59 protein-coding genes (2 of these 59 running past the window's edge) are annotated in these 54,196 nt (G+C 65.8%); 15 read left to right on the top strand and 44 right to left on the bottom strand.

What is annotated here, in order from left to right:
* Positions 1 to 373: the start of an AraD1 family protein gene (araD1, locus tag LRS53_RS01325; protein ID WP_231354679.1), read on the bottom strand. It extends 623 nt beyond the left edge of the window; 373 of the gene's 996 nt are visible here — the first part of the coding sequence; it begins with the start codon at positions 371 to 373; its stop codon lies off the left edge, out of view.
* 102 nt (positions 374 to 475) lie between these two features.
* Here araD1 and LRS53_RS01320 point away from each other — a divergent pair, with 102 nt between their 5' ends.
* Positions 476 to 1,399, top strand: a complete 924-nt coding sequence (locus LRS53_RS01320; protein WP_173149397.1) for a LysR family transcriptional regulator — start codon at positions 476 to 478, stop codon at positions 1,397 to 1,399.
* Positions 1,400 to 1,499: 100 nt separating this feature from the next.
* Here the strand turns inward: LRS53_RS01320 and cysB are convergent, their stop codons facing one another.
* The 3 genes from cysB to LRS53_RS01305 all read right to left on the bottom strand — a co-directional run bounded on the left by cysB (position 1,500) and on the right by LRS53_RS01305 (position 3,504).
* Positions 1,500 to 2,474, bottom strand: coding sequence for an HTH-type transcriptional regulator CysB (gene cysB / locus LRS53_RS01315; protein ID WP_231354678.1), 975 nt, complete (start codon positions 2,472 to 2,474; stop codon positions 1,500 to 1,502).
* A 112-nt stretch (positions 2,475 to 2,586) separates the two neighbouring features.
* A complete protein-coding gene (locus LRS53_RS01310) occupies positions 2,587 to 3,069 on the bottom strand; it encodes a universal stress protein (RefSeq protein ID WP_231354677.1) in 483 nt (160 codons plus the stop codon).
* Positions 3,070 to 3,177: 108 nt separating this feature from the next.
* Complete coding sequence (locus LRS53_RS01305) at positions 3,178 to 3,504, bottom strand: thioredoxin family protein (protein WP_231354676.1); 327 nt, start codon at positions 3,502 to 3,504, stop codon at positions 3,178 to 3,180.
* A gap of 165 nt (positions 3,505 to 3,669) precedes the next feature.
* Between LRS53_RS01305 and LRS53_RS01300 the strand changes: the two genes are divergently transcribed.
* Entirely contained in the window at positions 3,670 to 4,749 is a 1,080-nt protein-coding gene (locus LRS53_RS01300) for a 3-deoxy-7-phosphoheptulonate synthase (protein WP_231354675.1), read from the top strand.
* Positions 4,750 to 4,807: 58 nt separating this feature from the next.
* Here LRS53_RS01300 and LRS53_RS01295 read toward each other — a convergent pair whose 3' ends face one another.
* Positions 4,808 to 5,089 carry a GNAT family N-acetyltransferase gene (locus LRS53_RS01295; RefSeq protein WP_017641917.1) on the bottom strand — a complete coding sequence of 94 codons (282 nt, stop codon included), beginning with the start codon at positions 5,087 to 5,089 and terminating at the stop codon, positions 4,808 to 4,810.
* Positions 5,090 to 5,538: 449 nt separating this feature from the next.
* On the opposite strand from LRS53_RS01295, the gene LRS53_RS01290 reads away from it, so the two are divergent.
* Positions 5,539 to 5,790: an Lpp/OprI family alanine-zipper lipoprotein gene (locus LRS53_RS01290; RefSeq protein WP_007160560.1), complete on the top strand. Its 252-nt coding sequence runs from the start codon at positions 5,539 to 5,541 to the stop codon at positions 5,788 to 5,790.
* Between the two features lie 122 nt (positions 5,791 to 5,912).
* Here LRS53_RS01290 and LRS53_RS01285 read toward each other — a convergent pair whose 3' ends face one another.
* From LRS53_RS01285 to LRS53_RS01275, 3 genes are all read right to left on the bottom strand, one after another.
* Positions 5,913 to 6,890 carry a L,D-transpeptidase family protein gene (locus LRS53_RS01285; RefSeq protein ID WP_017641916.1) on the bottom strand — a complete coding sequence of 326 codons (978 nt, stop codon included), beginning with the start codon at positions 6,888 to 6,890 and terminating at the stop codon, positions 5,913 to 5,915.
* A 74-nt stretch (positions 6,891 to 6,964) separates the two neighbouring features.
* A complete protein-coding gene (locus LRS53_RS01280; protein WP_017641915.1) occupies positions 6,965 to 7,246 on the bottom strand; it encodes a hypothetical protein in 282 nt (93 codons plus the stop codon).
* A gap of 98 nt (positions 7,247 to 7,344) precedes the next feature.
* Positions 7,345 to 7,899, bottom strand: coding sequence for an arylesterase (locus tag LRS53_RS01275; RefSeq protein ID WP_231355393.1), 555 nt, complete (start codon positions 7,897 to 7,899; stop codon positions 7,345 to 7,347).
* A 148-nt stretch (positions 7,900 to 8,047) separates the two neighbouring features.
* Here LRS53_RS01275 and LRS53_RS01270 point away from each other — a divergent pair, with 148 nt between their 5' ends.
* The 3 genes from LRS53_RS01270 to greB are packed head-to-tail and all read left to right on the top strand — an operon-like array spanning position 8,048 to position 11,736.
* Positions 8,048 to 8,722 (top strand): ABC transporter ATP-binding protein, encoded by a 675-nt coding sequence (locus LRS53_RS01270; protein ID WP_017641913.1) that lies wholly within the window; start codon positions 8,048 to 8,050, stop codon positions 8,720 to 8,722.
* A complete protein-coding gene (locus LRS53_RS01265; protein WP_231354674.1) occupies positions 8,719 to 11,229 on the top strand; it encodes an ABC transporter permease in 2,511 nt (836 codons plus the stop codon). Before LRS53_RS01270 ends, LRS53_RS01265 begins: the two co-directional genes overlap by 4 nt.
* Before the next feature lie 3 nt (positions 11,230 to 11,232).
* The gene (gene greB / locus LRS53_RS01260) at positions 11,233 to 11,736 is read left to right on the top strand and encodes a transcription elongation factor GreB (RefSeq protein WP_231354673.1); all 504 of its coding nucleotides are present in this window, start codon (positions 11,233 to 11,235) and stop codon (positions 11,734 to 11,736) included.
* A gap of 11 nt (positions 11,737 to 11,747) precedes the next feature.
* Here the strand turns inward: greB and LRS53_RS01255 are convergent, their stop codons facing one another.
* Both LRS53_RS01255 and LRS53_RS01250 read right to left on the bottom strand, forming a co-directional pair.
* Entirely contained in the window at positions 11,748 to 12,053 is a 306-nt protein-coding gene (locus tag LRS53_RS01255) for a hypothetical protein (RefSeq protein ID WP_059315711.1), read from the bottom strand.
* A 153-nt stretch (positions 12,054 to 12,206) separates the two neighbouring features.
* The gene (locus LRS53_RS01250; protein ID WP_231354672.1) at positions 12,207 to 13,637 is read right to left on the bottom strand and encodes a transglycosylase SLT domain-containing protein; all 1,431 of its coding nucleotides are present in this window, start codon (positions 13,635 to 13,637) and stop codon (positions 12,207 to 12,209) included.
* An 88-nt stretch (positions 13,638 to 13,725) separates the two neighbouring features.
* On the opposite strand from LRS53_RS01250, the gene LRS53_RS01245 reads away from it, so the two are divergent.
* The 3 genes from LRS53_RS01245 (at position 13,726) to LRS53_RS01235 (ending at position 16,245) form a co-directional block, all read left to right on the top strand.
* Complete coding sequence (locus tag LRS53_RS01245; protein WP_231354671.1) at positions 13,726 to 14,556, top strand: TatD family hydrolase; 831 nt, start codon at positions 13,726 to 13,728, stop codon at positions 14,554 to 14,556.
* A gap of 160 nt (positions 14,557 to 14,716) precedes the next feature.
* Positions 14,717 to 15,991, top strand: coding sequence for a methyl-accepting chemotaxis protein (locus tag LRS53_RS01240; RefSeq protein ID WP_231354670.1), 1,275 nt, complete (start codon positions 14,717 to 14,719; stop codon positions 15,989 to 15,991).
* 74 nt (positions 15,992 to 16,065) lie between these two features.
* Positions 16,066 to 16,245, top strand: coding sequence for a hypothetical protein (locus LRS53_RS01235; protein WP_231354669.1), 180 nt, complete (start codon positions 16,066 to 16,068; stop codon positions 16,243 to 16,245).
* Here the strand turns inward: LRS53_RS01235 and LRS53_RS01230 are convergent.
* The 5 genes from LRS53_RS01230 to LRS53_RS01210 form a co-directional block, all read right to left on the bottom strand.
* Positions 16,227 to 18,236, bottom strand: coding sequence for a transglutaminase TgpA family protein (locus LRS53_RS01230; RefSeq protein ID WP_231354668.1), 2,010 nt, complete (start codon positions 18,234 to 18,236; stop codon positions 16,227 to 16,229). The two genes, LRS53_RS01235 and LRS53_RS01230, sit on opposite strands and share 19 nt — an antisense overlap.
* Positions 18,233 to 19,216, bottom strand: coding sequence for a DUF58 domain-containing protein (locus tag LRS53_RS01225; RefSeq protein ID WP_269216611.1), 984 nt, complete (start codon positions 19,214 to 19,216; stop codon positions 18,233 to 18,235). The genes LRS53_RS01230 and LRS53_RS01225 overlap by 4 nt, the downstream gene beginning before the upstream one ends.
* Complete coding sequence (locus tag LRS53_RS01220) at positions 19,186 to 20,103, bottom strand: AAA family ATPase (RefSeq protein ID WP_026083939.1); 918 nt, start codon at positions 20,101 to 20,103, stop codon at positions 19,186 to 19,188. Before LRS53_RS01220 ends, LRS53_RS01225 begins: the two co-directional genes overlap by 31 nt.
* A gap of 103 nt (positions 20,104 to 20,206) precedes the next feature.
* A complete protein-coding gene (gene pyrF, locus LRS53_RS01215; protein ID WP_064307442.1) occupies positions 20,207 to 20,905 on the bottom strand; it encodes an orotidine-5'-phosphate decarboxylase in 699 nt (232 codons plus the stop codon).
* A gap of 90 nt (positions 20,906 to 20,995) precedes the next feature.
* Positions 20,996 to 21,871: a LysR family transcriptional regulator gene (locus tag LRS53_RS01210; RefSeq protein ID WP_064307441.1), complete on the bottom strand. Its 876-nt coding sequence runs from the start codon at positions 21,869 to 21,871 to the stop codon at positions 20,996 to 20,998.
* An 82-nt stretch (positions 21,872 to 21,953) separates the two neighbouring features.
* On the opposite strand from LRS53_RS01210, the gene LRS53_RS01205 reads away from it, so the two are divergent.
* Positions 21,954 to 22,409: a multidrug/biocide efflux PACE transporter gene (locus LRS53_RS01205; protein WP_068383818.1), complete on the top strand. Its 456-nt coding sequence runs from the start codon at positions 21,954 to 21,956 to the stop codon at positions 22,407 to 22,409.
* 48 nt (positions 22,410 to 22,457) lie between these two features.
* A complete protein-coding gene (locus LRS53_RS01200) occupies positions 22,458 to 22,625 on the top strand; it encodes a DUF2897 family protein (RefSeq protein ID WP_007160578.1) in 168 nt (55 codons plus the stop codon).
* Between the two features lie 60 nt (positions 22,626 to 22,685).
* Here LRS53_RS01200 and LRS53_RS01195 read toward each other — a convergent pair whose 3' ends face one another.
* From LRS53_RS01195 to LRS53_RS01175, 5 genes are all read right to left on the bottom strand, one after another.
* Positions 22,686 to 23,795, bottom strand: a complete 1,110-nt coding sequence (locus LRS53_RS01195; protein WP_231354666.1) for a Gfo/Idh/MocA family protein — start codon at positions 23,793 to 23,795, stop codon at positions 22,686 to 22,688.
* A gap of 113 nt (positions 23,796 to 23,908) precedes the next feature.
* On the bottom strand, positions 23,909 to 24,436 hold the full coding sequence (locus LRS53_RS01190; protein WP_231354665.1) for a hypothetical protein: 528 nt from the start codon (positions 24,434 to 24,436) through the stop codon (positions 23,909 to 23,911).
* Between the two features lie 105 nt (positions 24,437 to 24,541).
* Positions 24,542 to 25,975: an aminotransferase-like domain-containing protein gene (locus LRS53_RS01185; RefSeq protein WP_017641895.1), complete on the bottom strand. Its 1,434-nt coding sequence runs from the start codon at positions 25,973 to 25,975 to the stop codon at positions 24,542 to 24,544.
* Between the two features lie 217 nt (positions 25,976 to 26,192).
* Entirely contained in the window at positions 26,193 to 27,122 is a 930-nt protein-coding gene (locus tag LRS53_RS01180; RefSeq protein ID WP_231354664.1) for an electron transfer flavoprotein subunit alpha/FixB family protein, read from the bottom strand.
* Positions 27,122 to 27,874, bottom strand: coding sequence for an electron transfer flavoprotein subunit beta/FixA family protein (locus LRS53_RS01175; RefSeq protein ID WP_017641893.1), 753 nt, complete (start codon positions 27,872 to 27,874; stop codon positions 27,122 to 27,124). Before LRS53_RS01175 ends, LRS53_RS01180 begins: the two co-directional genes overlap by 1 nt.
* Before the next feature lie 293 nt (positions 27,875 to 28,167).
* Between LRS53_RS01175 and LRS53_RS01170 the strand changes: the two genes are divergently transcribed.
* Positions 28,168 to 29,817 (top strand): electron transfer flavoprotein-ubiquinone oxidoreductase, encoded by a 1,650-nt coding sequence (locus LRS53_RS01170; protein WP_231354663.1) that lies wholly within the window; start codon positions 28,168 to 28,170, stop codon positions 29,815 to 29,817.
* A gap of 33 nt (positions 29,818 to 29,850) precedes the next feature.
* On the opposite strand, the gene LRS53_RS01165 is transcribed toward LRS53_RS01170, so the two are convergent.
* The 4 genes from LRS53_RS01165 to LRS53_RS01150 form a co-directional block, all read right to left on the bottom strand.
* On the bottom strand, positions 29,851 to 30,411 hold the full coding sequence (locus LRS53_RS01165; RefSeq protein WP_231354662.1) for a DUF1285 domain-containing protein: 561 nt from the start codon (positions 30,409 to 30,411) through the stop codon (positions 29,851 to 29,853).
* Between the two features lie 11 nt (positions 30,412 to 30,422).
* The gene (locus tag LRS53_RS01160) at positions 30,423 to 31,037 is read right to left on the bottom strand and encodes a DUF4823 domain-containing protein (protein ID WP_231354661.1); all 615 of its coding nucleotides are present in this window, start codon (positions 31,035 to 31,037) and stop codon (positions 30,423 to 30,425) included.
* A gap of 87 nt (positions 31,038 to 31,124) precedes the next feature.
* Positions 31,125 to 32,093, bottom strand: a complete 969-nt coding sequence (locus LRS53_RS01155) for a GTP 3',8-cyclase MoaA (RefSeq protein ID WP_231354660.1) — start codon at positions 32,091 to 32,093, stop codon at positions 31,125 to 31,127.
* Positions 32,094 to 32,158: 65 nt separating this feature from the next.
* Positions 32,159 to 32,800 (bottom strand): TetR/AcrR family transcriptional regulator, encoded by a 642-nt coding sequence (locus tag LRS53_RS01150; protein ID WP_007160588.1) that lies wholly within the window; start codon positions 32,798 to 32,800, stop codon positions 32,159 to 32,161.
* A 171-nt stretch (positions 32,801 to 32,971) separates the two neighbouring features.
* Here LRS53_RS01150 and LRS53_RS01145 point away from each other — a divergent pair, with 171 nt between their 5' ends.
* A complete protein-coding gene (locus LRS53_RS01145) occupies positions 32,972 to 34,102 on the top strand; it encodes an aminotransferase class V-fold PLP-dependent enzyme (protein ID WP_231354659.1) in 1,131 nt (376 codons plus the stop codon).
* Between the two features lie 215 nt (positions 34,103 to 34,317).
* Here the strand turns inward: LRS53_RS01145 and LRS53_RS01140 are convergent, their stop codons facing one another.
* The 13 genes from LRS53_RS01140 to LRS53_RS01080 all read right to left on the bottom strand — a co-directional run bounded on the left by LRS53_RS01140 (position 34,318) and on the right by LRS53_RS01080 (position 44,315).
* A complete protein-coding gene (locus LRS53_RS01140; RefSeq protein ID WP_231354658.1) occupies positions 34,318 to 35,100 on the bottom strand; it encodes a TatD family hydrolase in 783 nt (260 codons plus the stop codon).
* Positions 35,101 to 35,154: 54 nt separating this feature from the next.
* Entirely contained in the window at positions 35,155 to 35,511 is a 357-nt protein-coding gene (locus LRS53_RS01135) for a PilZ domain-containing protein (RefSeq protein WP_064307436.1), read from the bottom strand.
* A gap of 39 nt (positions 35,512 to 35,550) precedes the next feature.
* The gene (locus LRS53_RS01130) at positions 35,551 to 36,534 is read right to left on the bottom strand and encodes a DNA polymerase III subunit delta' (protein ID WP_231354657.1); all 984 of its coding nucleotides are present in this window, start codon (positions 36,532 to 36,534) and stop codon (positions 35,551 to 35,553) included.
* Positions 36,527 to 37,165 carry a dTMP kinase gene (gene tmk, locus LRS53_RS01125; RefSeq protein ID WP_231354656.1) on the bottom strand — a complete coding sequence of 213 codons (639 nt, stop codon included), beginning with the start codon at positions 37,163 to 37,165 and terminating at the stop codon, positions 36,527 to 36,529. The genes LRS53_RS01130 and tmk overlap by 8 nt, the downstream gene beginning before the upstream one ends.
* Positions 37,162 to 38,220, bottom strand: coding sequence for an endolytic transglycosylase MltG (mltG, locus tag LRS53_RS01120; RefSeq protein ID WP_231354655.1), 1,059 nt, complete (start codon positions 38,218 to 38,220; stop codon positions 37,162 to 37,164). Before mltG ends, tmk begins: the two co-directional genes overlap by 4 nt.
* A gap of 3 nt (positions 38,221 to 38,223) precedes the next feature.
* Positions 38,224 to 39,036: an aminodeoxychorismate lyase gene (gene pabC / locus LRS53_RS01115; protein WP_231355392.1), complete on the bottom strand. Its 813-nt coding sequence runs from the start codon at positions 39,034 to 39,036 to the stop codon at positions 38,224 to 38,226.
* Complete coding sequence (gene fabF, locus LRS53_RS01110) at positions 39,036 to 40,280, bottom strand: beta-ketoacyl-ACP synthase II (protein WP_026083937.1); 1,245 nt, start codon at positions 40,278 to 40,280, stop codon at positions 39,036 to 39,038. The genes pabC and fabF overlap by 1 nt, the downstream gene beginning before the upstream one ends.
* 137 nt (positions 40,281 to 40,417) lie before the next feature.
* The gene (gene acpP / locus LRS53_RS01105; RefSeq protein ID WP_007160597.1) at positions 40,418 to 40,654 is read right to left on the bottom strand and encodes an acyl carrier protein; all 237 of its coding nucleotides are present in this window, start codon (positions 40,652 to 40,654) and stop codon (positions 40,418 to 40,420) included.
* Positions 40,655 to 40,821: 167 nt separating this feature from the next.
* Positions 40,822 to 41,565 (bottom strand): 3-oxoacyl-ACP reductase FabG, encoded by a 744-nt coding sequence (fabG, locus tag LRS53_RS01100; protein WP_017641880.1) that lies wholly within the window; start codon positions 41,563 to 41,565, stop codon positions 40,822 to 40,824.
* Positions 41,566 to 41,580: 15 nt separating this feature from the next.
* Positions 41,581 to 42,516, bottom strand: coding sequence for an ACP S-malonyltransferase (gene fabD, locus LRS53_RS01095; RefSeq protein WP_231354654.1), 936 nt, complete (start codon positions 42,514 to 42,516; stop codon positions 41,581 to 41,583).
* Positions 42,517 to 42,598: 82 nt separating this feature from the next.
* On the bottom strand, positions 42,599 to 43,588 hold the full coding sequence (gene plsX / locus LRS53_RS01090; RefSeq protein WP_442968476.1) for a phosphate acyltransferase PlsX: 990 nt from the start codon (positions 43,586 to 43,588) through the stop codon (positions 42,599 to 42,601).
* Between the two features lie 6 nt (positions 43,589 to 43,594).
* Positions 43,595 to 43,777, bottom strand: coding sequence for a 50S ribosomal protein L32 (gene rpmF, locus LRS53_RS01085; RefSeq protein ID WP_007160601.1), 183 nt, complete (start codon positions 43,775 to 43,777; stop codon positions 43,595 to 43,597).
* A gap of 10 nt (positions 43,778 to 43,787) precedes the next feature.
* Positions 43,788 to 44,315: a YceD family protein gene (locus LRS53_RS01080; RefSeq protein WP_081594602.1), complete on the bottom strand. Its 528-nt coding sequence runs from the start codon at positions 44,313 to 44,315 to the stop codon at positions 43,788 to 43,790.
* Between the two features lie 99 nt (positions 44,316 to 44,414).
* Between LRS53_RS01080 and LRS53_RS01075 the strand changes: the two genes are divergently transcribed.
* Complete coding sequence (locus LRS53_RS01075) at positions 44,415 to 44,993, top strand: Maf family protein (RefSeq protein ID WP_231354652.1); 579 nt, start codon at positions 44,415 to 44,417, stop codon at positions 44,991 to 44,993.
* Positions 44,994 to 45,011: 18 nt separating this feature from the next.
* Here LRS53_RS01075 and sppA read toward each other — a convergent pair whose 3' ends face one another.
* From sppA to rluC, 3 genes are read right to left on the bottom strand one after another with little or no spacing between them, the layout of a single operon-like run.
* On the bottom strand, positions 45,012 to 46,004 hold the full coding sequence (gene sppA, locus LRS53_RS01070) for a signal peptide peptidase SppA (protein WP_231354651.1): 993 nt from the start codon (positions 46,002 to 46,004) through the stop codon (positions 45,012 to 45,014).
* Positions 45,997 to 46,683 carry an HAD-IIIA family hydrolase gene (locus LRS53_RS01065; RefSeq protein ID WP_064307431.1) on the bottom strand — a complete coding sequence of 229 codons (687 nt, stop codon included), beginning with the start codon at positions 46,681 to 46,683 and terminating at the stop codon, positions 45,997 to 45,999. Before LRS53_RS01065 ends, sppA begins: the two co-directional genes overlap by 8 nt.
* A complete protein-coding gene (rluC, locus tag LRS53_RS01060; RefSeq protein ID WP_017641874.1) occupies positions 46,676 to 47,629 on the bottom strand; it encodes a 23S rRNA pseudouridine(955/2504/2580) synthase RluC in 954 nt (317 codons plus the stop codon). Before rluC ends, LRS53_RS01065 begins: the two co-directional genes overlap by 8 nt.
* A 705-nt stretch (positions 47,630 to 48,334) precedes the next feature.
* Here rluC and rne point away from each other — a divergent pair.
* A complete protein-coding gene (rne, locus tag LRS53_RS01055; RefSeq protein ID WP_231354650.1) occupies positions 48,335 to 51,610 on the top strand; it encodes a ribonuclease E in 3,276 nt (1,091 codons plus the stop codon).
* 631 nt (positions 51,611 to 52,241) lie between these two features.
* On the opposite strand, the gene rpsI is transcribed toward rne, so the two are convergent.
* The 4 genes from rpsI to zapE all read right to left on the bottom strand — a co-directional run.
* Positions 52,242 to 52,634, bottom strand: a complete 393-nt coding sequence (gene rpsI, locus LRS53_RS01050) for a 30S ribosomal protein S9 (protein ID WP_017640910.1) — start codon at positions 52,632 to 52,634, stop codon at positions 52,242 to 52,244.
* Between the two features lie 15 nt (positions 52,635 to 52,649).
* Entirely contained in the window at positions 52,650 to 53,078 is a 429-nt protein-coding gene (gene rplM / locus LRS53_RS01045) for a 50S ribosomal protein L13 (protein ID WP_007160609.1), read from the bottom strand.
* 207 nt (positions 53,079 to 53,285) lie between these two features.
* A complete protein-coding gene (gene nfi, locus LRS53_RS01040; protein ID WP_231354649.1) occupies positions 53,286 to 53,987 on the bottom strand; it encodes a deoxyribonuclease V in 702 nt (233 codons plus the stop codon).
* Positions 53,988 to 54,041: 54 nt separating this feature from the next.
* Positions 54,042 to 54,196, bottom strand: the 3' end of a protein-coding gene (gene zapE / locus LRS53_RS01035; RefSeq protein WP_017640912.1) for a cell division protein ZapE. The gene runs 940 nt beyond the window's last position; 155 of the gene's 1,095 nt are visible here — the last part of the coding sequence; the start codon falls outside the window, past its right edge — the gene reads right to left on this strand; it ends in the stop codon at positions 54,042 to 54,044.

The raw sequence follows: 54,196 nt of genomic DNA, 5'->3' as shown, positions 1-54,196 counted from the left end.
CCTCCACGCCCCATTTGAACATGCGCATGGAGTCGGTCAGCTTGGCCTCCTCCTGGCTGTTCTGCTGGTGCATCTTGTCGCGGGTAGCGGCGCTGCCCAGGTGGGTCAGGCCGGTTCCGGTGACCAGGCAGTGCGCCGGATCTTCATGGTCCAGCGGCGGCAGCAGACCGCCGCCGTCGAGCAGCTCGGCATAGGCCGGTCCCAGCTCCAGGCCCAGGGTCTGCACCTGAGACTCCAGCGAAACGCCGGCACGGATGGCCTGCAGCGCCAGGGTCCGGGTGCTGGTGGCGCCGCGGACCTGCTGGACTTCGCCGCGCTCGACCACGCCGACGCGACGCTGGCCCTGTTGGTCTTCAAACTGAATCAGGTGCATGGCATTCTCCTTGTTGGTTATCGCCTGAGGAAGACTTTACTCGGCGCTACGGGGCCTGCCTAATGAGAGCTCCCTATCCCGTGATAACCAACGGTTATTTCCATGCTGCCATCCCTGGGCTCCATCGCCTCTCGCCTACGCCTGCGTCAGCTACGGTTGCTGATCGCCCTCGACGAAGAAGGCTCGTTGCACAAGGCCGCCGAACGCATCGCCATTTCCCAGCCCGGGGCCACCAAGGCCCTGCACGAAATCGAAAGCACCCTGGGCGCCACCCTCTTCCTGCGTACCCACCAGGGCCTACAGCCCAATGACCTGGGCCGCTGCGTGATTCGCTATGCACGACTGATCGAGAGCGACCTGGCCCATCTGCGCGAAGAGATGCTCGGCATCCTCCAGGGGGAAGGCGGCCGCCTGGCGGTGGGGGTGATCATGGGCGCCGTGCCGCGATTGATCGCCGCGGTGTCCCGCCTGGGCGCGGCGCAACCTCAGCTCGGCATCGAGATCATCGAGGACACCAGTGTGCGCCTGCTCGATTTGCTCGACGCCGGCCGCATCGAACTGGCCATCTGCCGCAGCAGCGTCAGCCGTCGTCCGGATGCCTATGACTGCCTGGAGGTGCGCGAAGAGCGGCTGGAGATCGTCTGCCACCCCCGCCATCCGCTGGCCGAGGCGCCAGCGCTGAGCCTGGCCGACCTGGTCGACAGTCGCTGGATCGTCTATCCGGCCAATCTGCCGATGCGCCTGACCCTGGAACGGGAATTCCGCGCGGCGGAGCTAGAGTTTCCTCGCTATCCCGTGGAAACCGCCTCCACCTTCACCCTGCTCGGCTTGCTGCAGGAAGACCCCAACCAGGTGGCCATGCTGCCCAGCGACATCGCCCAGTTCGGCGCAAGACATGGCCTGCTGCGTCGCCTGCCGGTCGTCCAGCGCACCCGCAACGAACCCTATTCGATCCTGGTGCGCCAGGGCGCGGGGTTGTCGGCCGCGGCGCAGCTGCTGCTGGAGCAGTGGCGGTTGGAGGGGTAAAGCCTCTATCGCGGCCATGGGCCGCTCCTACAAAAGCATCCGTAGGAGCGGCCGCATCGGCGGACCGCCATGGCCGCGATAACGCCGCTAAGAAGCCCTCTTAATACGTCGGCAGCGTCACCCCATGGAACAGCGTCTCCAGCTCCTGGCGGGTCGGCGTCTGCATGGCCTCGGTCAACACATCGCGGGTCAGGTGTGGCGCGAAGCGGCCGATGAAGTCGCACATGAAGCCGCGCAGGAAGGTGCCGCGGCGCAGGCCGATCTTGGTCACGCTGGCCTCGAAGAGGTGGCTGGCGTCCAGGCAGACCAGGTCGGCATCGGCTTTGTGGTCCACCGCCATGTCGGCGACGATGCCCACGCCCAGGCCGAGGCGGACATAGGTCTTGATGACGTCGGCGTCCGCCGCGGTCAGCACCACGTTGGGCTCCAGGCCCTGGCGGGCAAAGGCCTCGTCGAGCTTGGAGCGCCCGGTGAAACCGAAGACGTAGGTCACCAGCGGCTGTTCCGCCAGTCGTTCCAGGGTCAGATTCTCGACCTTGGCCAACGGATGGTTCTGCGGAACGATGACGCAACGGTTCCAGCGATAGCAGGGCATCATCACCAGGTCGTTGAAGCGCTCCAGGCCTTCGGTAGCGATGGCGAAGTCGACGGTGCCGTCGGCGGCCATCTCGGCGATCTGGGTCGGCGAGCCCTGATGCATGTGCAGGGCCACGTCCGGATACTGCTTGATGAACTCGCTGATCACGTCCGGCAGCGCATAGCGCGCCTGGGTGTGGGTGGTGGCGATGGACAGGGTGCCCTTGCGCTCGTTGGAGAATTCCTGGGCGATCTGCTTGATGCTCTCGCACTTGCGCAGGATCTCGCCCGCGGTCTGGATGATGCGCTCGCCGGCCGGCGTTACCCGGGTCAGGTGCTTGCCGCTGCGGGCGAAGACCTCGACGCCCAGCTCGTCCTCGAGCAGGCGGATCTGCTTGCTGATGCCGGGCTGCGAGGTATAGAGGCTCTGGGCCGTGGCGGAGACGTTCAGATCGTGGTGGGCGACTTCCCAGATATATCGCAACTGTTGCAGCTTCATGCCGGCTCCTCGCTGACCCATGCGCAAGCATATAACAGTAAAGCAGGCCTCAAGCTTTTTCTAGACCGAAATCGAATTAAGTCGCTGGGGGACAAGGGCTGACGCTGGCGGATCACCCCTGGCGCAGCGGCACCAGGTACACAGGGATGCGCGCGGTCTGCAGCAGGCGGCTGGCAGTACGGCCCAACGGGGCGACCTGGGCATCGCCCTGGCTGCGACTGCCGAGCACCAGCAAATCCGCGGCGAACTCCTGAGCCTGCTTGAGGATGGCCACTGGCGGATCGCCCTGCACCACCCGTACGGTCCTCACCAGGCCCACGGTGGCGGGGGTTTCCTGCAGGTCCTCGCGCAGGGACTCGAACACCTGCTGTTCGATGGTCTCCAGGACCAGGTCCAGACCGCCATTGCGCAGGCGATCCAGAGATTCGCCATCCAGATACTGCTGCAGCAGGGTGGAGGCCAGGAGGCCGAGCGGCTCCACCACATGGACGACATACAGCCGGGCCTGATGGATGCGAGCGAGATTCAAGGCGTGCTGAAAGACATAGGACGAACACAGGCCCAGGTCCGTGGCATAGAGCAGCGAGCGGATCACGATTCCTCCTGGCCAGATCAGCCGATCAGGCCGGTACGACGCGGGATAGCCCTTTCCAGCGTAGCAGGGGATTGCGGTTTGCGCTGCGAACCGCACGTTAGAGCCCTTTCAGGGCAGCTCCTCGGGCTCGCGCTCCGCGGCGGTCAGGATCGCCGCCACCAGCGCCGGCTCCCGTAGCGGCGCCTGCACCGGACCGAGAAAATCGCCATCCCGGACCAGGAACAGCGCCGGCAGATGAAAGACGCCATAGCGCTGCACCAGGCCGCCGCTGCGCTCGGCGTCTACCCAGTACAGCCGATCGACCGGCAGCGCCGCTGCAGGCAGTACCTGGCGGGCCAGCCGGCAAGTCGCACAGCCGATGCTGGTAAAGATCAGCAGGGAGCGCCCGGGCGCCTCCAGCAGGACGGCATCCGCCGTGCCATCGTCCAATTCCATCGATTCCTCGCCGCGATCATCGCCAAGGCGCGCCCTCAGGCTCGCCAATAGCGTCGTAACCATTGTGAGCGGGCGGGACACGCGTTAAGGTGCCCCACCCTCCCCACCGTATTTTGCCTGCACGGGCCCCGTCCTGTCGCAGCGCCGTGACCGACGAGTAGCACCATGGCCGCACAGCCCCGCCTTAACGACCTCAACATCGAAGCCAACGAGCCGCTCATCACGCCCGAGCAGCTCAAGCAGGAGATCCCGCTGAGCGATCTCGCCGCCGACACCGTCGCCCAGGGCCGCCAGGTCATCCGCGACATCCTCGACGGCAAGGACCATCGCCTGTTCGTGGTGATCGGCCCCTGCTCGATCCATGACATCAAGGCCGCCCACGAATACGCCGAGCGGCTCAAGGCACTGGCCGCTCAGGTCAGCGACAGCCTCTATCTGGTCATGCGCGTCTATTTCGAAAAGCCCCGCACTACCGTGGGCTGGAAGGGCCTGATCAACGATCCCTACCTGGATGACTCCTTCAAGATCCAGGACGGCCTGCATATCGGTCGCCAGCTGCTGCTGGACCTGGCGGAAATGGGTCTACCCACCGCCACCGAGGCACTGGATCCCATCTCCCCCCAGTACCTGCAGGACCTGATCAGCTGGTCGGCGATCGGCGCCCGCACCACCGAATCCCAGACCCACCGGGAAATGGCCTCGGGCCTCTCCTCCGCGGTCGGCTTCAAGAACGGCACCGACGGCAGCCTGACCGTGGCCATCAATGCCCTGCAGTCGGTCTCCAGCCCGCACCGCTTTCTGGGTATCGACCAACGCGGCCAGGTTTCGGTGGTGATGACCAAGGGCAATCCCTACGGCCACGTGGTGCTGCGCGGCGGCAACGGCAAGCCCAACTACGATTCGGTCAGCGTCACCCTGTGCGAGCAGGCGCTGGTCAAGGCCAAGGTCAAGCCAAACATCATGGTCGACTGCAGCCACGCCAACTCCAATAAGGATGCGGCCCTGCAGCCGCTGGTGATGGACAACGTCGCCAACCAGATCGTCGAGGGCAACAATTCCATCGTCGGCCTGATGGTGGAAAGTCACCTGGGCTTCGGCAGCCAGCCGATTCCGGCGGATCTGTCGCAGCTGGAGTACGGCGTCTCGGTGACCGACGCCTGCATCGACTGGGCCATGACCGAGAAGAGCATTCTCGACATGCACCGCAAGCTCAAGGATGTGCTGCCGCGCCGCGCGCGCAGCTGATCCAGCAGCGGATACGAAAACGCCGGGCTTAGCCCGGCGTTTTTCATGGCGCGGCCGTTTAGGCCAGCGGCGTCACCTGGCCACGCCGCTCCAGGTAGTGCTCCACATAGGAGCAGGAGGGAATGACGCTGTAGCCGCGACTCTCGGCGTAGTTCAGCGCATGCTCGGTCAGCCGCGCTGCCAGGCCGCGCCCACGCAGGGCATCGGGGACGAAGGTGCGATAGAAATCCATCGTCTGCTTGCCCAGATCCATATAGGCGAGATAGGCGCGCTGGCCGTCGACGGAAAGCTGGAACTGATGATTGGCTTCATCGTGTTCCACGTGCAGGGACTCGTTCATGACTACTCCTTGGCGGTTTGGCTCCGCCTTATCCATTGTTATCGGTGATACCCGAAGACGAGAACGCACCCTTCCTGTGCGGGACTGAGCCACAGCGCGTCAGACCCCTCCGGAAGAAGCAGGTTCTGACCAGCCGTCGCACCGAGAAATCACACTATATCAGGCGGCCTGCGCGGGAGCAGGCGCGGCTTTGAACTTGACAACTTCCGGTCATCCTCTAACGTTTTGTTTTGAAACGTTCGTGGCTTTCAGCCATCCAAGCAGTTGCTGATACCGGCTGCACGCATTCGGGGACGAACTCGGGGGAGCGAAGGAGGATTTCCGCAAAAAATCTTTCTTCAACGGGTTTAGCTCAGTTTACTTACGACCGGTAATGAGTAGTATGTAGCCGCAATTTTCCACCTGGAAAATTGATCTTAAAACAGGATGTCTACCTCAAGGGGTTTACGATGAACAATGCTCTGAAATTCGCCGCCCTGGCTCTGGCCGCTGCTCTGGCCACTGGTTGCAGCACCGCTAACAAGGAAAGCGAAGCTCGCCTGACCGCTACCGAAGACGCCGCTGCCCGCGCCCAGGCTCGTGCTGACGAAGCCTACCGTCACGCTGACGAGGCTCTGGCCGCCGCTCAGAAAGCTCAGCAGACCGCTGACGAAGCCAACGAGCGCGCCCTGCGTATGCTGGAAAAAGCCAGCCGCAAGTAAGCGCCTCGGCTGGAAAGGCGAGTGGCAACAGTCGCCTTTCCCGGAGCAAACAAAAAGCCCGCCATCTCAGATGGCGGGCTTTTTGTTTGCCTGGCCGGCTGAGCGCGCTCAGCCAGTCCAGCTCACAGCGACTTGGCGGGCGCCTTGGCCACCGTACCGGTAACCATGCCGGCAGGCAGGTCGGCGATTTCCACTGGCAGGCCGTCCTGGCCCTGGACCACGTCACGCACCGTGTTCCAATTCACCGCGCTGTTGGCCTGCAGCAGGTCGTCACGCTTGATCAACGCATTGACCACCGCGGCCTGACGGTCGATCTCGGTCGGATCGCCCTTCACCGTCACCGGCTGGTGAGCTTCCAGGTAGAGCTTGCCCTGGCTCACGCCGAACTTGTAGGGCTCATCGATGATACGCACCGGGGTACCCACGGGCAGCATGCTGACCAGTTCGGTCACATTGAAGTTGTACATGCGGAAGCAGCCATGGCTGACCTGCATGCCGATGCCGAATTTCTTGTCCGAGCCGTGGATCAGATAGCCCGGCAGGGTCAGGCGGATCTTGTAGGGACCCAGGGGGTTGTCCGGACCAGGCGGCACCACCTTGGGCAGCGGATCGCCTTCGGCGGCATGCTCGGCACGCACCGACTCCGGCGGATACCAGGCCGGGTCCTTGATCTTGTCCACCACCTTGGTCACGCCGATGGGCGAGCCCCAGCCTTCGCGGCCGATGCCCAGCGGATAGGTGAACACCGAGTGGCCACCCTTGGGGTAGTAGTACATGCGGTACTCGGCGATGTTGATGACGATGCCTTCGCGCGGGCCGGGCGGCAGGATGAAGCGCGTCGGCAGCACGATCTCGGTACCGGCGCCCGGCAGCCAGGCATCCACGCCCGGGTTGGCGGCCACCATCTCGGTGTAGCCCAGATCGTACTTCTGGCCGAGGTCGGCAAAGGTGTCTTCGTAGGCGGCCTTGATGACCTGAACCTCGCCGACCACGTCTTCACCGGGCGGCGGCAGCGGCAACTCCAGTGCCTGCGCCGTACCCGCGCTCAACAGACCAAACAGCGAGAGGGAACCGACCAGGGTCGAAACGCGCGCGGGCATGGGATGAATCCTTGCAAGGAGCAAAAAGGTGACGGCGCGAATTGTACACGCGTCGATCCGCGTCCGGCAGGGCCTCAAAAAGCCTGTAACGGATTGGGCAGCCCCCGTTTGGCGCCTTGCAACCGCTGCAGGCAGGCCGGGCACAGGGTCTTGAGCGCCAGTCCGCGGCGATCCAGCGGGTGCAGCCGCGGCCGCGCCGGCAGCAGGGTGCCGCACAGAGTCCGGTCGGTAGGCGAGCCCAGCTCCAGCTGCCGGGCGACGATATGGACCCGACCCTCGCGGCAGGCGAACAGGTCGAGCTGGGCATCGGGCTGGATCAGCTGATAACCGTGCATGGACCGGGAAAGGCGGGACATCGGGATACTCCAGGGGCGGTTCCGCCGGGCGGTCGATTGGCCGGACCGGCGGGGCGCGCAACCTTAGCGGAAAGCCCCGTCGGGGAAAAGTCCGACGTTCAGTCGCGCAGCAGCGGCTGCAGCTGCGGCCAGGCGTTGTCCAGCAGCCGTTGCTGGGCATTGGCTTGGGGATGAATGCCGTCTGGCTGCATGAAGGCGGGATCGCCCCCTACCCCTTCGAGCAGGAAGGGCACCAGGGCCACCTGCTGGGCCTTGGCCACGTCCGTGTAGACCTGGGCGAAGCCGTCGGTATAACGCGGCCCGTAGTTGGATGGCAGGCGCATGCCCAGCAGCAGGACACGGGCACCCTGGGCCTTGGCCTGCGCCACCAGGGCGGTGAGGTTGCGTTCGATCTGGGTCAGAGGCTGACCGCGCAGGCCGTCGTTGCCGCCCAGCTCGATGGCCACCACCTCGGGTTGGTGATCGGCCAGCAGTCTGGGCAGTCGCGCCAGGCCACCGGTGGTGGTGTCGCCGCTGATGGAGGCATTCACCACCTGATAGTCGAGCTGTTGCTCCTGCAGGCGCCGCTCCAGCAGCCGCACCCAGCCCTGACCCTCGGCCAGGCCGTAGCCAGCGCTGATGCTGTCGCCCACCACCAGCAGGGTGCGCGCCATGGCCAGCGGTGTCAGGGTCAGACAGAGCAGGGCCAGCAGCCAGGCAATGCCTTGGCGCAAAGGTGCGCTGGACTTCGTCCGGCTTTTTGACTCTAACTCGCCACAGCCGCCCGCGTGCGGGCCCCTCGAATACGGCATCGGATACCTCATGAGCGAAGTCATTTTGCTGGCACGCGACCTTAGCAAGGTCGTCACGGGCGCGGAAGGCGCGCTGCCAATCCTCCAGGCGCTGGATCTGCAACTGGAAGCCGGCGACAGTTTGGCCATCGTCGGCAGCTCGGGTTCCGGCAAGTCCACCCTGCTGGGGCTGCTGGCCGGTCTCGACCTGCCCAGCAGCGGCGAGGTGCATCTCGCCGGCCAGCGCCTGGACACCCTCGACGAAGACGCCCGCGCCCGCCTGCGTGCGGAACGGGTGGGCTTCGTCTTCCAGTCCTTCCAGTTGCTGGACAGCCTCACCGCGCTGGAAAACGTCATGCTGCCGCTGGAGCTGGAGGGTGCGCGCCAGGCCCGCGAGCAGGCGGTGGCCCTGCTGGAACGGGTCGGCCTGGGCGAGCGGCTGCGGCACTACCCGCGCCAGCTCTCCGGGGGCGAGCAGCAGCGGGTGGCCCTGGCCCGCGCCTTCGCCCCGCGCCCCAGCATCCTCTTCGCCGACGAGCCCACCGGCAATCTCGACAGCCGCACCGGCGCCCACATCAGCGATCTGCTGTTCGAGCTCAATCGCGAGCGGGGCACGACCCTGGTGCTGGTGACCCATGACGAGCGCCTGGCCGCGCGTTGCGCCCGCCAACTGCGCCTGGAAGGCGGCCGGCAGGTCGCGGCATGAGGCGTACCGGTCTACCGCTGACGCGGCTGTTCGGACTGGCCTGGCGCCAGAGTCTGCGCGAGCTCCGCGCCGGCGAGATCCGCATGCTCTGCCTGGCGCTGGTGGTGGCGGTCGCCGCCAGCGTCGCCATCGGCTACTTCACCGCCCGCCTCGGCGCGGGCATGGAAAATCGCGCCAGCGAATTCCTCGCCGCCGACCTGGTGCTGCTGGGCAGCGAACCGGCGCGACCGGAGCAGGTGGACGCCGGTCTGCGGCTCGGCCTCGACCACAGCCGCTCGCTCAACTTCAGCACCATGGCGGCGGGTGCCGAGGCCCTGCAACTGGCCAGCGTCAAGGCGGTCCAGGCCAACTTTCCGCTGCGCGGCGAGGTGCGCAGCGCCGTGGCGCTAGAGGCGCCCGACCAGCCGGGTGGCGCCCCGGCGCCTGGGGAGGCCTGGGTCGAGCCGCGCCTGCTGCTGGCCTTGGACGCCAAGGTCGGGGATCGCCTGGACATTGGGCGCAAGGCCCTCACCATCACCCGGGTGCTCACCTATGAACCGGATCGCGCCGGTGACTTCTACAGCCTGACGCCGCGGGTGCTGATCAATCTCGACGACGTGGCCGCCACCGGGGTCATCCAGCCCGGCAGCCGGGTGCGCTATCGCGAACTCTGGCGCGGCGAAGCCCAGGCCCTGGCCGCCTATCGCCAGGCGCTCACGCCGGCTCTGGCCGCCAACCAGCGCTTCGAGGGACCGGGCGACGGCAATCGGCAGCAGGGTAACGCCCTGGAGCGCGCCCAGCGCTATCTCGGCCTGGCCAGTCTGGTGGCGGTGGTGCTGGCGGGCGTGGCGGTGGCGCTGTCAGCCAATCGCTTCGCCACGCGGCGCTTCGACGCCAGCGCCCTGCTGCGTTGCCTGGGCCTGACCCGCCGTGATGCCCTGCTGCTCTATGGCCTGCAACTGGGCCTGCTGGGGCTGGCGGCTAGTCTGCTCGGCGCCCTGCTCGGCTGGCTGGCACAGCTGGTGTTGTTCGAACTGCTGCACGGACTCCTGCCAGCGCGCCTGCCAGCGGTCGGAATCGGTCCGGCGCTGGCTGGCATGGGTACCGGGCTGGTAGCCCTGGTGGGCTTCGCCCTACCGCCCCTGGCCGCGCTGGGCCGGGTACCGCCGCTGCGGGTGTTGCGCAGCGATCTGCAACCCGTGCCCCTGCGGACCTGGCTGGTCTACGGTTGCGCCCTGCTCGCCCTGGGGCTGATCATGTGGCGCCTGTCGCTGGATCTGCGTCTGACCCTGGCGCTGCTGGTGGGCGGCCTGGTCGCCGGCCTGCTGTTCGGCAGCCTGCTGTACCTGGCCCTGCGCGGCCTGCGTCGGGCCATGCAGGGTGCGCCCCTGGCCTGGCGGCTGGGTCTGGGCCAGTTGCTGCGTCATCCGCTGGCGGCGGTGGGCCAGACCCTGGCCTTCGGCCTGATCCTGCTGGCCATGAGCCTGGTGGTGCTGCTGCGGGGCGAGCTGTTGGAACGCTGGCAGGCGCAACTGCCGGCCGAAGCGCCCAATCACTTCGCCCTCAATGTGCTGCCGGACGAGCGCCAGGCCTTCGCCTCGGCAGTGGCCGGCCTTTCGCCCCATGCCAGTCCGCTCTACCCCATCGTCCAGGGCCGCCTGGTCAGCGTGAAAGGGCATCCGGCCCAGGAAGGCCTGGAGGACGACTCCCGCGGCGGTCGCGCCACTCGACGCGACCTCAACCTGACCTGGTCGGCTGGGTTGCCGGACGGCAACCGCCTGGAAGCCGGTCAATGGTGGGATGCGCTGCCCGCCGGCGATCTGCCCGGCGTCTCGCTGGAAAGCGAGCTGGCGCGCAGCCTCGGCGTTGGGCTGGGCGATACCCTGGGCTTCGTCATCGGCGACCGTCAGATCGAGGCACGCGTCACTAGCCTGCGGCAGGTGGGCTGGGACAATTTCCAGCCCAACTTCTTCGTCATCTTCGCCCCGGGTGCCCTGGAAGGCGTGCCTTTCACCTACCTGGGCAGCTTCTACCTGCCGCCGGGTCATGACCGCGAGTTGCTGGCCCTGGCCCGACAGTTCCCGGCGGTGACCCTGCTGCCCATCGACGCCCTGCTGGACCAGCTGCGCAGTATCCTGCGCCAGGTCAGCGTGGCGGTGGAGTTCGTGCTGCTGTTCGTGCTGGCCGCCGGTATCGCCGTGCTGCTGGCCGGCTTGCAGGCGACCCTCGACGAGCGCATTCGCCAGGGTGCCCTCCTGCGTGCGCTGGGCGCCCGGCGGGAGTTGCTGCAACGAGCGCGGCGGACCGAATTCATCCTGCTCGGCGGCGCCAGCGGCTTGCTCGCGGCGCTCGGTTGCGAGATCGTCAGCGCCCTGCTCTACCGGCTGGCCTTCGACCTGGAATGGCAACCCCATCCCTGGCTGCTGCTCTTGCCGGTGCTGGGCGCCCTGCTGGTCGGCGCGGCCGGTCTGCTGGGCACGCGGCGGGCCATTACCGCCAGTCCGTTACTCATCCTGAGAGAAAGCTGATCCATGAGTCGTTATCGTCCGCCGCGCACCGCCGGCACGCCGCTGATCACCGCCGCCGGCGAAGCCCGGCTGCGCGCCGAACTCCACGAGCTGTGGAACGTGCGCCGGCCCCAGGTCACCCAGGCGGTGAGCGAGGCGGCCGCCCTGGGTGATCGTTCGGAGAACGCCGAGTACATCTACGGCAAGAAGATGCTGCGCGAGATCGACAGCCGGGTACGCTTCCTGCGCAAACGCCTGGAAAATCTCAAGGTGATCGACGAGCGGCCCGCCGATCCGACCAAGGTCTACTTCGGCGCCTGGGTCACCCTGGAAGACGAAGCGGGCGCCGAAAAGCGCTACCGCATCGTCGGCCCGGACGAACTGGACCTCAGGCAGAACCTCATCAGCATCGACTCACCCCTGGCGCGCGCCCTGGTAGGCAAGGCACTGGACGCGGAAGTCCGCCTGCAGACGCCGGCCGGCGAACAACGCTGGTATATCGTCGAGATCACCTACCCCGACGACTGACGACTGACGACTCAACGGCGTCGGGTAATCACGCCCTGCCGCGCCACCCGGGTCAGTTCTCGCACCAGGGGTTCGAGACCGGCCTGGCCCGGTGACTGCACCACGGCGAAGTCGAAGCTGTCATCGCCGAAGAGACGCAGCTGCTCGGCCTGGTTGGCGAAGCGAATCTGCAGGGTGCGGCTGTGGGGCCAGCGCTTCGGCCAGCCTTCGAGATAGCGCAGCAGGGTGGGCTGGTCGGGACCGCCGAGCAGAATGGTGGGATGACAGGCGAGCCTGCCCTGGGTGAGCGGGGTAAGGCGTAGCGGGAGAGGAAGCATGGACGAAATTCCGCCTCGTGGATCCAGCTGGGCGGTAGTACGAGGCCTGTTCCGTCCAGCGCTTTAGCGGTATTTGGGAGCGCCCCGCAAGTTGCTGTTTAAATCGGCGCAGGATCATCCTAGGGAGGGCTCGACCGCCCTGTCAAGCGGCCCTCAACCGTCTTCGTGCCTGGCACCTTTGGCGTTCGCCGCCGCCACGGCCGGCGCCTCGAGACGCGCCCGCTCGCGACTGAAAGCCACCCGGTACTTGTTGACGCTGGCAACATAGTTGACCACCCCGATGCCCACCTCCTCGGCGGCGATGCGTTCAACCTGGAAGAACCAGCGATCACCATCCAGCCCCTGCTTGCGCGCCTTGGCCCTGAGCGCCTGGACGCGCTCCGGCCCCAGGTTGTAGGCCGCCAGGGTAAAGGCACGGCGCTCGCGCTCGGTCAGCCTGGGGCTGGAGAAGAATTCCCGGCGCAGGCGTGCCAGATAGCGGGTGGCGGCCTTGACGTTGTCTTCGGCGGAATGAAGGCTGCGCACCCCGACACTGCGCGCCGCTCGCGGGGTGATCTGCAGCAATCCTGCGGCGCGTCCGGCGCCGCGGGCGTGGGGATCCAGGCCGGATTCCTTGTAGGCCATGGCGGCCAGGGTCAGCCAGTCGAAGTCGTAGGCCTTGGCGTAGCGTTGCAGCAGCGGTCGCACCTGGGCCAGGCGCTTGCGGTCGTGGGCTTGCAGCGGATCGCGCACCTGGTAGCGGCGCGCAGAGGCCTGACGAAAGGCCTTGTCGTCGTCATGCGCCTGGGGTTGCCGGGCGAAGGCCCGTATCCGTTCGGCGAGCTGGTGCGCCGGGGCGCGCAGATACCAGAGCTGTGCCTGGTCATGGGCCACCACTACCCGATCGGCCACCCGCAGACGCGACAGCACCCGCGCCCAGCGGTGGGCCAGCCCGGACTCGACGACGGTGAGCGGATAGATGCCGGCCTGGGTCAGTTCCAGGACGTCTTCCACCGCCAGGGTCGGATCGGCCCACTCGACCTGTACCGGTCGCAGCCGGCGCCTTTCCAGCTGGGCGTTGAGCCGTGCCAGGGCCGGGCCGGCGGCGCTGCCCTGGGGCAGCACCACCCGGCGCCCGGCTAGTTGCTCCAGCTGACGCGGCAGGCGCTGGCCGCGCCCACCCACCACCACCAGGCTGGTGGGCGCCGCCACCGACGCGGCGATCAGCGCCGAATGCGGCGGTGGCAGCAGGGTTTCGCCCGGCGCCACCAGATCGCCCTCGCCTCTCTGCAGCGCCGCCAGCAGATCGTCCTTGGCCTTGGGGACAAGGACCAGGCGCAACGGCCGGCCCCCGGGTTGATGCCGCAGGTAGTGGGCGAAGGCCTCCAGGCGCCGATACTCGATGCCCAGGGCCTGGCCGTTCCATTCGCCGGAGCTGTGGCGACTCTGGTTGACCAGGACGCGCAATTCTCCGGCACGCTCGATGGCGACCAGATCGCGGGCCGCGACATGGCGCGGCGCCTCGGGTGGCAGGGCGCCGAGCCGCGCCTGGGCGGAACCGGCGAGCAGGCAGCCGAGGATGGCAAGGGTGAATCGAAACGGCATCCAGGACTCCTGACCTGGCCGGGACAGCGCCGATAGCACCCGGACTACGGATAGAATGAAGAGATAAAGTCTGCAGAAGGTCCGCACCATGCAATTGATCGACATCGGCGTCAACCTCACCCATCCCAGTCTGCTCAAGGAGGTGGACGCGGTGATCGAGCGGGCCCAGGCCGCCGGTGTGATGCAACTGGTGCTGACCGGTACCACCCTGGAAGACAGCGAGAACGCCCTCAACCTCTGCCTGCGCCTGGACGCAGGCGAAGCGCTGTTCAGCACCGCCGGCGTCCATCCCCACGAAGCCTCGACCTGGAACGCGGCCGCTGCCAGGATCCTGCGTGACCTGGTCAGCCAGCCCAAGGTGCGGGCCCTGGGCGAATGCGGCCTGGATTTCAATCGCGACTTCACCCCGCGACCGCAGCAGGAGCGCTGCTTCGAGGAACAGCTGGGCCTGGCCGCCGAAATGCGCCGCCCGGTGTTTCTCCACGAACGCGACGCCAGCGAGCGGATGCTGGCGATCCTGCGCGACTATCGCGACCACCTGCCGGCGGCGGTGGTGCACTGCTTCACCGGCGAGCGCAAGGCGCTCTATGGCTATCTGGACCTCGACCTGCACCTGGGCATCACCGGCTGGATCTGCGACGAGCGCCGCGGCCTGCACCTGCACGAGTTGATCGGACAGATCCCGGTCGGGCGGCTGATGCTGGAAACCGATGCCCCCTACCTGCTGCCACGCACCCTCAGACCCAAGCCGCGCCATGGCCACAACGAACCGGCCTTCCTCCCGGAGATCCTGCGTACCGTGGCGCGCCTGCGCAACGAAACGCCCGAGCAGACCGCCCTGCACACCACCGCCACCGCCCGCGCCTTCTTTGCGCTGCCGGAGACCGCCGTGCCAGAGCGGGTCGAGGAGTTCGACTAGGCGCAGGACGCCGCTGCGCTAAAGTCGAGGCCGCGCGGGCCGTTAAACTCAGGGCTTGTTCCACGGCGTTGCGCCCCTGTTCGCGGGACGTTGACGCCAGTCAAGATCCGGGGCGCGCCGGCCTGCCAGGCTGTGCGGCCCCGCCGACTGGAGGCCCCCTATGTTTGCCTGGCTGCGCGATATCTCCCTCAAGTACAAGTTCTGGGCGGTCAATGCCGTCGCCTTCGTCACCAGCCTGCTGCTGGTGCTGTTCGCCATGCAGCTGGAAGTCTCCGGTCGCGCCGAACAGCTCAAGGCGGTCAAGGCCGCCGTGGGCGACGCGGCGTCCAAGCTGAGCGCCCCGACCTTCGGCGACATCTTCCTGGCCCGGGCGCCGGAATACGCCCTGGCCGTGGGTGTGTTGATGCTGGTGCTGCTGGTGGCCTCGCAGCTCTTGATCCGCTTCATCCTCGGCAATCTGCAACGCCTCAAGGACACCATGCTGCGGGTGGAGCGCGACGGCGATCTCACCGCCCGGGTCGAGGTGCGCGGGCGTGACGAGGTCGGGCAGATGACCCAGGCCTTCAACGCCATGCAGGACAGCTACACCCGCGTCGTCGGTACCGTGGCCGCCAGCGCCTCGCGGTTGGATGAAGGCGCCGGGCGCCTGGCCAGCGGCATGCAGGGCGTCCGCGGCGGCATGCAGGATCAACAGCACGAGACCGATCAGGCCGCCACCGCCATCAACGAGATGAGCGCCACCGTGCAGCAGATCGCCGAGCACGCCGCCGGCACCCGCGATCAGTCCCAGGAAGCCGATCGCCTGGCCGGCGCCGGCCAGCAGGCGGTGGAGCGCGTCAGCCATTCCATCGCCGACCTCTCCCAGGGCGTGCAGCAGACCGCGGTGATGATCCAGGAGCTGGCCGAGAACAGCGAGCGCATCACCAGCGTGGTCAACGTCATCCACGGCATCGCCGAGCAGACCAACCTCCTGGCGCTCAACGCCGCCATCGAAGCCGCCCGCGCTGGCGAGGCCGGCCGTGGCTTCGCCGTGGTGGCCGACGAGGTGCGCAACCTGGCCAAGCGCGTCCAGGGTTCCACCGACGAGATCACCCGCATGGTCGACGGTCTCCAGGCAGGCACCCGCGATGCCGTGGAATTCATGCGCGAGAGTTCGCTCAAGGCCGACGACTGCGTGGTCCAGGCCGGCGCCGCCGGGCAGGCCCTGGCCGACATCACCGCCGCCGTGACCCTGATGCGCGACAGCAACACCCAGATCGCCGTGGCTGCGGAACAGCAAGCCCAGGTGGCGGAAGAGATGAGCAGGTCGGTTGTAGGCATCCGCGATGTCACGGAAAGGACCATGCTGCTGACGCAGGAGTCGGCCAGCACCAGCACCGAACTGGCCGCCCTCGCAGGAACCCTGAATCAGGCGATCCGCCAGTTGCGCCTATAGCCTCCATAGCGAGAGCGCATTCGCGCGGTTGCCCGACAGGCGGCAAGATGCCCGCACGTTTTCGGAGAACCGTCATGCGCTCGGTCACCACCCTCACTTCCGCCGTGCTGTTGTTGCTGGGCCTGGGCTGCATTGCCCAGGCGCTGGGCAGCCCACACCCTCAACCGCTGATCCTGGCGGCCGTCGTCTGCCTGGTGGCCTTCGCCCTGCAAGCGCCTGACGCCCTTCCCGTGCCTCAGTCGCTGCGCGCCTGACGGCCACGCAGCTGGCGTTTCAATCGCTTCAGCGCCCCGGTCAGAGCCGCCGTGTCCTGCGGCCGACCGGCATAGCGCTGCGCCTGGAATTCCTGGGCAAAGACCAGGATCGCCGCGCGTGCCGCTGGCAGCTCCGCCATGGCGCGCCCGGCGAAGCGGCCGGCCGTTTCGCCGCTTTCGCGCGTCACCCCCTGGCGTGCCAGCAGGCGTTCGAACTGGGCGAAGCGTGCCAGCAAGGGATCCCGGGTCCGCTGCCAGGGCTTGAGCACCAGCAGCGTCATCACCCCGAGCACGCCCAATACCAGCAGCGCCAGGAGCAGCCCCAGCCGTTGCAATGAGCCCTCGCCGAGCAACCGCTTGAGCAATTCGCCCTGGGTATCCTCCTGGTAGTTGAGCACCCAGCGCTGCCAGCCGTAGTTGATCCGGTCCCAGCCCAGACGCAGCTCATTGAGCCAGGCCAGGTTGCGATAGCGATTGGCGGCGAAGGGGTTGTCCGCGAGGAATTCACTGGCCGCGCCCTGGGCCGCCAGGGCTTCCTGCAAGCCGCGCTCGACCCGCTCGGGCGCCACCTGGGCAGTAGGATCGACGCTGATCCAGCCCCGTCCCGGCAGCCAGTACTCCACCCAGGCATGGGCATCGAATTGCTGCACCAGCAGATAGCCACCTGCGGCATTGAATTCGCCACCCTGGTAGCCCGCCACCACCCGCGCCGGGATACCCGCCACCCGCAAGGCGAAGGTCATGGCGCCGGCATAGTGGGCGCAGAAACCGCGACGGTTATCGAAGAGAAAGGCGTCGATGGCATCGACGCTGGCCGTGGGCGGCTGCAGGGTGTAGACGAAGGGCTGCTGGCGGAAGTAGGCCAGGATCGCCTGGGCCAGGGCTTCAGGGGTCGGCGCACGCGCCTTGAGCCCGATCACCCAGGCGCGGGTGCGCGGTTCGCCGCCGCTGGGCAGCTGCAGCGCTCGGCGCTGGCTGGACGCGGACAGCCGCTCCGCCTCGCGGGTCGCCTGCGGCCAACTGGATACCCGATAGAGCAGCGCCTGGTCCACCGGACGGCGGCGCTGCAGATGGAAGTCGCTGGCCAGGCGCACGTCACGCTGATCGCTGCGCGCCACGTCCAGGCCATAGAACCAGGGTCGACCGCTCGGCTCCATCACCACCTGATAGTCCAGCCGGGGTCCAACGGGCGTCCAGGCCGGCTCCGGACTCCAGGCCGTGTCGGGGTCGACCGACCAGCGCGCGCCGTCGAAACGCTCGTAGGTGGTGGCCCGCCAATATAGGTCGCGCTGCGCCGGCCGCTCACCGTCGAAGCTCACCCTGAACACCCGCTCGGCGGACTGCGACAGCTGGGCGATCTCCCCGGGCGCCATGCTGTCGCCCAGCCCGGTGCGCGCCTGGTCGCCCGGTTGCGGCAGCGACCACAGCGGACCGATACGGGGAAACACCAGGAACAGCAGCAGCATCAGGGGCACCGCCTGCAGCAGCAGCGTGCTGGCGACCCTGAGGGTCGCCAGCGGGCGGCTGGCCAGGGTGCTCTGCTGCAGCCCGATCAACGCCGCCACCAGGGCGGTCACCGGCAGCAGGCTGTAGAGCGCAGCGAGCAGGCCGTCCTCGAACAGGTAGGCGATCACCACGGAAAAGAAACCCAGGTAGATCACCACCAGGGCATCGCGGCGACTGTGCATCTCGATCAGCTTGAGGGCGAAGGTCACCAGCAGCAGCACGGCGCCGGCGTCCAGGCCGATGAAGGAGCCGCGCGACAGCCAGATGCCGCCCATGGTCAAAAGCAGCAGGCCGCCCTTTTCGATCCGCGTCGGCGCCCGCACCCTCATGCGAAACAGCAGCACCCGCCAGCCGGCGCAAAAGGCCCAGAGCAGCCCGACCCAGGGCGGCAGATGGGTGAGGTGCGGCAGGATCACCAGGGCCTGGGCCACCAGCAGCCAGATCAGGGCGATGCGCGGAATGGGTTGCGGCACGGCGCCACTCATGCCGGCCGCCCGAACAGGGCCAGAGCCTGCAGCGCCGCGTCGCGATGGCTTTCGCCGCTAGCCGGCGGCAGCTCTCCCCCGGGCACCCTCAGGCCGAAGCGCAGCTGGCGAGCGCTGCAATCGAGCACCGCCTGGCACAGCCAGGACAGCCGCGTCTCGGTGTCGCCATCGAGCACGCTGAAATCCAGCCAGAGTTCGCTACCGGCCAGGGCGGTGAAGTCCTTGACCAGCAGGCCCTGGCCCCGGGAAAAAGCCTTCCAGTCCAGCCGCCGGCGCGAATCGCCCGGCTGATAGGGCCGCAGCCCCTGGAAGTCGTCGGCGCCCTGCCCCGTCTGGCGCTGGCCCTCTTCGCTTCCGGCAGCCTGGCCACTGCGTAGCGGCGTCGTGGTCGCCAGTGGCTGCGGGTAGACCAGGGCGCGTACATCCAGGTCCAGCCAGCTCCAGGCGACGAACAGGCCAAGGGGGAAACGGCTCTCCACCCGCAGTCGCCCGGGCCTCAGCCAGCCACGGCTCGGCGCCGGATGAAAGACCTGCAGGGCGACGCTCTCCCCCGCTGGTACGTCGCTGAGCACCAGCGGCTCGTTGCGCCAGCCCAGGGCGATCCCCTGGTGCGCGCGGCGATCGCTCTCCAGGCGCAGGCGAAAGCCGGCGGCCTCTCCGGCGAACACCGGGCTGGCGCCGCCACTGGCCAGTTGCAGGCCGGCCAGGTTGCGATAGGTGTGCAACATGGCCACCAGCGCCAGGGAAAACAGCAGGAAGGTCAGGCCATAGGCCAGGCTGTTCTGATAGTTGATGCCGGCCAGCAGCATCAGCAGTAGGGCGATGGCGAAGGCGCCGCCCTGGCGGGTGGGCAGAATGAAGATGCGCCGCTGATCGAGGGTGATGCGCGTGGCCGGGGGAATCCGTCGGGCCAGCCAGCCGTCTCGATAGCGCTGCCAGGCGCCGCCAGTCACAGCGCCGGGACTTCGCGCAGCAGCCATTGCACCAGGGCGCCGCCACCGTGCCCAGCGGGATCGGCGATGTCGCGCAGGCGATGCCCGGCCACCGCTGGCAGCACCGTCTGGACATCCTCGGGCAGCACATGGTCACGGCCCGCCAGCAGCGCCCAGGCCCGCGCCGCGGCCAGCAGCGCCAGGCTACCGCGGGGCGACAGGCCGAGGGCGAAGGAGGTCTGGGTGCGGGTGGCTTCCACCAGGCGCAGTACGTAGTCCACCACCGCCTCGCTGGCATGGATGCGCGGCACCTCGGCCTGGATCAGCCGCAGCTGGGCGTGATCCAGCAGGGGCTCCAGCCGCGGCAGCTGGTCGCGTCCGGAGCCGCCGAGCAGCAGCGCCCGTTCCGCGGCGCGGCCGGGATAGCCGAGCGACAGCCGCATCAGGAAGCGATCGAGCTGGGATTCCGGCAGGGCGAAGGTGCCGCCCTGGGAGACCGGATTCTGGGTGGCGATGACGAAGAAGGGATCGGGCAAGGGCCGGGTGGCGCCCTCGATGGTCACCTGTCCCTCTTCCATGGCTTCCAGCAGCGCGCTCTGGCTCTTGGGCGTGGCGCGATTGATCTCGTCGGCCAGTAGCAACTCGGCGAACACCGGCCCGGGATGGAAGACGAACTGGCCGCTGTCGCGATCAAACACCGAGGTGCCGAGGATATCGCCGGGCAAGAGATCCGAGGTGAACTGGATACGCTGGAAGGACAGCCCCAACACCTTGGCCAGGGCATGGCTGAGGGTGGTCTTGCCCATGCCGGGCAGGTCTTCGATCAGCAGGTGCCCCCGTGCCAGCAGGCAGGCCAGCGCCAGCCTGACCTGGGTTTCCTTGCCCAACAAAACGCCGTCTACCGCCTTGAGACAGGCGTTCAACCTATCGTGCATACCCAGAGGTCTCTCGCCTTGCGCCGACGCGAGAAGGCGTCGGCCTGCAGAACGAGAATAGCAGCACCTTTTGCTGGCGACCGCCGCCCTGGAGGTTTACCGCTTATTTCAGGGTGGCGAGGATGTCTTCCACGGCGCGCGCCGGATCGGCGGCACGGGCGATGGGTCGACCGATCACCAGGTAGTCGGAGCCGGCGTCCAGCGCCTCGCGTGGAGTCAGGATGCGGCGCTGGTCGTCCAGGGCGCTGCCGGCCGGGCGGATGCCGGGAGTGACCAGTTGCAGCGCCGGTTGCGCGGCCTTGAGCGCCGAGGCCTCCTGGGCCGAGCACACCAGGCCGTCCATTCCCGCGCGGGCGGCGAGGCCGGCCAGGCGCAAGACCTGCTCCTGGGGATCCACGTCCAGGCCGATGTCGGCCAGGTCCTCACGCTCCATGCTGGTCAGCACGGTGACACCGATCAGCAGCGGCTTGGGGCCCTGGAAGGCCTCCAGGGTCTCGCGACAGGCGGTCATCATGCGCAGGCCACCCGAGCAGTGGACATTGACCATCCAGACGCCCATTTCCGCCGCGGCCTTGACCGCCATGGCGGTGGTATTGGGGATGTCGTGGAATTTCAGGTCGAGGAAGACTTCGAAGCCACGCGTGCGCAGGGCTTCCACCACCCCGGCGGCGCTGGCGGTGAACAGCTCCTTGCCGACCTTGACCCGGCAGCTGGCGGGGTCGAGCCGGTCGGCCAGCGCCAGGGCGGCGGACGACGAAGGGAAATCCAGGGCGACGATGATGGGAGATGGGCAGGCGGACATGGGAGCTCTCGGCAAAACGGCAAAGGCCGGCATTTTCGCAGAAAAGCGCCGCGCCGGCACTTGGCCGCTGTCTGCATGCGCTCCCCTCCTTCAACTCGGCTTGAGCAATCGCTCGCGCAGCCAGTTGCCCGCCGGACCCAGCGGCCGCCGCCGCGACCAGACCACGTCCACCGCCACCCGTTGCGGCCAGCCCGGCACGGCCAGCTCCACCAGGCGGCCCTGGCCGAAGGTCGTCACCAGCCACAGCGGCAGCTCGGCCCAGCCGAAGCCCTGCACCGCCATGTCCAGCAGCAGCAGATAGTCCGGGGCCGACCAGCAGCGGCCACGGGTATCCGGCAGACGGCTGACCTGCTGGGAGGCCTCGGTCACGGTGCTCAGACGGAGCAACCGGTAGGGTGCCAGGTCAGCCGGTGTGACCCGCTCCAGCGCGGCCAGCGGATGATCGGCAGCGACATAAAGGCCAAAGGTCACCAGGCCATCCAGGGTCGCCGCCTCGATATCCGCCGGATAGGGTGGCTGACCCGCCAGCAGGCCCAGGTCCGCCCGCCCCTGCACCAGGTTGAGCACATCGGCGTCCTCGGCGATCAGGCATTCGAATTCGAGATCCGGATAGCGCTGGTCCAGCTCCGTCAGCAGCGCCTCATAGCGGGTGGGCTGGTAGGTATCGGAGATCACCAGGGTCAGGCGTGGCTCCACCCCGGCCGCCAGCTGGGTGGCGCGATTGGCCAGGCGATCGTGAGCCGACAGCACAGCGCGGGCCTGGTCGAGCAGTTGCTCGCCGGCCGCCGTGAGCTGGGGATAGCGGCCCTGGCGATCGAACAGCAGCACACCCAGTTCGTCTTCCAGCCGGGCAATGCTCTCGCTGATACTGGACTGGCGCTTGCCCAGCACCCGCGCTGCCGCACTGAAGGAGCCTGCCGCAGCGGCCTCGACGAAGGCCTCCAGGGCTTCGGCATTGGGATACATATCGGCTCAGCCTATGGATACCATTTTGATCTCCCTAGCTTAACCGATGAGACTGGAGGCCTGTCCATCGTGGAGTCGTCTCATGTCCAGCCCGCTCACCCAGCGTCCCGTCAGCGCCCGCATCCTGCACGCCCTGCTGTTTGAGGGAATCGCGGTACTGCTTGCCACCCCGACCCTGGCCTGGCTGCTGGATCGGTCTCTGGGGCACATGGGCCTGCTTACCGCAGCCTTTTCCGCCATCGCCATGCTTTGGAACCTGGTGTTCAATCTGGGCTTCGATCGGCTGCAACAGCGCCTGGGCTTCACCCGTGGCCTGGGTGTACGGCTGCTGCACGCCCTCGGCTTCGAAGGTGGCTTGATCCTGGTGCTGGTGCCACTGGCCGCCTGGTGGCTGTCCATCAGCCTGTGGCAGGCCCTGCTGCTGGACCTGGGACTGATCCTGTTCTTCCTGCCCTATACCTTGGCGTTCAACTGGCTCTACGACCTGGGTTATGCCGCCTGGCTGAAGCGTACGAACACGACTTGCCGGGCGCACTGATAAGCTCTCCCGTGGTCGAAGCCTTACAGCCACTCAAGGAGAAGAAAGATGCCCTGGTATGCCTGGTTGATCCTGCTGGTCGCCATCGGCTCGGTGGTCGGCAGCCTGCTCATGCTCAAGGACACGGCCCGCAAGGTGCCCTTGACCGACGAACAGAAAACCAAGATCCGGCAGCGCAATGCCGAGATGGATGCCAAGGAGGCCCAGGACCGCTAAGCGCACCCTGGCTCCCAGACAAGGCCCTGCCGCACCAGCGTGCCGCAGGGCCTTGCTTCGTCAGGACTCCAACGGCGCCTTGGTATTGACGTACTCTGGCACCTGCGCCAGCGGCAGGCTGCGTACCTGCTCACGGGTCGGTCCCTGGCGTTTGGGTAGTGGGTCCAGACGTTGCGGCTGACCGCTTTCCAGGGCGCGCTCGATGGCCGCCAGCACGCGCACGTCGCGCCAGCCCTCCTCCCCATCCATTTCCGGCTGCCGATCCTGCAGGATGCAATCGGAGAAATAGGCCGTCTCGCCGCCGAAGTGATCCACCACCGGCGCCTTGTGCTCCTGGGTTTCGCCCTCCACGGTCAGGCGGTAGCCAATGGCGACGCCCTCCCCGAATCCAAAGCACGGCGAGGCCTCGATCTCGCCCTTGCGGCCCACCAGCTGGAAACGCTCGGTATTGGGACCACTGAAGCTGACGGTAAAGCTCGCCAGCCGCTCTTCGGGGAAGCGCAGGGTCACGGCCACGGCATCCCAGGTCGTGACATCGCGCCCGGGTGTTTGCACGCCCACCGCACTGACTTCGATGGGTTCGTCGGCAAAGAGCGCCCGCACGGCATTGAGCGGATAGGGCCCCATGTCGGTGACCGGGCCGGCCCAGAAGCCGCTCTGCGCGCGGTGGTTGGCCGTATCGACCGGCTGGGTGAAAGTCGAGGTGAACAGGCGCGGATCGCCGATCTCGCCATTACGTACCCGCTCAATCATCTCCACCGTGCCCGGCTCACAGTGCAGGCGGTAGGCGATCATCAGCTTGGCTCCGGAGCGTTCTGCCGCGGCATTGATCGCCTGGCATTCTTCCTCGCTGATCGCCATGGGCTTTTCCAGCAGGACGTGAATGCCGGCGTCCAGCGCCGGTACGGCGAATTCCAGATGGCGGAAATTGGGCGTGGCCAAGTAAATGGCATCGATCTCGCCGGATGACAGCAGCGCCGGGAATTCTTCGTAGCTGTAGCTCTTGAGGCCGTACTTGGCGGCCAGGTCCCGCGCCTTGATGGGATCGCCGGTGACCAGGGCGGTCATCTCGGAATTGCCGGTCTGGCCGACCCCAGGCATGAAGGCGCCTTGGGAAATCCAGCCACCGCCTACCACCGCATAACGAATCTTGCCTGTCGCACTGGGCATGGAACGCTCCCGAATCCAGGCGGACGTTGTGTCCGCCACCTGAACTGTCGGCAAGCGTCGTGGCGAGTAAGTTCCGGACCGCTGTTCAACAACGGCAGGCCGCCCTCATCGGACTAGCGGCGAAAGCGCAACTCGACTTCCGCGCCTTCGAAATCGTCGCTGCGATCCCGGCTGATCACTCGACCGCCCAGTTCGAAACGACCAGGGTCGTCCTCCTTGCGAAACAGCTGCGGCAGCAGACCCGCTTCGGCCACGCTGTTTTCAGCCCGTTTGGCAGCCCCGGGATGCGATCTCAAGGCCTGAGGCGTATCGGCCTCACTGGGTACGCTGAGGTCGAGCGGATGGGCTGGCGTCGGCGCGGCCTTGGGCACGGCAGGTTTCTTGAGTTGACTGTTCTTGGCCAGGTCCCGCTTTTTCGGCGGCGGTGCGGGCAGCACCAAGGCCTTGGCCGGGAGCGGATCCAGCCGATACGCGCGCAGATCGGCGGCAGTCGCGGGTGGCGCTTTGCTCACCGGCGACTGGGCCATCGGCGCAGGCGTTGGTGCAGAGGAGGTCTTGGCCGTCGCTGGCGGCGAATCATTGTCGCAACCCACCAGCAGCAGGGGCACTGCCAGCGCCATCATCGCCAGGTATTCACGCATGGGCCCACCACTCAAGGCATCGCGCCTGGACCGGAGCGGCAGACGCGACAGGAGTCAGTCACTACAACCGACCTTCCTGCCCGGCGGCGGGTTCCGAGGGCGCCGCTAGGCGGCCAGGGTTTCCTGGCAGAGCTGACGGGCAAGCAGTCCGAGGGTCATCAGCGCCCGCTGGGCATCACGCCCCCAGGGCAGCCCGCAATTGAGGCGGATGCAGTGGTTGAACTGGTCGGTGTTGCTGAAGATCATGCCCGGGGCGATGCTCACCCCCTGATCCAGCGCCCGCTGGTGCAGCAGGCGGGTATCCACCCGCATCGGCAGGCTGACCCAAAGGATGAAGCCACCCTTGGGCCGACTCATCTGGGTACCCTCCGGGAAGTGCTCCTGGATCGCCAGCTGGAAGGCGGTCATGTTGCGCCGGTATTCCTGGCGAATGGCGCGCAGGTGGCGATCATAGCCACCGTTCTCCAGATAGGCCGAGACGCCCATCTGGGTCACGCTGCAAGCGGAATGGGTGGTAAAGGTCTGCAGCCGGCAGATGTCTTCCTGATAGGGTCCGGCCACCACCCAACCGATGCGCACCCCGGGTGAGAGGGTCTTGGAAAAGCTCGAGCAGTAGATGACCCGCCCCTGCTTGTCGAGGGCCTTGAGCGCCTTGGAGCCGCTTTCATAGGTCAGTTCGCCGTAGATGTCGTCCTCGACGATGGCGATGTTGCGCTCGGCCGCCAGCCTGAGCAGCTGCTTCTGCCGCGCCTCCGGCATGCTGCCACCCAGGGGATTGCTCAGGCGCGCGGTCACCACCAGGGCCTTGACCGGCCATTGGCTGGCCGCCAGTTGCAGCGCCTCGACGCTGAGCCCGGTCTCGGGGTCGCAGGGGATCTCGATCACCTTGAGACCGAGCACCTCGGCCAGTTGCAACAGGCCATAGTAGGACGGTGACTCGGTGGCGATCAGATCGCCTGGCTTGGTCAGCACCCGCAGCGACATCTGCAGGGCATCCACGCAGCCATGGGTGATCACCACCTCCTCCGGCCCCACCACCACCCCGGCATCGCGCAGACGGATCGCCACCTGACGGCGCAGGGGCTCGAAGCCCGGACTGTGCAGGTAGGAGAAAGCCGCACGGGCCTGGAAGCGGGTGACCTTGGACAGTTGCTGGTGCAGCGCCCGCAGCGGCAGGTAATCGGTCTGGGGCACGGCCATGCCCAGGGGTACCACGCCTTCGCGCCGGGATTCGGCGAGGACCTGGCTGATGATGCCGGCGCGGGTCACCAGGCTCGGTCGCTCCACCGTGGCGATATCCGGCGTCGGCGCGGTCAGCGCCGGGGTCTGGTGCACATAGAAGCCCGACTGCGGTCGAGCGCGGATCAGCCCCTGGTCTTCCAGGGTGGCATAGGCCTGCAGGACGCTGGCGTGGCTCACGCCCAGCTGCTGACTCAACTTGCGCACCGACGGCACCCGCTCGCCGGGCTTGTAGACCCCCGTGCGGATATCGTTCGCCAATTGCTGGGCGATGCGCTGATAGAGCAACAGGTTGGTCATGGCGTCTTCCTGGACGAGAGCGGAACAGTAGCAGGCTATTCTGGAGGTATACCGGTACAGCTAGCCTCGACCTTAACGCTTCCCTTCCCAGGGCGGCAATGTCCAAAAACGACAAGGAACCGGCGTTCCCTTCCATGACGCCTGAGGCTCTGCCGAGAGGCTTGCCGCGCCCATGAAAAAGCCCGCCAAAGGGCGGGCTCTTGGCTGACGCAAGGCCTCAGATGGCCTTTTCCAGCTCCGGGATCAATTCGAACAGATCGCCCACCAGGCCATAGTCGGCCACCTGGAAGATCGGCGCCTCCTCGTCCTTGTTGATGGCGACGATCACCTTGGAATCCTTCATGCCCGCCAGGTGCTGGATGGCACCGGAGATGCCGACGGCGATGTACAGCTGGGGCGCGACGATCTTGCCGGTCTGGCCGACCTGCATGTCGTTGGGCACGAAGCCGGCGTCCACCGCAGCGCGCGAGGCACCTACTGCCGCGCCCAACTTGTCGGCCAGGGCGTAGAGGATCTTGAAGTTGTCGCCGTTCTGCAGACCGCGGCCACCGGAGACCACCACCTTGGCGGCGCCCAGCTCGGGACGATCGGACTTGGCCAGCTCTTCGCCAACAAAGCTGGAAACACCAGCGTCCTTGACCAGGCTCACGGCTTCGATGGCGGCGGAACCACCCTCGGCGGCGACCGGATCGAAACCGGTGGCGCGCACCGTGATCACCTTGACCGGCGCCGTGGAGCGCACGGTGGCGATGGCGTTACCGGCATAGATCGGCCGCTTGAAGGTGTCGGCGGATTCGACGGCGATGATCTCGGAGATCTGGTCGACGTCCAGCAGCGCGGCCACGCGCGGCAGGAAGTTCTTGCCATTGGTGCTGGCGGCGGCCAGCACGTGGCTGTAGTTGGCGGCCAGCTCGACCACCAGCGGCGCGACGTTTTCCGGCAGCTGATGGGCATAGGCGGCGTTATCGGCCAGCAGTACCTTGCTGACGCCAGCGATCTTGGCGGCGGCCTCGGCGACCGGCTGGGCATTCTGGCCGGCGACCAGTACATGGATATCGCCGCCGATGGCCTGGGCCGCGGCAACGGTGTTCAGGGTGGCGCCGAAGAGGCTGGCGTTGTCGTGGTCGGCAATGACGAGAATGGCCATCAGATCACCTTCGCTTCGTTCTTGAGTTTTTCGACCAGTTCGGCCACGGACTTGACCTTGATGCCTGCCTGGCGACCGGCCGGGGCTTCCACCTTGACCACCTCGTAGGAGGCGTTCACCGCCACGCCCAGGGCGTCCGGGGTCAGGGTTTCCAGCGGCTTCTTCTTGGCCTTCATGATGTTGGGCAGCGAGGCGTAGCGTGGCTCGTTCAGGCGCAAGTCGGTGGTCACCACCGCCGGCAGCTTGAGCGATACCGTCTGCAGACCGCCATCGATTTCGCGGGTCACATTGAGGCCATCACCGGCCTGCTCCACCTTGGAGGCGAAGGTGCCCTGGGCGAAGCCGGTCAGGGCCGCCAGCATCTGGCCAGTCTGGTTGTTGTCGCTGTCGATGGCCTGCTTGCCAAGGATCACCAACTGGGGCTGTTCCTTGTCGACCACCGCCTTGAGCAGCTTGGCCGTGGTGAGCGACGACAGCTCGGCGGTGCCGGTGTCGATCAGCACGGCGCGATCGGCACCCAGTGCCAGGGCGGTACGCAGTTGTTCCTGCGCCTGGGCGGGACCCGCGGTCACCACCACGATCTCGCTGGCGATACCCTTTTCCTTCAGGCGCACCGCTTCTTCCACAGCGATCTCGCAGAAGGGGTTCATGGACATCTTGACGTTGGCCAGGTCGACACCGGTCTGGTCGGCCTTGACGCGGACCTTGACGTTGTAGTCCACCACGCGTTTGACAGCTACGAGAACCTTCATGAATCCCTCGATTTATTCTGGTGAATAAACAGGACGCCAAGGCGGCCTTGCGTTGGACACGACCCCTGTCGACCCACACCTTGTTGCAAATTCTTCCTATGTTGACCTCCACGGCAGCAGGGGTCAACGCGACAGTCCGTCAGGGGCCGGTAGCTCCCGAGTCTAACAGGCTTGCAGAAAATTTAAACAAACGTTTGAATGGGTGCCAGGGAGCACGCGGGATATAATGAAGTCTTTTGTTGCACCCCCTTATAAATAACCAGATCGCGAGTTTTGCCTGAGGAGAGTGAGCCGTGGAACGCGAATACATGGAATTCGACGTGGTGATCGTCGGGGCCGGCCCCGCGGGCCTGTCCGCGGCCTGTCGCCTCAAGCAGCAGGCGGCCGAGCAGGGCCAGGAGATCAGCGTCTGCGTGGTCGAGAAAGGCTCCGAGGTCGGTGCCCATATCCTCTCCGGCGCCGTCTTCGAGCCCCGTGCCCTGGACGAGCTCTTTCCCAACTGGAAGGAGCTGGGCGCGCCGCTCAACACCCCGGTCAAGCGTGACGACATCTACCTGCTCAAGGACGATCGTCAGGCCACCAAGGTGCCCAACTTCTTCGTGCCCAAACCGATGCACAACGAAGGCAACTACATCATCTCCCTGGGCAACCTCTGCCGCTGGCTGGGTCAGCAGGCCGAGGCCCTGGGCGTGGAGATCTATCCGGGCTTCGCCGCCCAGGAACCGCTGATCGATGACCAGGGCGTGGTGCGCGGCATCATCACCGGCGACCTGGGCGTGGATCGCGAAGGCCAGCCCAAGGAGGGGGTCTACACCCCCGGCATGGAGCTGCGCGGTAAGTACACCCTGTTCGCCGAAGGCTGCCGTGGCCATCTGGGCAAGCAGCTGGGCCAGAAATTCAAACTTGGCGAAGGTGCCGATCCGCAGCACTACGGCATCGGCATCAAGGAGTTGTGGGAGATCGATCCGGCCAAGCACGAGCAGGGCCTGGTGATCCATACCTCCGGCTGGCCGCTGGACAAGGAGAATCCGGGTGGTTCCTTCCTCTATCACCTGGAAGACAACCAGGTGGTGGTTGGTCTGATCGTCGACCTGGCCTACAGCAATCCGCACCTCTCGCCCTATGACGAATTCCAGCGCTACAAGCACCACCCGGTGGTGGCCCAGTACCTGGAAGGCGGCAAGCGTGTCTCCTATGGCGCCCGTGCCCTGGTCAAGGGTGGCCTGAATTCCCTGCCGAAGATGGTCTTTCCCGGTGGCGCCCTGATCGGCTGTGACCTGGGCACCCTCAACCCGGCCAAGATCAAGGGCAGCCACACCGCCATGAAGTCCGGCATGCTCGCCGCCGACGCCATCGTCGCCGCCCTGGCGGCCGGTCGCGAAGGTGACGAACTCCAGGGCTATGTGGACGGCTTCAAGGGCAGCTGGGTGCAGGAAGAACTCCATGCCAGCCGCAACTTCGGTCCGGCCATGCACAAGTTCGGTCCGCTGCTGGGCCCGGCCTTCGCCTTCGTCGAGCACAACCTGCTAGGTGGCGCCCTGCCCTTCACCCTGCACGACCGGCGCATGGACCACACCTGTTTGAAGAAGGCCGACGAGGCGCCACGCATCAGCTATCCCAAGCCGGATGGCAAGCTGAGCTTCGACAAGCTGTCCTCGGTGTTCCTCTCCAACACCAACCACGAGGAAGACCAGCCGGTTCACCTGAAGCTCAAGGACCCGTCGATTCCCATCGCGCAGAATCTGCCGCTGTACGACGAACCGGCGCAGCGCTACTGCCCGGCCGGGGTCTACGAGGTGGTCCGCGATGGCGGCGAGCTGCGCTTCCAGATCAATGCCCAGAACTGCGTCCACTGCAAGACCTGCGACATCAAGGACCCGGCGCAGAACATCACCTGGGTGGCACCGGAAGGCAGCGGTGGTCCCAACTACCCCAACATGTAAGCGTAAAAAAAAGGGCCCTTCGGGGCCCTTTTTCTATTCAGCGGGCGCGACGGGAAAGAAGCTGCCGCGACTCCAGAGGCCGAGCCAGGCACGGCCCTCGTGGGTGCCCTCCTCGACCCTCTCCATCAGCCGATAGAACACCGCCCGATTGAGCCGTGCCTCCAGCCCGCCACGCACCCGTACATAGGGCGCCGGTTGGTCATCCTGTTCTGCGAAGCGCAGCGGATACTTGGCAGCGACGGCGACCCTGTCGCCCACGTTGGTGACCAGATCCAGGGTCTGCGCCTTGCCACTGCCACTCCACTCGACATCCACGGCCAGGAAGGGTACGTCCTCCACCTGGATGCCCACGCATTCCACGGGCGTCACCAGTACATAGCGTTCGGGATCGCGGCGCAGGATGGTGGAGAACAGGCGCACCATTGCTGGTCGGGTGATGGGCGTACCCTGGTGATACCAGGTCCCATCACGGGCGATGCGCATATCGATATCGCCACAGAAGGGCGGATGCCAGAGGTCCACGGGCGGCAACTTGCCGTCCTCGGCGACTGGCAGCTGCGCCAGCAGATTCCGCGTCACTTCAATCTGGGTCACGCCCTTCTCCTCTATCGGGAGCCCAAGCCGAGTAGACGTCGGGCATATTCATTGAGCGCCGGACCGAGTAGGTCTTCGGGACGCTCATCATAGAACGTCAAGAAGCCGCCACGACTGCGGATCCGCGCCGTGTCCACCAGGCGGAAGGTAGCGGTCTCCACCAGCATCATCTGGACGACGCTGCGGTCGCGGCCTACCCGTCCGATGTCATCCTGATCTTCCCATTCCTCCCAGGTACCGATGCGGTCATCCGCCCCGGCGAAGCGGGTATAGAGTACATAGTGCGCGCCCAGTTGCCGGGCCTTGGCCATGGCTTCGTCGAAACCTTCGGGCTTGTCGGCCCTTCTTACCCGTGGGAAGTATTCCACGAAGCCCTTGAAGGCCTCTTCGGCTACCACGTTGGGTCGAGCATAAGGATGGCCGATGGGTACGAAGGCGCCCTGGGCTATGTAGATATAGGAGTCGGCCTGCAAGCGAAAGTTGTTCAGCCGCTGGGTCTTGCTGTAGTCGAGCAGCCCAGCGTCACGCAGGTGGTACTCGACACCGGACGCCATGTCGCTGACGTTCATGCAGCCACCCAGACAGGCCAGCAGCACGGGAATGAAGAGAAAACGCAGTTTGACCATGAAAAGCAGACCCCTGTCCGGCACCAAGTTGTCGTCGATACAGGGGCCTTAGCAGCTTTCGCGCCAGCTCCAGGCGCAACGGGTGAATCAGCCGCCGATGATCTTCATGACGGTCACGCCGCCCGAGAAGGCCACATCCTGCTTGTCGCCCAAGGCCTTGACCAGCAACCGCTGCAACGCCGGCAGGGCCAGATGACGCGGCTTGTCCAGCAGATCGCCGACATAGTGGCGGTTGCTTGACGACAGGCAGCCATGCAGCCAGCCGGTAGACGACAGGCGCAGCCGCGAGCAGGTCCGGCAGAAGGGCACGCTTTCGTTGGCGATGATCCCGAAGTGGCCACCCGACTCGACGCGATAGCGCAGCGCGGTGGAATCCACCGGCGCATCGGCCTGCACATAGGCATGGCGCGAACCGATGATCTCCAGCAATTCGGCCAGGGGCACCAGCTGATTGTTGAAGGTCGTGGGATTCTTGGCCAGGTGCCCCATGCGCATCAGCTCGATGAATCTGAGCTCGAAGCCGCGCTCCAGGCAGTAGTCCAGCAGCGGCAGCACCTGATCGAGATTCTGGCCACGCAGGGGCACCATGTTGAGCTTGATCTTGAGTCCGGCGGCACGCGCCGCTTCGAGTCCGGCCAGCACCGTAGCCAGATCACCGCCCCGGGCCAGACGGGGAAAGGCTTCGGCGTCGAGGGTATCGAGCGAGACGTTGAGGCGCCGGATGCCGTGATCGATGAGGAAATCCAACTTGCGTGGCAGCAGCTGACCATTGGTGGTCAGGCTGATGTCCTTGAGACCGAGCTGGGAGACACGGGCGAGAAAGGGCTCCAGCCGCGGCGTGACCAGGGGTTCGCCCCCGGTGATGCGCAGCCGTTCGATGCCGGCGGCATCGATGAGGTATTCCACGCCTCGGGCCATGGTCTCGGCACTGAGTTCGTCCTGCGCCGCCACGAGCCGCTTGCCGTTGGGCACGCAGTACGTACAGGCATAGTTGCAGGCCGCCGTGAGGCTGATCCGCAAGTTGCGAAACGCCCTACCCTGGCGGTCGACGATCATCTTGGGGGTACTCCACTAGAACAAGAGAAAAGGGATGACGCGGCATCCCTTGCCTCTATGGGACCCTAGGATCGGACAGGCGTTTCGACGTCTCGCTTGCGCCGGTTGCCCATGCGCACGCCGATCTCCATGAGGAACTGGAAGAAACCTTCCTGATCCTCCAGCACGTCGCGCCAGAACGGCGAATGGTAAAGGGCCACGGCCCCGTGCACCAGCGCCCAGGCGGCGCAGTAATGGAAATAGGGCGGGACGTCCTCGAGCTTGCCTTCGTCGATCCGGCCTTCGATCAGGCTGGTCAGCCGCTGGAAATTGGAGGTGCGGATGCTGTGCAGCTGCTCGACCAGTTCGGGCACCTGACGCGTCTTGACCACCTTTTCCTCCAGGCGATCGAACAGGCGATAGCGCTGCGGATCGCTCATGCGGAATTCGAAGTAGGCGCGGGAGAGCGCTTCGCGATCCCGGGCGACGTTGTCCGACTGGAACAGCTCGGCCAGGTCCCGCTCGTAATCCAGCATCAGGCGCAGATAGATCTCGGCCTTGGAATTGAAGTGCTTGTAGATGGTGCCTTTGCCGATACCAACCGCCTCGGCGATCATCTCGACGGTGACGCTGTCTTCTCCTTCGGAGAGAAACAATTGCAGAGCGGTATCGAGGATTTCCTGTTCGCGGCGACGGAACTCGCGGACTTTGCGGGATTCTTTCTGCATGGCAGCCCACTTGTTGTTTTGAAAAGGGATAGGGCCTTCGAATCGCCAGTTGCCCCTCGGCATACCGGCACTTCGTCACACCTTGGGCGAGCTCCACCGAAAGCATCGGTGAACCGCGCGGGCGCGCCCCTTATTATGCCCCATCACACCCAGATTGTACGGATCGAGTCAATGTCTTCCTGGAAGCACGAATTCCCTCAGGCCTACGCCATGAGATACCTCAACCACGCGGCCGTGGCCCCGTGGCCCAAGCGCGCTGCGCAGGCCGTCACCGAATTCGCCGCCGAGAACTGCCAGTATGGTGCGCGCAACTATCCGACCTGGCTGGTCCTGGAGCAGCGCCTACGCGATCGCCTGACCCGCCTGCTCAATGCGCCTTCCAGTAGCGACATCGCCCTGGTGAAGAACACCTCCGAGGCCCTCTCCTTCGTGGCCTTTGGCCTGGACTGGCAGAGTGGCGACCAGGTGGTGATCAGCGACGAGGAGTTCCCCTCCAATCGGGTGGTCTGGGAAGCCTTGGCGCGTTTTGGCGTCGAGGTGGTGGAAGTCAACCTGGGTGACACCCCCGAAGCCAATCTGCTGGCCGCCTGCGGTCCACGCACCCGACTCATGGCCATCAGCGCCGTGCAGTACGCCAGCGGCCTGCGCCTGGACCTGCCCCAGCTGGGCCAGGGCTGCGAGGCCAAGGGCGTGCTGCTGTGCGTCGATGCCATCCAGCAACTGGGCGCCCTGCCCTTCGATGCCCAGGCCTGCAACTGCGCCTTCGCCATGGCCGACGGCCACAAGTGGATGCTCGGCCCGGAAGGCCTGGGGGTGTTCTACTGCCGCGCCGATCTGCGCGAGCAATTGAAACTGCACGAGTACGGCTGGCACATGCTGGACAACGCCGGCGACTACAGCCAGCGCGAATGGCAACCGGCCAAGACGGCGATGCGCTTCGAGTGCGGCAGCCCCAACATGCTGGGTGCCGTAGCCCTGGAGGCGAGTCTGTCACTGCTGGAAGATGCCGGCATGGAGCAGGTTGGCAAGGACTTGCTGGCGCGGATCGAGCTGCTCGACAGCCATATCCGTCGCCTGCCCGGCGCGATCCTGCATTCGCCGGTCAATGCCGAGCGCCGCTCAGGCATCCTCACCTTCTCGCTCGAAGGCTGGGACAACCGCCAACTATTCGAACGCCTCAAGACCGCCGACGTGGTCTGCGCCCAGCGAGGTCCGGGCATTCGCCTATCGCCGCACTTCTATACCAGCGAGCACGTGCTGGAGCAGACCCTGGATCTGGTGGGGGCGCTGGCGCGCTTCTAATGGTCGAAAGGCACGGGATAGCCAGTGTTGGGGCAGCGCTATTCCAAAACTGTTTAAAAAACGTCCAATCCCGACTGGACCTTTCCCCGAGCTAGCCAATACTCAAGTGACTGGCCGCGTCGACCCCCGCGGCGCGGGCCAGGGAGGCGGTTCTCTGTCTTGGCGATCCGCTGGTCCGGCCCGGGTATCCCAGGATACCCGGGCCATTTTTTTGCCTAGAGGGCAGCGCGGGGAAACAGCCGGCGGAAGTTGGCGGTGGTCTGCTCGGCAAGGGTTGCCAAGCTCACCCCTCGCACGTCGGCCAGGCATTGGGCGACCTCGACCACGAATTGCGGCAGATTGGCCTTGCCGCGGTGAGGTACCGGGGCCAGATAGGGCGAATCGGTTTCCACCAGCAGGCGATCGGCCGGCACCTGGCGCGCGACGTCGCGCAGCTCGGCGGCATTGCGAAAGGTCAGGATGCCGGAAAAGGAGATGTAGAAGCCCAGGTCCAGAGCGGCCTTGGCCGTTGCCCAGTCCTCGGTGAAGCAGTGCAGCACCCCGGCGCCCGGCAGGTCGGCGGCGCCCAGCATCGCCAGGGTGTCGGCGCGCGCTTCCCGGGTATGGATCACCAGGGGCAGCGCCGTGCGCCGGGCCGCTTCGAGGTGCAGGCCGAATGACCGCTGCTGGATCTCGGCGGTGTCGGGTTGGTAGTGATAGTCGAGGCCGGTCTCGCCGATGGCGGCGACGCGCGGATGGGCCAGCCGCTCCAGCAGCCAGTCGAGATCGATGGCACTGCCCTGGGCGGCATCCAGTGGGTGAATGCCCACCGCGCAGTGGACATCGGCATAGCGTTCGGCCAGGGCCTGCACCGTGGGCGCGTTGCCGGCATCGACGCCGATGCAGAGGAACTGGCTGACGCCCCGGGCGCGCGCAGCATCCAGCGCTGCATCCAGGGAGCCGTCATGAAGGGAAAGATCGAGTCGATCCAGGTGACAGTGGGAGTCGACGAAGTGCACGAGAAATAGCCTTGAATCAGGAGACGCCCCGCCCCGAGCGGGACGGCGACGGCCTCACATGGTATGGGTGGGACGGTCCGACTTCAGCGAGCCGGCCAAATAGGTTTCGATCTTGTTGCGCGCGGTATTGTCGCCTTCGTTGAACTGCACGCCGACTCCGGCGGCTTTATTGCCCTGGGCGCCCTTGGGGGTGATCCAGACCACCTTGCCGGCGACCGGGATCTTGTCCGGCTCGTCCATCAGGTTGAGCAGCATGAATACCTCGTCACCCAGCTTGTAGGTCTTGCCCGTGGGAATGAACAGGCCACCGTTGCGGATGAAGGGCATGTAGGCGGCATAGAGCACCGACTTGTCCTTGATGGTGAGGGACAGGATGCCATTACGGGGGCCCAGGTTCTGCGGCAAACTCATGAGATTCTCTCGAGACAGGCAAGACGAACGCGCGGATCGCTAGCGTCCGGGCACCAGGCCGGCCCAGCGGATCAACAGCGACTCCAGCAACAATACGCGGTTGAGGTTGGCTTTGCCCAGCACCTTCTGCCGCTCGGCATGCAGCCATTCCTGCAGGGCCAGCACCTCGTGCGGCACGCTCTTCTCGGCCAGGTAACCCAGCACCTTGGCCATGTCCGGCGCGGCTTCGGCATCGGCGCCACCCCACTGCTGACGTAGCACGCCATGGGTCCATTCGCAGAACCAGTCGAGCAGCAGCGGCAGGGGTACGGCGTTCCAGCTCTCGGCCAGTTGACTGGGCGCTGCCTGGCGCTTGAGCAGGCGCTTCACCCCTTCCACCACCAGGGCCCGGCGGGCGAGCACGTCCTCACCGTGCAGGCGCAGGGCCGCCAGCGGCGAGCCGCCGGCCAGCACCAGCAACTGGGTGCGGATTTCCGCGTCCAGGTCAGGCAAGCGTTCGCCCAGCCAGGTGAGACTCTCGGCGCGCGAGGGCACCGGACAGGCCTGCTGCACACAGCGGCTGCGCACGGTGGGCAGCAGACGACTCGGCTGGTGGCTCACCAGCAGCAGCACGGTAGCGCCCGAGGGCTCTTCCAGACTTTTGAGCAGGGCATTGGCGGCATTGAGGTTCATCGCCTCGACCGGCTCCAGCAGGATCAGCTTGCGCCCACCCAGCTGGGCGGTCTGGGAGACGAAGTCCACCAGGCCGCGGATCTGATCGACACGGATAGGCTTCTCGGCCTCTTCCGGCTGGATCACACAATAATCGGGATGCGTACCTGCCCTCAGGAGCGAGCACGCCTTGCACTGGCCGCAGGCGGCATCGCCCTGGGGCGCCTGGCAGAGCAGCAACGCGGCCAGGCGCTCGGCCAGGTCGCGCTTGCCGACGCCGCGGGGACCATGCAGCAGATAGGCATGAGCATGCTGCCGCCGGAACGAGATCCGCGCCCAGAGCGCCTGCTGCCAGGGATAGACGTCAGCCACCTGGCGTCGACTCCAGGGTGGCGACCAGGGCGCGCAGCTCCGCCTGTACCTCGGCCAGGCTACGCGAGGCATCGATCAGGCGATAACGCGCCGGCACGGCCTGGGCGCGGTCCAGATAGGTCTGGCGCACCGCTTCGAAAAAGGCGCGCTGCTCCTGTTCGAATCTGTCCAGGGCACCACGGCGGGCCGCCCGGGCCAGGCCGATCTCCACCGGCAGATCGAACACCAGAGTCAGGTCGGGTTGCAGATCGCCCAGCACGAAGGCTTCCAGCGTGGCGATGCGCTCCACCGGTACGCCGCGACCGCCGCCCTGGTAGGCATAGGTCGCATCGACGAAGCGATCGCAGAGCACCAGGGCACCCCGCGCCAGGGCGGGCCGGACGACCTGGGCCAGATGCTGGGCACGGGCGGCGAACATCAGCAGCAGTTCGGTATCCACGGCCATGGGCTCGGCGGCCGGCGCCAGCAGGATCTCGCGGATGCGCTCGGCCAGCGGCGTGCCACCCGGCTCGCGGGTCAGCACCACCTCACGCCCGCTGGCGCCAAGAAGTTTGGCGAGATAGTCGCGGTTGGTGCTCTTGCCCGCGCCCTCGGGGCCTTCGAGGGTGATGAACAGGCCGTTTGCCGTCATGGGGTTTCCTTGGTTTCGGGCGTCTGCGGAGCGGGACTGGAGCGATAGTCGGAGCGCCGCTTGAGCTGGAAGTCGCGGACCGCCTGATTGTGCGCCTCCAGGTCCTTGGAAAAGACATGGCTGCCATCGCCACGGGCGACGAAATACAGGCTGTCGCCATCCTTGGGATGCAGCGCCGCATGGATGGCCTCGCGTCCCGGCATGGCGATCGGCGTCGGCGGCAATCCCGCGTTGAGATAGGTGTTGTAGGGCGAGGGCTCGCGCAGATCGGCGCGGGTGATCCGCCCGTTGTAGCGCTCGCCCATGCCGTAGATCACCGTGGGATCGGTCTGCAACAGCATGCCGGCCGCCAGGCGCCGGACGAAGACGCCGGCGATCTCGTCGCGCTCCTCGGGCACGCCGGTCTCCTTCTCCACCAGCGACGCCATGATCAGGGCCTGGTAGGCGTCCTTGTAGGGCACCGCGGGATCACGTGCCTGCCATTCCTGGTCGAGCACGGCCTGCAGGCGCTGATTGGCCTGGCGCAACAGATCCGACTCGCGCTGGCCCTTCACATAGCGATAGGTATCGGGAAAGAAGCGCCCCTCGGGATGCTGGCCGTCCAGCCCCAGGCGTTTCATCAGGGCGGCATCGTCCAGCTCGGCGGTATCGTGTTCGAGCTTGGGCTGCCGCGCCAGGGCAGCGCGCACCTGCCGGAAATTCCAGCCTTCCACCAGGGTGAGGCCGTACTGCACCACCTCGCCCTTGCGCCAGAGGCCGAACAGCTGCTCCACGGTCATGCCCGGGGTCAGGCGGTATTCCCCGCTATGCAGCGTCTGCCCGGCCAGATTGAAGCGCCAATACAGGCGTAGCCAGAAGGCGCCGTCGAGCACCCCCTGCTCTTCCAGGCGCAGCAGACTGCCGCCCGGGGTCGCCCCCTTGGGGATCTCGATCAGTTGCTCGCCGTCCACCTTCAGCGGCTGAATCAGCGCCTGGTGCTGGCGCCAACCGGCCAGGACCAGCAGCAGGCCGCCAGCGGCCAGCAGCGCCGTAAGCAGAGCTCTCGCCTTGCGCATCGGCTATTCCAGAATCTCGTTTATCGAACCTTGCAGTTTACGGGTCACCGGCCCCACGGACCAGTTCGCGGCTGCGTACCGGCGCACGGGCCAGATACCATATTGGCTGTTGCAGAGGAAAACTTCGTCGGCACCGAGCAGGTCATCCAGCGACAGCGATAGCACCTCGGTCGGGATGCCCTCCGCGGCGGCGATGTCGAGCAGCAGACCACGCATCACGCCGGCCACGCCACAATCATCGAGCGCGGGGGTCAGCAGCCGCCCCGCGCGGACCAGGAACAGATTGCTGAATACCCCTTCGATCGGCCTGCCGTCCTGAGCCAGCATCAGGCCTTCGGCATACTCGGTGCTACTCCACTCCCCACGCGCCAGCACCTGTTCGAGTCGATTCAGGTGCTTGAGTCCGGCCAGCAACGGCTGGTGCGCCAGGCGTGTGGTGCAGGGATAGAGGGCGATGCCCTCGGTGGCATGGACTGCCGGATAGGCCGGTGCCGGGGAGCCCAGCAACAGCCGTCGCACCTCGGGCTCGGCCGGCGGGGCATAACCGCGCAGGCCATCACCACGGGTGAGCAGCAGCTTGGCGACGCCCTCTCCCAGCAGCGTCGCATAGGCGCGGATCTCGGCGTCCAGCTGAGCGATGTCGCAGGGAATACGCAGCCGCTGGCAACCCGTGGCCAGCCGCTGCAGGTGACGGTCCAGCAGACGTGGCTGGCCCCGGCGTACCGCGATGGTCTCGAACAGCCCATCGCCATAGGCCAGACCCCGGTCGCGTTGCAGGCCGGGATCCAGCGGTTGGCCGTTGAGCCAGTCCTGGATCAAGCGTCGAAGCGCCGGAACACCAGACTGCCGTTGGTGCCACCGAAGCCGAACGAATTGGACAGGGCCACTTCGATGGGCCGCTGCCGCGCCTCGTGAGGCACGAAATCCAGATCGCAGCCGTCGCTGGGATGGTCCAGATTGATGGTGGGCGGCGCCACCTGATCGCGCAGGGCGAGCACCGTGAAGATGGCCTCCACCGCACCGGCAGCACCCAGCAGGTGACCGGTCATGGACTTGGTGGAACTCACGCTCAGACGCTTGGCCTGCTCGCCGAACACCTGCTTGAGGGCAGCCACTTCAGCCAGATCACCGGCCGGCGTGGAGGTGCCATGGGCGTTGACGTAGTCGACCGCTTCCGGCGCGATGCCGGCGTCCTTGAGGGTCGCTCTCATGCAGCGCGCGGCACCCGCGCCGTCTTCCGGCGGTGCGGTCATGTGGAAGGCGTCCGCGCTCATGCCGAAACCAATCAGCTCGGCATAGATGCGGGCGCCCCGCGCCTTGGCGTGCTCGTACTCTTCCAGCACCAGGGCGCCGGCGCCATCGGACAGCACGAAGCCATCACGGTCGCGATCCCAGGGCCGGCTGGCGCGGGTCGGATCGTCGTTGCGGGTCGACAGGGCACGCGCCGCGCCGAAGCCACCCAGACCCAGACCCGAGGTCGCCATCTCCGAACCGCCGGCGACCATGACATCGGCCTCGTCGTAGGCGATGTTGCGCGCCGCCATGCCGATGCAATGCGTCGCCGTGGTGCAGGCGGTGGCGATGGCATAGTTGGGACCCTGCAGACCCAGATGGATCGACAGGAAACCGGACACCATGTTGATGATGGAGCCCGGGACGAAAAAGGGGGAAATACGGCGTGGACCCTGGGCGAGCAGCGACTGGCAATTCGCCTCGATATTGGTCAGTCCGCCGATGCCGGAACCCATGGCGACACCCATGCGCTCGCGATTGCCATCGTTGACCTCGATACCGCTGTCACGCATGGCCTGGAAGCTGGCAGCGAGACCGTATTGGATGAACAGATCCAGCTTGCGGGCTTCCTTCGCGGACAGGTACTGCTCCACGTCGAATCCCTTGACCGATCCGCCGATCCGCGTGCTGAAGGCAGAGACGTCCATATGCTCGATCGGCGCGATACCGCTGCGACCGGCCAGGATGCCTTCCCAGCTGCTCGCCACATCGGCGCCAAGCGGCGATACCATGCCCATACCCGTGATCACGACACGTCTACGCGACACACCCAACTCCTCTTGTCCTTCCGGGGCGGCCACCCCTCTTAAAAAAAGCCGATTCCAGCGATCTTGACCTTGGACCTAAAGAAAAGCCGCACGCCCTACAGGACGTGCGGCTTCTTGTGTCCGAAACTGGCGACTACTTATTGCTGGTGAGCAACGATGTAGTCGATAGCTTCCTGGACGGTGGTGATCTTCTCAGCCTGCTCGTCCGGGATTTCGGTCTCGAATTCCTCTTCCAGAGCCATCACCAGTTCGACGGTGTCAAGGGAGTCGGCGCCCAGATCCTCGACGAAGGAAGCGCTGTTGGTAACTTCCTCTTCCTTCACGCCGAGCTGCTCAGCGACGATCTTCTTAACGCGTTCTTCGATGGTGCTCATACCGTGTTCTCACTCCTAAAGGAAAAATCCGCACAACGGATTGCGCGTAAGTGTATAGAAAGGGATTTCCGTATTTCAAGCTGACGCGACATCAAGACGTATGCACGGCCATTGCTGGTCCGACAGTTTACCAGCTTAGCGCAATAGCCGCGCGGGGGTAACGCCGGTCAGCTCATGTACATTCCGCCGTTCACGGGGATCGTGGCGCCGGTCACATAGGCCGCGCCCTCGCCGGCCAGGAAGCCGACCACCTTGGCGATCTCGTCGGCCTGGCCGAGGCGGCCGGCCGGGATCTGGGTCAGCAGCGCGGTGCGCTGGGCTTCCGGCAGTTCACGGGTCATGTCGGTGTCGATGAAGCCAGGCGCAACGGCATTGACGGTGATGTTGCGCGAACCCACCTCGCGAGCCAGCGCCCGGGTGAAGCCCTCGAGACCGGCCTTGGCGGCGGCGTAGTTGGCCTGGCCGGCATTGCCCATTGCCCCAACCACCGAGCCGATGCTGACGATGCGACCCCAGCGACCCTTGGTCATGCCCTTGAGCACGGCCTTGGACAGGCGGAACAGGCTGTTGAGGTTGGTATCGATCACGTCGAACCACTCGTCGTCCTTCATCCGCAGCATCAGGTTGTCGCGGGTGATGCCGGCGTTGTTGACCAGGATCGACGGGGCGCCGAATTGTGCCTGGACCTGCTCGAGGGCAGCCGCGACAGAGGCGTTGTCGGAGACGTTAAGCACCAGACCAGTGCCTTCGATACCGTTGGCCTTGAGCGACTCGGCGATGCGCTGGGCGCCCGCCTCGCTGGTCGCGGTGCCGATCACGGTGGCGCCCAGGCGGCCCAGTTCCAGGGCGATGGCTTGACCGATACCACGGGTGGCGCCCGTGACCAGGGCGACCTTACCTTGCAGACTCATCTCGTTTTCCTCGATTCAAAAAGCCGCGCGCGCGGCGGCGAAGGCGTCGGGGGTGTCCAGGGCCAGCGTTTCCACGCCCTTGACGCATCTCTTGTTCAGACCGGCCAGCACCTTGCCGGGGCCGCACTCCACCAGGTGGGTGACGCCCTGGGCAGCCAGGTACTGCACGGATTCGACCCAGCGCACCGGACTGTAGAGCTGGGCCAGCAGATCCTGCTGGAGGCTGTCCAGGTCAGTGTTGACGCCGGCATTGACGTTTTGCACCACCGGAATCTCCGGCTGGCTCCAGGTGCAGCCGCGCACGTCCTCGGCGAAGCGCTCGGCCGCAGGGCGCATCAGCTCGCAGTGGGACGGCACGCTGACCGGCAGCGCCACGGCGCGCTTGGCACCCAGGGCCTTGCAGGCCTCGATGGCGCGCTCCACCGCAGCGGCGGTACCGGCGATCACCACCTGGCCCGGGGCATTGAAATTGACTGCGCTCACGACCTCGCCCTGGGCGGCTTCGGCACAGGCGGCCAGCACCTGGGCATCTTCCAGACCCAGGATGGCGGCCATGCCACCCTGCCCGGCGGGGACGGCCTGCTGCATCAGCTCACCGCGGCGCGCCACCAGGCGTACCGCCTCGGCGAACGGCAGGCTGCCCGCGGCGACCAGCGCCGAATATTCGCCCAGGCTGTGACCGGCGACATAGGCCGGCTTGGTGCCGCCTTCGGCCAGCCACAGACGCCACAACGCAATGGAGGCGGTCAGGATGGCGGGCTGGGTACGGTCGGTCTGGTTGAGCGACTCCTGGGGGCCCTGCTGGGTCAGCGCCCAGAGGTCGTAGCCGAGGACGGCGGAGGCTTCGGCGAAGGTTTCGCCGATCAGCGCATGGTGCGTGGCCAACTCACCCAGCATGCCCAGGGCCTGGGAACCCTGACCGGGAAAGACGAAAGCGAGAGAGGCGGACATAGGCAGGTCTCTTGTAGGTCCATTGCTGGCGAAACCGCGATTCCGCCACTGACAGACTGAGATGTCGGTGTCGACCGGTCGGTCACACCGCTTTCAGAGCCGCCAAGTTTAACCGGATACGGCCAGGCAGATCAGTCTCCACGTCGCGCAGAGCGCGCTCGATGGCCTGAACGAGACCGACTTCGCCTGCCGCGCCATGGCTCTTCACCACCACCGCGTTCAAGCCGAGAAAGCTCGCGCCATTGCGCAGCTCCGGATTCCAATGACGGAAACGGCGGGCCAGCCAGGGTTGCAGCAACCGACGTTCGAGCCAGGAGGCCGTGCCGCTGCGCTCGACCAGCAGGCGCAGCAGCGCCTCGCCGGACTTGAGCACGGCGTTACCGGTGAAGCCATCGCAGACCACCACGTCGGCTGCGGCAGCATAGAGATCGCTGCCTTCGACGAAGCCGATGAAATCGAAGGCCTGACTCTGAGCGAGGCGCCGGGCGGCGTCCTGGATCACCGGCGTGCCCTTGCCCGGTTCGCGCCCGACGTTCAGTAGCGCGACCCTTGGCCGCACCAGACCCCGCGCCTGGGCCGCCCCTGCGCCCAGATAGGCGAACTGCACCAGCTGTTCGGCCGAGGTGTCGAGGTTGGCGCCGAGATCCAGTAGCAGCGTCTGATGCCTGTCCCGTCCGGGCAGCGCCGATACCATGGCGGGTCGATCGATATCCGGCAGCGTTCCGAGCAACTGTCGCGCGAGCGCCATCCAGGCCCCGGTATTGCCGGCACTCAGGCAGCCCTGGGCACGCCCCTGCTGGACCGCTTCGAGGGCGGCATGCATGGAGGTCCGGGTGCGACTGCGTACCACAGCAGCGGGTCGCTCATCGGGCCCGACGAGGGCATCGACGTATTCGAACTGCAGGCGGTTGGCGAGGGAGGCAGGCGGTGACCAGGCCGACAGGGCGTCGCGCTGACCACAGAGGAGAAGCTGTAAGGCGGGGAAACGCTTAAGAGCATCGAGTGCAGCAGGAACAATGCAGCGGGGACCGAAGTCCCCGCCCATTGCATCGATCGCGATGACGATTTCGATCGAGGATTACTCGTCGGAACCCTTGTCGATCACTTTGCGACCGCGGTAGAAACCGTCGGGCGACACGTGGTGGCGCAGGTGAACTTCACCGGTGCTCTTTTCCACGGACAGAGCGTTCGCTTCGAGGGCGTCGTGCGAACGACGCATGTCGCGAGCGGAACGGGATTTTTTGTTCTGCTGAACAGCCATGATTTAACTCCTAAACGTTTGGGTCACGCTTCAACTGCGCAAGTACACTGAACGGGTTGGGTCGCTTTTCCTCGTCCGCCGGCTCTTCGGGCGCCTCGAAACCTTCCGGATGTTGGCAAGCACCTTCCGGATGCACAGGGATGATCGGCAGAGCGAGCAACAGCTCTTCTTCGATCAGGCTATGCAGATCCAGGGGTTCTTCACCAACCTCCAGGGCATCGTAACCCTGTGGCAAGGCATCGGCCGACTTCCCTTCCCAGAGCACGGCGAAATCGAATTCGCTGCTAATGGGAAGCACTGCCGGCTCCAGACAACGCTGGCAAATCATCTCGACCGCGGTATCCAGGACACCATGGATGACGAATTGCTTTTGTTGATCACGCCCGAAGTCGAGGACGACGGCTACCGCGCCTTCGGACTTCACGAGCTGCTCGCCGACACGCCGCATGTTCGCGAGAGGCAGCTCACCCTTGAGGGTTACGCCGCGATCCGCCAATTTGCGAGGATCGACCTGAGGTGGAATTGGCCCATTCAACATAAGCGCGCCATTATAGGGACGGCCTTACGGCTGTCAAAGGAAATTAACCCCGAAGCGATTCCGACCGACCTCTGGTCGACCGCGCCCGAGAACAAATCGATGCCTCTCATTCTACTCGCTTCCAGCTCACCTTACCGCCGCCAATTGCTGGAAAGGCTGCACCTGCCCTTCGCCCACCAGTCGCCGGACATCGACGAGACGCCGATACCCGGCGAAAGCCCCCGGGCGCTGGTGGAGCGACTGGCGCGGGCCAAGGCCGCCGCCCTGGCCGACCAGCCAGCGCCTACGCTCATCATCGGCTCGGATCAGGCAACCGCCATTGATGGCGAGATTCTCGGCAAGCCCTTGACGCATGAACGGGCCCACCAGCAACTGGCCCGCGCCAGTGGCCAGACGCTGGTATTCCATACCGGGCTCGCCCTGCTGGACAGTCGCACCGGCGAGTGCCGTAGCGAGGTGGTGGATTTCCAGGTGCGCTTTCGCACGCTCGACGCGGCGACGATCGACCGCTACCTGTTGGCGGAACAGCCCTATGACTGCGCCGGCAGCTTCAAGGCCGAAGGCCTCGGCATCACGCTCTTCGACGCCATGCAGGGAGAGGATCCGACCAGTCTGATCGGCCTCCCCCTCATTCGGCTCGCCGCGCTGCTGCGCGAGGCAGGACTGCAGGTCCCCTGAGACCTGCTGGACGCTGCCCTAGCGCAGCGTCGGACCCTGCCAGCCCATATAGAGGGCCAGACGCTCGGCGACGCTGGCGCCCAGGCGCTTGGCGAAGCGATCAAAGGGCGAATCTTCCTGGGTATAGTCCACCAGCCGCTCTTGCTTGATCACATCCCGCGCCACGTAGCTGGCACTGCCCAGGCCATCGATCAGCCCCAGGGTCAGGGCTTGCTCGCCGGACCAGACCAATCCGGAGAACAACTCGGGATGACCCTCGACCTTGAGCCGGTCGCCACGCCCTTTCTTGACGCTGTCGATGAACTGCTGATGGGTGGTATCCAGCACCTGCTGCCAGAAGCGAGCTTCCTCGGGCTTCTGCGGCTGGAAGGGGTCGAGGAAAGCCTTGTGCTCGCCAGAGGTGTAGACGCGCCGTTCCACACCCAGCTTTTCCATGGTGCCGACGAAACCGAAGGAAGCCGCGGTCACGCCGATGGAGCCGACCAGGCTGGCCTTGTCGGCATAGATGGCATCGGCCGCACTGGCCACATAGTAGGCGCCCGAGGCACCCAGGTCGGTGATCACCGCGTACAGCTTGATGTCCGGATGCAGGCCGCGCAGGCGCTTGATCTCGTCATAGATGTAGCCGGATTGCACCGGACTGCCGCCTGGGCTGTTGATGCGCAGCACCACGCCACGGGTGTTGCTGTCGTCGAAGGCCTTGCGCAGTGCCGTGACCACATTGTCGGCACTGGCCTTCTCGTCGTCGGCGATCACCCCCTTGAGCTCGATGAGCGCGGTATGGGCGCCGGACTCGGTCACGCCGCCCTTCTTGCCCAGCGACAGCAGCGGCGTGAACAGTACCAGCATGACGATCAGGTAGGCGAAGGTCAGCAGCTTGAAAAAGATGCCCCAGCGCCGCGCCCGCCGCTGCTCCCGCACACTGGCGAGCATGGTCTTCTCGATCAGGGCCCAGGTCTTGTCGTCCGCCGGACGCGCACGCCCATTGTCTTCCTTCCACTCGTCAGCCATGCCCTACCTCACTCCTGCCCACAACGTTGTCACCCAGCCACAGCGCCAGGTCCGCGAAAGCTTCGATCACCAGGCGCGGTCCGAAATCCCTCAGCACCTCGGCCGGCTGGGCACCATAGGCAACCCCGACCGCGGCGACCCCGGCGCGCCGGGCCATTTCCAGGTCGAACACCGCATCTCCCACCAGCAGGGCACGCTCCGGGGCGACACCGCAATGGGCGAGGATCTCCTGCACCATCTGCGGATCGGGCTTGCCAGCTGTCTCGTCGGCGCAACGGGTGATATCGAAGAACTCGCTCAGGCCATGCTGCTGCAGCGAGCGGGCCAGCCCACGCCGGCTCTTTCCGGTCGCCACGGCCAGTTGGTAACCCTGGGCGCGAAAGCGCTGCAGCCCACTCATCACCTCCGGAAACAGCGGCGATGCCTCCTGCTCGCGGCGGACGAACTCGGCGCTGTAGGCATCGCGAAAGCCCTCGATCTGCGCCGGAGTCACCAGATGCGGATAGAGGGTCTGGATGGCCGCGACCAGCTCCAGGCCGATGATGCCCTTGATGGCCACGTCGCTACGCGGCGGCAGCCCCAGCTGTTCGGCCGCCACGTGCATCACCTCGACGATCCGGCCGATAGAATCCGCCAGGGTGCCGTCCCAGTCGAAGATCAGCAGCTGGTAGTCAGGCATCCAGGCGCTCCAGCGTCTGGCTCCAGGTGCCGTCGACCGGCGCTTCCAGGCGCAGCTCACCGCCTTCGGGCAAGGGGATCACCAGACTCGCCGAGTGCAGGAACAGCCGCTTGCCGCCCAGCTCGCGAATCTCCTGGGAGAAGTCTTCATCACCGTATTTGGGATCACCGGCGATGGCGTGCCCGGCATGACGGGCATGGACGCGGATCTGATGGGTACGACCGGTCACAGGCCGCGCCTCGACCAGGGTGGCGAATTCCCCATAGCGCCGCAGCACGCGGAATTCGGTGAGCGCTTCCTTGCCTTCGTCGTTGACCTCGACCATGCGCTCGCCGGATCTGAGGGTGTTCTTCAGCAGCGGCGCATTGATTTTCTTCTTGGCCGCCGGCCAATGGCCGCGCACCAGGGCGTGATAGCGCTTGTCGACGCCATCGCCACGCAAGGCCTCGTGCAGGAAACGCAGCATGCTGCGTTTCTTGGCGATCATCAGCAGGCCCGAGGTATCCCGGTCGAGGCGATGGACCAGCTCGATATCGCGGGCCTCGGGACGCAGCTGGCGAAAGACCTCGATGACCCCGCCGGTCAGGCCACTGCCGCCGTGTACGGCGATCCCGGCCGGCTTGTTGATGACGATGAGGGCCTTGTCCTCATGGACGATGGACTCTTCCAAGCGCTCGAGCAGCCCCTTGGCCAGGGGTGCCGGCTCGCCGGGCTCGGACAGCCGCAGCGGCGGTACGCGAATCTGGTCGCCGGCCTGCAGACGATAGTCGGGCTTGATGCGCCCCTTGTTCACCCGCACTTCGCCCTTGCGCAGGATGCGATAGATGAGGGTCTTGGGCGCGCCCTTGAGTTGGGTACGCAGGAAGTTGTCGATACGCTGGCCGGCATAGTCGGCGGGCACATCGAGCAGTTGAACGCCGGTGCTGGGAGAAGGAGGCTTAGTCATCGGCAGATGATAGCAATTTTCCCTTATTTGAAGCACTTAAAGCTTGCTGCTATAGTCCGGAGGCGGTTATCAGTCCTGTCTGGATGGCACCGCTCGCGAGGCCGTCGATTCCGCCCGCGAATAATAGGCTGCAAATGCAATAGTCACTGGACGTCTGGCCGTCCAGCAGACCGCCGACTCTGCCCAAGGGGGTGAGTGGCGAGCTGCGATCCGCCTGGTAACCAAGGCAGCGGCACCCAGGGTGCCAGCTGTAAAACGACAACCGCTCCGGACCTTGCGGGCGGCACCAGATTCCTGAAGATTGTGTGCAGGATGGAGATGCACAACCAGCGTATCGCGTAGCCTGACAGTACGCCTGCAGCCCGCTTCGCGCCCAGCTTCGGCCAAGGTGACGATCGCAGGTGGAAGCCTCAAGGCCAACGGCCGATGCTCCAACCGCGACACCTGACACGAATCCCGCGACGACCCGGCTGCCCGAGCCTTTCGGCTGTCACGCCCGCACCATGCCTGGTTGATTCCTCCTTCTGCGGAGCTGCAAAGGCAGTCGCTCAAGCGCCTGCAGGAGACGTAGTCGCGGCACGCCCCCGGGCCTGCTGCTGGACACGAAGACCGGAGCTACTCCGGTTTCGATACGACCCCGTGCACCCTTCTCCTGAATCCTGTTGCCACCACGCGGGCCGAGAGCCTGGAACGTAGTGGTATTACATGAAGAGAATGCTCATCAACGCGACCCAGCCCGAGGAATTGCGGGTTGCCTTGGTCGACGGTCAACGCCTGTTCGATCTGGACATCGAGTCCGGAGCCCGCGAACAGAAAAAGGCCAACATCTACAAAGGCCGCATCACCCGCATCGAACCCAGCCTGGAAGCCGCCTTCGTCGACTTCGGAGCCGATCGCCACGGCTTCCTGCCGCTGAAGGAAATCTCCCGGGAATACTTCAAGAAGAACCCCGAAGGCCGCGTCAACATCAAGGAAGTGCTCTCCGAAGGCCAGGAAGTAGTCGTCCAGGTCGAAAAGGAAGAGCGCGGCAACAAGGGCGCCGCCCTGACCACCTTCATCAGCCTCGCCGGTCGCTACCTGGTGCTGATGCCCAACAATCCCCGCGCGGGCGGCATCTCCCGTCGCATCGAGGGTGAAGAGCGCAACGAACTGCGCGAAGCCCTGAACGGCCTGAACGCCCCGGGCGACATGGGCCTGATCGTGCGCACCGCCGGCCTGGGCCGCAGCACCGAAGAGCTGCAGTGGGACCTCGATTACCTGCTGCAACTCTGGTCCGCCATCAACGAAGCCTCGGGCGAGCGCAAGGGTCCCTTCCTGATCTATCAGGAAAGCAACGTCATCATTCGCGCCATCCGCGACTACCTGCGCCAGGACATCGGCGAGGTCCTGGTCGACAGCGTCGAAGCCCAGGAAGAGGCCCTGAGCTTCATCCGCCAGGTGATGCCGCAGTACGCCAGCAAGATCAAGCTGTACCAGGACAGCGTCCCGCTGTTCAATCGCTTCCAGATCGAAAGCCAGATCGAGACCGCCTTCCAGCGCGAAGTGAAGCTGCCGTCGGGTGGCTCCATCGTCATCGACCCCACCGAAGCCCTGGTGTCCATCGACATCAACTCGGCGCGCGCCACCAAGGGTGGCGACATCGAAGAAACCGCCCTGCAGACCAACCTGGAAGCGGCTGAGGAAATCGCCCGCCAGCTGCGCCTGCGCGACATCGGCGGCCTGATCGTCATCGACTTCATCGACATGACCCCGGTCAAGAACCAGCGCGCCGTGGAAGATCGCGTCCGCGAAGCCCTGGAAGCCGACCGCGCCCGCGTGCAGATCGGTCGCATCTCCCGCTTCGGCCTGCTGGAAATGTCCCGTCAGCGCCTGCGCCCTTCCCTGCGCGAAACCAGCGGCATCGTCTGCCCCCGTTGCAACGGCCAGGGCATCATCCGCGACGTGGAATCCCTATCGCTGGCCATCCTGCGCCTGATCGAGGAAGAAGCCCTCAAGGATCGCACCGCCGAGGTCCGTGCCCACGTACCCATCCAGGTCGCGTCCTTCCTGCTCAACGAGAAGCGCAACAGCATCACCAAGATCGAGTTGCGTACCCGCGTGCGCATCATCATCCTGCCGGACGACCATATCGAGACCCCGCACTTCGAAGTGCAGCGTCTACGTGACGACAATCCCGAGCTGCTGAACAGCCAGTCCAGCTACGAGATGGCCAACACCGAAGCCGAAGAGGTGCAGCCGGTCAGCTCCACCCGCACCCTGGTGCGCCAGGAAGCGGCGGTGAAGGTCGCGCCCGAGCGCGCGCCGGCCCCTACTTCGGTCACCGCCGAAGTGGTGGCGCCCGCCACCCCCGCAGCCAAGGCCACTGCCGAGCCGAACCTGTTCAAGGGCCTGGTGAAGTCCCTGGTCAGCCTGTTCGCTGGCAAGACCGAAGAGCAGCCGATGGCCGATAAGGCCGTTACCGCGCCGGTCGCCGCCAAGAGTAGCGACGAGCAGCGCAGCCAGGACGAGCGCCGCAACGGTCGCCAGCAGAATCGCCGCCGCGAAGGCCGTCGTGATGACGAGCGCAAGCCGCGTGAAGAGCGTCAGCCCCGCGCCGACCGTGGCGAGCGTAGCGAGCGCCCGGCCCGCGAAGAGCGCAAGCCGCGTGAAGAGCGTCAGCCCCGCGAAGAGCGTCAGGCCCGCGAAGACCGCCCGACTCGCGAGGAGCGTCAGCCCCGTGAAGAGCGCGCCAATCGCGAAGAGCGTCAACCGCGCGAAGAACGCCAGCCCCGCGAGGAGCGTCAGCCGCGCGAAGAGCGCCAGCCCCGTGAGGAGCGCGCCTCTCGCGAAGAGCGTCAGCCGCGTGAAGAGCGTCAGCCCCGCGAAGAGCGCCAACCTCGTGAGGAGCGTCAGCCGCGCGAAGAGCGCGTGAGTGCCGAAGAGCGTCCGGCTCGCGAAGAGCGCAAGCCGCGTGAAGAGCGTCAACCGCGCGAAGAACGCAAGGTGCGCGAAGAGCGTCAGGAAGCGGCCAGTGCCGAAGAGCTGAACGAAGAAGAGGTACTGGAAGGCAACGAGGAGCTGGAAGAAGGCGAAGAGCGTCCGCGTCGCCGTTCCCGCGGTCAGCGTCGTCGCAGCAACCGTCGCGAGCGTCAGCGTGATGCCAACGGCAACTTCATCGAAGACGAAGAGCAGAGTACTGCAGCCACCGACGCCCCTGTCGCGCCGGCCGCGGTCGCCCTGGGCACCGCCGTCGTGGTCAGCGAAAGCGTGACCGCCATTGCTACCCAGGAAGAGGTTCGTGACGTTCGCCAGCAGGAGCCGGCGGTCGCTGCCGACACCACCCCTGCCGCCGCCGAAGCGACTCAGGAAGCTGCGCTGGAGCAGCCTGCCGCAGACGCCCCTGCCCAGCCGGAGATCCTCACCCCCCAGGTGAGCCAGCTGCAGGACGAGCGTGCACCCCACCAGGAAGTGGAAATCGCCGCACCGGTCGCCGAGCAGGTCGCTCCGGTAACCGCAACCGCGCCCATCCCCACAGCACCGGTCGAGACCGACGCGGCAGAATCGGCTGCAGGTCGCGCCTCCAATGATCCGCGCGAGCGTCGTCGCCGTGAGCGCCTGGCCCGTGAAGCTGAGGCTGCCCGTGCCAAGCAGGCCGAGCAGGATGCGCAAGCCCCTGCCCTGGGTGCCATCGCGGAAACCGAGGAAACCTTCGCTACCGCAGCGGTAGGGACCGTAGAGCCGCAGCAGGCACCCGAGGCTCAGCCCGTCCAGGCCGCCGAAGAGCTGCCCGCCGCTGAAGCCGAGTCCGCGCCGATCGTGGTGGAAGAGCCCGTCGAAGTCGTGCCCAGCCCTGCCCAGGAAGAAGCGGCCAACGTCGCCCTGACCGGCGAGCACGATAGCCCCGCCGAAGCCCCCAAGGCCGACACGGTGCAAGAAGACGAAGCCACTCAGGCCGAGATCGACCGCAAGCGTAACGAGTCGCGGGAAAACCACACCCGCTGATTCTGGCGGTAGATGAAAAAGGGCGCCTTGGCGCCCTTTTTCATGCCCGGAATTCAAGGAGGTGCCAGGGCCTGTGGTAGCTGGTCAGCCCCACCCACGCCGCTCGGATACATCCCCGCGGGTTGGCGCTGAGCGTAGCAAGGCCCAATGCCAACACGGATGCATTGCCTGTTGGGCTTCGACGATAGAGCCGTATCAGCCCAACCTACGTTGCCTGGGTAACCCCCCATAGGTTGGCGCTGAGCGTAGCGAAGCCCAACGCCAACAGGGATGCACTGCTTGCTTGTTGGGCTTCGACGATAGAGCCGTCTCAGCCCAACCTACGTTGCCCAGGCACACCCCAGTAGGTTGGCGCTGAGCGTAGCGAAGCCCAACGTCAACAGGGATGCATTGCTTGCTTGTTGGGCCTCGACGATAGAGCCGTCTCAGCCCAACCTACGTTGCCTAGGCACAACCCCGTAGGTTGGCGCTGAGCGTAGCGAAGCCCAACGCCAACAGGGATGCACTGCTTGCTTGTTGGGCTTCGACGATAGAGCCGTCTCAGCCCAACCTACGACATCCTTGCTGGAAAAATGCCGGGCATAAAAAAACCCAGCCGCTTGGCTGGGTTTTTCGAGCGTGTCCCGAAGGATTAACGCTTGGAGTACTGCGGACGCTTACGCGCTTTGCGCAGACCGACTTTCTTACGCTCGACTTCACGGGCGTCACGAGTGACGTAACCGGCTTTGCGCAGGGAGCTGCGGTAGCCTTCGTCATACTCGATCAGAGCGCGGGTGATGCCGTGACGGATAGCACCGGCCTGACCGCTCACACCACCGCCAGCGACGGTAACGTAGATGTCGAACTTCTCCAGGGTCTCGGTCAGCTCGAGGGGCTGACGCACGACCATGCGCGCGGTTTCGCGGCCGAAGAAGGTGTCCAGAGCGCGATCGTTGATGGAGATCTTGCCAGTGCCCGGACGGAGGAAGACACGAGCGGTGGCAGTCTTACGACGGCCGGTACCGTAATTTTGAGTTGCCGACATGTTGTACTATCCCGATTAAAACTTGAGTTCTTGGGGCTGCTGAGCGGTGTGCGGATGGTTCGCACCCTTGTACACCTTGAGCTTGCGATACATGTCGCGGCCCAGCGGGTTCTTCGGCAGCATACCCTTGACGGCGGTCTCGATGACGCGCTCGGGAGCACGGGCGATCAGCTTTTCGAAGTTGATCGACTTGATGCCACCCGGGAAACCGGAGTGATGGTAGTACATCTTGTCGGTAGTCTTGGCACCGGTCACACGAACCTGCTCGGCGTTGATGACGACGATGTAGTCGCCGGTGTCAACGTGAGGGGTGTATTCGGGCTTGTGCTTGCCACGCAGGCGAGTGGCGATTTCAGTAGCCAGACGACCCAGAGTCTGGCCAGCAGCGTCGACGACGTACCAGTCGCGCTTAACGGTTTCCGGTTTTGCGGTGAAAGTTTTCATTCTCTATGGCCTCAGAGGCCGCCCTGGTAAAAAGACGGCAAATTCTACACAACAGTGCAACCCCAGACAAGTCAGGGGCAGCCGGAAACAGACGCTCTTCGGGGGCTCGGGTCGGCGTCCGCTACGGCGATCTCGGCAGGCTTAGGCATCCCCCGCCAAGAAAGCTGCGGCATGATACCCGTTCAGGGTAAAAAAGCAAGCAGAGAATCAGAAGGAAAAGAGCGCCTGGGTAGCCGCCGAGCCCTGACGGCGTGAGGCCAGGTGGTCTGCCAGCCGTGTGGGTTCCGGCAGGCGGTGGCGTCTGACGCAGGCCATGACCAGCGCGGGCGCGGTGGCCAGACTGACCCGGTGGCCGGGCGAGACGATCAGCGGCTTGACCCGATCCTTGCTGCGCAGCACCGTACCTATCGCCCCACCCTCGCGATTCAGCAAGTCGACCTGGCTGCCACGCGTCTCGGCGAGTTCGCCGTGGTGGCCAGTAAGGATTTTCTTGGCCACGCCGATCGTCGGCAGACCAGTGACCACGCCCAGATGAGCGGCGATACCCAATCGGCGTGGATGGGCGATGCCGTGGCCATCGCAGAACACCAGCTCGGGGGTCTCTGGCAATTCCGCCAAGGCCTGGAGCAACGCAGGCAATTCGCGAAAGGACAGCAAGCCTGGCACATAGGGCATCACGGTGGGGATGCGGGCGACGGCATGGGCCAGCGGCTGCAAGGTCTCGGCATCCAGCAGGACGGCCACCGCGCGGGTGATCTCGCCGCCCTCTTCGAAGCCTACATCGACACCGGCATAACGCCGCGGCGAGCCGAAGTCGTCGTGCAACAGGACCTGCTTGGCCAGTTGCTTTTGCAGGATGCGCGCCTGGGTAGGCGAGCCATCCCAATCGGCGAAGGGATCAGAATTCACACGTACCTCCCGAAAACCTGGGTCAAAGGATTGATCCTTCAACCCAGCCAGGGTTCAGGGCTTGTGCGGTCGAGCGAGGTACTCGTGGGACTGCATTTCCAGCAGACGGCTGAGAGTGCGCTGGAATTCGAACTCCAGGCGGCCACCGGAATAGAGGTCCTTGAGTTCGACCTCGGCGGACAGGATCAGCTTGACCTGGCGATCGTAGA

Source organism: Pseudomonas sp. PLB05, from assembly GCF_021106615.1.
GTDB lineage: Bacteria > Pseudomonadota > Gammaproteobacteria > Pseudomonadales > Pseudomonadaceae > Chryseomonas > Chryseomonas benzopyrenica.
The sequence above is the reverse complement of the archived record's forward strand: the minus strand, read 5'-3'. Positions and strand labels throughout refer to the sequence as shown.

Bases quoted from the DNA above. Each gene is read 5' to 3' on its own strand.
- LRS53_RS01275 (WP_231355393.1), bottom strand. From the start codon at position 7,899: ATGGCGCGCACCCTGCTGGTGGTGGGCGACAGCATCAGCGCTGGCTAC.
- rplM (WP_007160609.1), bottom strand. From the start codon at position 53,078: ATGAAAACTTTCACCGCAAAACCGGAAACCGTTAAGCGCGACTGGTAC.
- sppA (WP_231354651.1), bottom strand. From the start codon at position 46,004: ATGGCTGACGAGTGGAAGGAAGACAATGGGCGTGCGCGTCCGGCGGAC.
- fabD (WP_231354654.1), bottom strand. From the start codon at position 42,516: ATGTCCGCCTCTCTCGCTTTCGTCTTTCCCGGTCAGGGTTCCCAGGCC.
- pyrF (WP_064307442.1), bottom strand. From the start codon at position 20,905: ATGTCCGCCTGCCCATCTCCCATCATCGTCGCCCTGGATTTCCCTTCG.
- LRS53_RS01295 (WP_017641917.1), bottom strand. From the start codon at position 5,089: ATGAACGAGTCCCTGCACGTGGAACACGATGAAGCCAATCATCAGTTC.
- LRS53_RS01065 (WP_064307431.1), bottom strand. From the start codon at position 46,683: ATGCCTGACTACCAGCTGCTGATCTTCGACTGGGACGGCACCCTGGCG.
- LRS53_RS01135 (WP_064307436.1), bottom strand. From the start codon at position 35,511: ATGAGTTTGCCGCAGAACCTGGGCCCCCGTAATGGCATCCTGTCCCTC.
- LRS53_RS01225 (WP_269216611.1), bottom strand. From the start codon at position 19,216: ATGGCTGCTGCGCGAAGTCCCGGCGCTGTGACTGGCGGCGCCTGGCAG.
- LRS53_RS01200 (WP_007160578.1), top strand. From the start codon at position 22,458: ATGCCCTGGTATGCCTGGTTGATCCTGCTGGTCGCCATCGGCTCGGTG.
- LRS53_RS01080 (WP_081594602.1), bottom strand. From the start codon at position 44,315: ATGTTGAATGGGCCAATTCCACCTCAGGTCGATCCTCGCAAATTGGCG.
- LRS53_RS01250 (WP_231354672.1), bottom strand. From the start codon at position 13,637: ATGCCGTTTCGATTCACCCTTGCCATCCTCGGCTGCCTGCTCGCCGGT.
- LRS53_RS01185 (WP_017641895.1), bottom strand. From the start codon at position 25,975: ATGACCAACCTGTTGCTCTATCAGCGCATCGCCCAGCAATTGGCGAAC.
- cysB (WP_231354678.1), bottom strand. From the start codon at position 2,474: ATGAAGCTGCAACAGTTGCGATATATCTGGGAAGTCGCCCACCACGAT.
- LRS53_RS01245 (WP_231354671.1), top strand. From the start codon at position 13,726: ATGCAATTGATCGACATCGGCGTCAACCTCACCCATCCCAGTCTGCTC.
- LRS53_RS01175 (WP_017641893.1), bottom strand. From the start codon at position 27,874: ATGAAGGTTCTCGTAGCTGTCAAACGCGTGGTGGACTACAACGTCAAG.
- LRS53_RS01265 (WP_231354674.1), top strand. From the start codon at position 8,719: ATGAGGCGTACCGGTCTACCGCTGACGCGGCTGTTCGGACTGGCCTGG.
- LRS53_RS01210 (WP_064307441.1), bottom strand. From the start codon at position 21,871: ATGTATCCCAATGCCGAAGCCCTGGAGGCCTTCGTCGAGGCCGCTGCG.
- LRS53_RS01205 (WP_068383818.1), top strand. From the start codon at position 21,954: ATGTCCAGCCCGCTCACCCAGCGTCCCGTCAGCGCCCGCATCCTGCAC.
- LRS53_RS01190 (WP_231354665.1), bottom strand. From the start codon at position 24,436: ATGCGTGAATACCTGGCGATGATGGCGCTGGCAGTGCCCCTGCTGCTG.
- LRS53_RS01230 (WP_231354668.1), bottom strand. From the start codon at position 18,236: ATGAGTGGCGCCGTGCCGCAACCCATTCCGCGCATCGCCCTGATCTGG.
- greB (WP_231354673.1), top strand. From the start codon at position 11,233: ATGAGTCGTTATCGTCCGCCGCGCACCGCCGGCACGCCGCTGATCACC.
- LRS53_RS01300 (WP_231354675.1), top strand. From the start codon at position 3,670: ATGGCCGCACAGCCCCGCCTTAACGACCTCAACATCGAAGCCAACGAG.
- LRS53_RS01270 (WP_017641913.1), top strand. From the start codon at position 8,048: ATGAGCGAAGTCATTTTGCTGGCACGCGACCTTAGCAAGGTCGTCACG.
- LRS53_RS01280 (WP_017641915.1), bottom strand. From the start codon at position 7,246: ATGTCCCGCCTTTCCCGGTCCATGCACGGTTATCAGCTGATCCAGCCC.
- mltG (WP_231354655.1), bottom strand. From the start codon at position 38,220: ATGCGCAAGGCGAGAGCTCTGCTTACGGCGCTGCTGGCCGCTGGCGGC.
- rpsI (WP_017640910.1), bottom strand. From the start codon at position 52,634: ATGTCGGCAACTCAAAATTACGGTACCGGCCGTCGTAAGACTGCCACC.
- LRS53_RS01150 (WP_007160588.1), bottom strand. From the start codon at position 32,800: ATGCAGAAAGAATCCCGCAAAGTCCGCGAGTTCCGTCGCCGCGAACAG.
- LRS53_RS01320 (WP_173149397.1), top strand. From the start codon at position 476: ATGCTGCCATCCCTGGGCTCCATCGCCTCTCGCCTACGCCTGCGTCAG.
- LRS53_RS01195 (WP_231354666.1), bottom strand. From the start codon at position 23,795: ATGCCCAGTGCGACAGGCAAGATTCGTTATGCGGTGGTAGGCGGTGGC.
- LRS53_RS01305 (WP_231354676.1), bottom strand. From the start codon at position 3,504: ATGGAATTGGACGATGGCACGGCGGATGCCGTCCTGCTGGAGGCGCCC.
- tmk (WP_231354656.1), bottom strand. From the start codon at position 37,165: ATGACGGCAAACGGCCTGTTCATCACCCTCGAAGGCCCCGAGGGCGCG.
- LRS53_RS01145 (WP_231354659.1), top strand. From the start codon at position 32,972: ATGTCTTCCTGGAAGCACGAATTCCCTCAGGCCTACGCCATGAGATAC.
- LRS53_RS01240 (WP_231354670.1), top strand. From the start codon at position 14,717: ATGTTTGCCTGGCTGCGCGATATCTCCCTCAAGTACAAGTTCTGGGCG.
- LRS53_RS01235 (WP_231354669.1), top strand. From the start codon at position 16,066: ATGCGCTCGGTCACCACCCTCACTTCCGCCGTGCTGTTGTTGCTGGGC.
- LRS53_RS01285 (WP_017641916.1), bottom strand. From the start codon at position 6,890: ATGCCCGCGCGCGTTTCGACCCTGGTCGGTTCCCTCTCGCTGTTTGGT.
- rluC (WP_017641874.1), bottom strand. From the start codon at position 47,629: ATGACTAAGCCTCCTTCTCCCAGCACCGGCGTTCAACTGCTCGATGTG.
- LRS53_RS01180 (WP_231354664.1), bottom strand. From the start codon at position 27,122: ATGGCCATTCTCGTCATTGCCGACCACGACAACGCCAGCCTCTTCGGC.
- LRS53_RS01160 (WP_231354661.1), bottom strand. From the start codon at position 31,037: ATGGTCAAACTGCGTTTTCTCTTCATTCCCGTGCTGCTGGCCTGTCTG.
- LRS53_RS01220 (WP_026083939.1), bottom strand. From the start codon at position 20,103: ATGCACGATAGGTTGAACGCCTGTCTCAAGGCGGTAGACGGCGTTTTG.
- rpmF (WP_007160601.1), bottom strand. From the start codon at position 43,777: ATGGCTGTTCAGCAGAACAAAAAATCCCGTTCCGCTCGCGACATGCGT.
- fabG (WP_017641880.1), bottom strand. From the start codon at position 41,565: ATGAGTCTGCAAGGTAAGGTCGCCCTGGTCACGGGCGCCACCCGTGGT.
- rne (WP_231354650.1), top strand. From the start codon at position 48,335: ATGAAGAGAATGCTCATCAACGCGACCCAGCCCGAGGAATTGCGGGTT.
- LRS53_RS01290 (WP_007160560.1), top strand. From the start codon at position 5,539: ATGAACAATGCTCTGAAATTCGCCGCCCTGGCTCTGGCCGCTGCTCTG.
- LRS53_RS01155 (WP_231354660.1), bottom strand. From the start codon at position 32,093: ATGATCGTCGACCGCCAGGGTAGGGCGTTTCGCAACTTGCGGATCAGC.
- acpP (WP_007160597.1), bottom strand. From the start codon at position 40,654: ATGAGCACCATCGAAGAACGCGTTAAGAAGATCGTCGCTGAGCAGCTC.
- LRS53_RS01075 (WP_231354652.1), top strand. From the start codon at position 44,415: ATGCCTCTCATTCTACTCGCTTCCAGCTCACCTTACCGCCGCCAATTG.
- LRS53_RS01255 (WP_059315711.1), bottom strand. From the start codon at position 12,053: ATGCTTCCTCTCCCGCTACGCCTTACCCCGCTCACCCAGGGCAGGCTC.